Source organism: Bacillus sp. FJAT-28004, assembly GCF_001280845.1.
GTDB lineage: Bacteria > Bacillota > Bacilli > Paenibacillales > Paenibacillaceae > Pristimantibacillus.
The window spans coordinates 1-57129 of sequence record NZ_LGHP01000003.1 but is presented as its reverse complement, the minus strand read 5'-3'; the positions used below and the strand labels follow the sequence as shown (position 1 = coordinate 57129).

55 protein-coding genes, 16 tRNA genes, 1 rRNA gene and 1 pseudogene (1 of these 73 only partly in view) are annotated in these 57129 nt (G+C 44.4%); 14 read left to right on the top strand and 59 right to left on the bottom strand.

All coding sequences use genetic code 11. The features are described 5' to 3' along the window. On the bottom strand, positions 1 to 516 hold the 5' portion of the coding sequence (gene lipA, locus AC787_RS28050) for a lipoyl synthase (RefSeq protein WP_054028276.1). The gene continues 420 nt to the left of window position 1, outside the view; 516 of the gene's 936 nt are visible here — the first part of the coding sequence; the start codon lies at positions 514 to 516; the stop codon falls past the left edge of the window. Between the two features lie 132 nt (positions 517 to 648). Between lipA and AC787_RS28045 the strand changes: the two genes are divergently transcribed. Then, positions 649 to 1704, top strand: a complete 1056-nt coding sequence (locus AC787_RS28045) for a M23 family metallopeptidase (RefSeq protein ID WP_235561145.1) — start codon at positions 649 to 651, stop codon at positions 1702 to 1704. 69 nt (positions 1705 to 1773) lie between these two features. Here the strand turns inward: AC787_RS28045 and yunB are convergent, their stop codons facing one another. From yunB to AC787_RS28030, 3 genes are all read right to left on the bottom strand, one after another. Beyond that, positions 1774 to 2910, bottom strand: a complete 1137-nt coding sequence (yunB, locus tag AC787_RS28040; protein WP_321166179.1) for a sporulation protein YunB — start codon at positions 2908 to 2910, stop codon at positions 1774 to 1776. 102 nt (positions 2911 to 3012) lie between these two features. Then, positions 3013 to 3705, bottom strand: a complete 693-nt coding sequence (locus AC787_RS28035) for a response regulator transcription factor (protein ID WP_054028274.1) — start codon at positions 3703 to 3705, stop codon at positions 3013 to 3015. Next, positions 3702 to 5177 (bottom strand): sensor histidine kinase, encoded by a 1476-nt coding sequence (locus AC787_RS28030; protein WP_054028273.1) that lies wholly within the window; start codon positions 5175 to 5177, stop codon positions 3702 to 3704. The genes AC787_RS28035 and AC787_RS28030 overlap by 4 nt, the downstream gene beginning before the upstream one ends. A 158-nt stretch (positions 5178 to 5335) precedes the next feature. On the opposite strand from AC787_RS28030, the gene AC787_RS28025 reads away from it, so the two are divergent. After that, positions 5336 to 5551 carry a hypothetical protein gene (locus tag AC787_RS28025; protein WP_054028272.1) on the top strand — a complete coding sequence of 72 codons (216 nt, stop codon included), beginning with the start codon at positions 5336 to 5338 and terminating at the stop codon, positions 5549 to 5551. Between the two features lie 146 nt (positions 5552 to 5697). On the opposite strand, the gene AC787_RS28020 is transcribed toward AC787_RS28025, so the two are convergent. Then, a complete protein-coding gene (locus tag AC787_RS28020) occupies positions 5698 to 6738 on the bottom strand; it encodes an NAD(P)/FAD-dependent oxidoreductase (RefSeq protein WP_054028271.1) in 1041 nt (346 codons plus the stop codon). Between the two features lie 163 nt (positions 6739 to 6901). Then, positions 6902 to 8857 carry an AraC family transcriptional regulator gene (locus AC787_RS28015; protein WP_054028270.1) on the bottom strand — a complete coding sequence of 652 codons (1956 nt, stop codon included), beginning with the start codon at positions 8855 to 8857 and terminating at the stop codon, positions 6902 to 6904. 266 nt (positions 8858 to 9123) lie between these two features. On the opposite strand from AC787_RS28015, the pseudogene AC787_RS35240 reads away from it, so the two are divergent. Both AC787_RS35240 and AC787_RS34940 read left to right on the top strand, forming a co-directional pair. After that, positions 9124 to 9339 (top strand): annotated as a pseudogene (locus AC787_RS35240) (YiaA/YiaB family inner membrane protein); the annotation flags it as partial. Between the two features lie 84 nt (positions 9340 to 9423). Continuing rightward, a complete protein-coding gene (locus AC787_RS34940; protein WP_054028621.1) occupies positions 9424 to 9621 on the top strand; it encodes a YiaA/YiaB family inner membrane protein in 198 nt (65 codons plus the stop codon). A 133-nt stretch (positions 9622 to 9754) separates the two neighbouring features. Here the strand turns inward: AC787_RS34940 and AC787_RS28000 are convergent, their stop codons facing one another. The 3 genes from AC787_RS28000 to AC787_RS34535 all read right to left on the bottom strand — a co-directional run bounded on the left by AC787_RS28000 (position 9755) and on the right by AC787_RS34535 (position 13192). Next, a complete protein-coding gene (locus tag AC787_RS28000) occupies positions 9755 to 10771 on the bottom strand; it encodes an HD-GYP domain-containing protein (RefSeq protein WP_054028269.1) in 1017 nt (338 codons plus the stop codon). 254 nt (positions 10772 to 11025) lie between these two features. Further along, positions 11026 to 12942, bottom strand: a complete 1917-nt coding sequence (gene abc-f / locus AC787_RS27995; RefSeq protein WP_054028268.1) for a ribosomal protection-like ABC-F family protein — start codon at positions 12940 to 12942, stop codon at positions 11026 to 11028. A gap of 106 nt (positions 12943 to 13048) precedes the next feature. Further along, entirely contained in the window at positions 13049 to 13192 is a 144-nt protein-coding gene (locus tag AC787_RS34535; RefSeq protein ID WP_162839333.1) for an RAxF-45 family protein, read from the bottom strand. A 138-nt stretch (positions 13193 to 13330) separates the two neighbouring features. Between AC787_RS34535 and AC787_RS27990 the strand changes: the two genes are divergently transcribed. Continuing rightward, a complete protein-coding gene (locus tag AC787_RS27990) occupies positions 13331 to 13750 on the top strand; it encodes an NUDIX hydrolase (RefSeq protein ID WP_054028267.1) in 420 nt (139 codons plus the stop codon). A 40-nt stretch (positions 13751 to 13790) separates the two neighbouring features. After that, on the top strand, positions 13791 to 14285 hold the full coding sequence (locus AC787_RS27985; RefSeq protein ID WP_054028266.1) for a hypothetical protein: 495 nt from the start codon (positions 13791 to 13793) through the stop codon (positions 14283 to 14285). 24 nt (positions 14286 to 14309) lie between these two features. On the opposite strand, the gene AC787_RS27980 is transcribed toward AC787_RS27985, so the two are convergent. Continuing rightward, positions 14310 to 14780: a GNAT family N-acetyltransferase gene (locus AC787_RS27980; RefSeq protein ID WP_054028265.1), complete on the bottom strand. Its 471-nt coding sequence runs from the start codon at positions 14778 to 14780 to the stop codon at positions 14310 to 14312. Between the two features lie 113 nt (positions 14781 to 14893). On the opposite strand from AC787_RS27980, the gene AC787_RS27975 reads away from it, so the two are divergent. Next, a complete protein-coding gene (locus AC787_RS27975; protein ID WP_054028264.1) occupies positions 14894 to 15424 on the top strand; it encodes a superoxide dismutase family protein in 531 nt (176 codons plus the stop codon). A gap of 87 nt (positions 15425 to 15511) precedes the next feature. Here the strand turns inward: AC787_RS27975 and AC787_RS27970 are convergent, their stop codons facing one another. The 4 genes from AC787_RS27970 to AC787_RS27955 form a co-directional block, all read right to left on the bottom strand. Next, positions 15512 to 16372, bottom strand: coding sequence for a hypothetical protein (locus AC787_RS27970; RefSeq protein WP_054028263.1), 861 nt, complete (start codon positions 16370 to 16372; stop codon positions 15512 to 15514). Between the two features lie 11 nt (positions 16373 to 16383). Continuing rightward, the gene (locus AC787_RS27965; RefSeq protein WP_054028262.1) at positions 16384 to 17079 is read right to left on the bottom strand and encodes a hypothetical protein; all 696 of its coding nucleotides are present in this window, start codon (positions 17077 to 17079) and stop codon (positions 16384 to 16386) included. Between the two features lie 206 nt (positions 17080 to 17285). Continuing rightward, the gene (locus AC787_RS27960) at positions 17286 to 18113 is read right to left on the bottom strand and encodes a TrmH family RNA methyltransferase (RefSeq protein ID WP_054028261.1); all 828 of its coding nucleotides are present in this window, start codon (positions 18111 to 18113) and stop codon (positions 17286 to 17288) included. An 8-nt stretch (positions 18114 to 18121) separates the two neighbouring features. Then, the gene (locus AC787_RS27955) at positions 18122 to 18844 is read right to left on the bottom strand and encodes a potassium channel family protein (protein ID WP_152970788.1); all 723 of its coding nucleotides are present in this window, start codon (positions 18842 to 18844) and stop codon (positions 18122 to 18124) included. 79 nt (positions 18845 to 18923) lie between these two features. Between AC787_RS27955 and sspI the strand changes: the two genes are divergently transcribed. Next, a complete protein-coding gene (gene sspI, locus AC787_RS27950; RefSeq protein WP_082361222.1) occupies positions 18924 to 19157 on the top strand; it encodes a small acid-soluble spore protein SspI in 234 nt (77 codons plus the stop codon). Here the strand turns inward: sspI and AC787_RS27945 are convergent. Together AC787_RS27945 and AC787_RS27940 are read right to left on the bottom strand one after the other, a co-directional pair. Further along, a complete protein-coding gene (locus AC787_RS27945) occupies positions 19151 to 20356 on the bottom strand; it encodes an alpha-D-ribose 1-methylphosphonate 5-triphosphate diphosphatase (RefSeq protein WP_054028259.1) in 1206 nt (401 codons plus the stop codon). The two genes, sspI and AC787_RS27945, sit on opposite strands and share 7 nt — an antisense overlap. 233 nt (positions 20357 to 20589) lie before the next feature. Beyond that, positions 20590 to 21147 (bottom strand): GbsR/MarR family transcriptional regulator, encoded by a 558-nt coding sequence (locus AC787_RS27940; RefSeq protein WP_054028258.1) that lies wholly within the window; start codon positions 21145 to 21147, stop codon positions 20590 to 20592. Between the two features lie 240 nt (positions 21148 to 21387). Here AC787_RS27940 and AC787_RS27935 point away from each other — a divergent pair, with 240 nt between their 5' ends. From AC787_RS27935 to AC787_RS27925, 3 genes are all read left to right on the top strand, one after another. Beyond that, positions 21388 to 22596 carry a quaternary amine ABC transporter ATP-binding protein gene (locus AC787_RS27935; RefSeq protein ID WP_054028257.1) on the top strand — a complete coding sequence of 403 codons (1209 nt, stop codon included), beginning with the start codon at positions 21388 to 21390 and terminating at the stop codon, positions 22594 to 22596. Beyond that, on the top strand, positions 22583 to 23419 hold the full coding sequence (locus tag AC787_RS27930; RefSeq protein ID WP_054028619.1) for an ABC transporter permease: 837 nt from the start codon (positions 22583 to 22585) through the stop codon (positions 23417 to 23419). Before AC787_RS27935 ends, AC787_RS27930 begins: the two co-directional genes overlap by 14 nt. An 86-nt stretch (positions 23420 to 23505) precedes the next feature. Further along, a complete protein-coding gene (locus AC787_RS27925) occupies positions 23506 to 24360 on the top strand; it encodes a glycine betaine ABC transporter substrate-binding protein (protein WP_063847719.1) in 855 nt (284 codons plus the stop codon). Positions 24361 to 24426: 66 nt separating this feature from the next. Here AC787_RS27925 and AC787_RS27920 read toward each other — a convergent pair whose 3' ends face one another. From AC787_RS27920 to AC787_RS27885, 8 genes are all read right to left on the bottom strand, one after another. Next, positions 24427 to 25527, bottom strand: coding sequence for a Gfo/Idh/MocA family protein (locus AC787_RS27920; protein ID WP_200930782.1), 1101 nt, complete (start codon positions 25525 to 25527; stop codon positions 24427 to 24429). 50 nt (positions 25528 to 25577) lie between these two features. Next, on the bottom strand, positions 25578 to 26300 hold the full coding sequence (locus AC787_RS27915; protein ID WP_054028254.1) for a ThuA domain-containing protein: 723 nt from the start codon (positions 26298 to 26300) through the stop codon (positions 25578 to 25580). A gap of 47 nt (positions 26301 to 26347) precedes the next feature. Next, complete coding sequence (locus AC787_RS27910) at positions 26348 to 27511, bottom strand: Gfo/Idh/MocA family protein (RefSeq protein WP_054028253.1); 1164 nt, start codon at positions 27509 to 27511, stop codon at positions 26348 to 26350. 115 nt (positions 27512 to 27626) lie between these two features. Further along, positions 27627 to 28661, bottom strand: coding sequence for a LacI family DNA-binding transcriptional regulator (locus AC787_RS27905; protein ID WP_054028252.1), 1035 nt, complete (start codon positions 28659 to 28661; stop codon positions 27627 to 27629). 196 nt (positions 28662 to 28857) lie between these two features. Further along, positions 28858 to 29925: an undecaprenyldiphospho-muramoylpentapeptide beta-N-acetylglucosaminyltransferase gene (locus AC787_RS27900; protein WP_054028251.1), complete on the bottom strand. Its 1068-nt coding sequence runs from the start codon at positions 29923 to 29925 to the stop codon at positions 28858 to 28860. Between the two features lie 158 nt (positions 29926 to 30083). Next, positions 30084 to 31670: a peptide chain release factor 3 gene (locus AC787_RS27895; RefSeq protein WP_054028250.1), complete on the bottom strand. Its 1587-nt coding sequence runs from the start codon at positions 31668 to 31670 to the stop codon at positions 30084 to 30086. Between the two features lie 39 nt (positions 31671 to 31709). Further along, on the bottom strand, positions 31710 to 33266 hold the full coding sequence (gene zwf / locus AC787_RS27890; RefSeq protein ID WP_054028249.1) for a glucose-6-phosphate dehydrogenase: 1557 nt from the start codon (positions 33264 to 33266) through the stop codon (positions 31710 to 31712). 139 nt (positions 33267 to 33405) lie between these two features. Continuing rightward, positions 33406 to 34239, bottom strand: a complete 834-nt coding sequence (locus AC787_RS27885) for a YwmB family TATA-box binding protein (RefSeq protein WP_054028248.1) — start codon at positions 34237 to 34239, stop codon at positions 33406 to 33408. Positions 34240 to 34418: 179 nt separating this feature from the next. Here AC787_RS27885 and AC787_RS27880 point away from each other — a divergent pair, with 179 nt between their 5' ends. After that, a complete protein-coding gene (locus AC787_RS27880) occupies positions 34419 to 34787 on the top strand; it encodes a hypothetical protein (protein ID WP_054028247.1) in 369 nt (122 codons plus the stop codon). A 139-nt stretch (positions 34788 to 34926) separates the two neighbouring features. Further along, positions 34927 to 35634, top strand: a complete 708-nt coding sequence (locus AC787_RS27875; RefSeq protein ID WP_054028246.1) for a hypothetical protein — start codon at positions 34927 to 34929, stop codon at positions 35632 to 35634. Positions 35635 to 35711: 77 nt separating this feature from the next. Here AC787_RS27875 and glp read toward each other — a convergent pair whose 3' ends face one another. After that, on the bottom strand, positions 35712 to 37067 hold the full coding sequence (glp, locus tag AC787_RS27870) for a gephyrin-like molybdotransferase Glp (protein ID WP_235561144.1): 1356 nt from the start codon (positions 37065 to 37067) through the stop codon (positions 35712 to 35714). 121 nt (positions 37068 to 37188) lie between these two features. Between glp and mobB the strand changes: the two genes are divergently transcribed. Continuing rightward, on the top strand, positions 37189 to 37680 hold the full coding sequence (mobB, locus tag AC787_RS27865) for a molybdopterin-guanine dinucleotide biosynthesis protein B (RefSeq protein ID WP_054028245.1): 492 nt from the start codon (positions 37189 to 37191) through the stop codon (positions 37678 to 37680). Between the two features lie 8 nt (positions 37681 to 37688). Here mobB and AC787_RS27860 read toward each other — a convergent pair whose 3' ends face one another. The 34 genes from AC787_RS27860 to AC787_RS27695 form a co-directional block, all read right to left on the bottom strand. Then, positions 37689 to 38339: a response regulator transcription factor gene (locus AC787_RS27860; protein WP_054028617.1), complete on the bottom strand. Its 651-nt coding sequence runs from the start codon at positions 38337 to 38339 to the stop codon at positions 37689 to 37691. An 80-nt stretch (positions 38340 to 38419) separates the two neighbouring features. Continuing rightward, entirely contained in the window at positions 38420 to 39406 is a 987-nt protein-coding gene (locus AC787_RS27855; protein WP_054028244.1) for a sensor histidine kinase, read from the bottom strand. Between the two features lie 107 nt (positions 39407 to 39513). After that, positions 39514 to 40221 (bottom strand): PspA/IM30 family protein, encoded by a 708-nt coding sequence (locus AC787_RS27850; RefSeq protein ID WP_054028243.1) that lies wholly within the window; start codon positions 40219 to 40221, stop codon positions 39514 to 39516. Between the two features lies 1 nt (position 40222). Beyond that, entirely contained in the window at positions 40223 to 40702 is a 480-nt protein-coding gene (locus AC787_RS27845) for a PspC domain-containing protein (protein ID WP_054028242.1), read from the bottom strand. After that, the gene (locus tag AC787_RS27840) at positions 40690 to 41376 is read right to left on the bottom strand and encodes a PspA/IM30 family protein (protein ID WP_054028241.1); all 687 of its coding nucleotides are present in this window, start codon (positions 41374 to 41376) and stop codon (positions 40690 to 40692) included. The genes AC787_RS27845 and AC787_RS27840 overlap by 13 nt, the downstream gene beginning before the upstream one ends. Positions 41377 to 41451: 75 nt before the next feature. Further along, positions 41452 to 41748, bottom strand: coding sequence for a LiaF transmembrane domain-containing protein (locus AC787_RS27835; RefSeq protein WP_054028240.1), 297 nt, complete (start codon positions 41746 to 41748; stop codon positions 41452 to 41454). Between the two features lie 309 nt (positions 41749 to 42057). Next, positions 42058 to 43512 carry an ABC transporter substrate-binding protein gene (locus AC787_RS27830; RefSeq protein WP_235561143.1) on the bottom strand — a complete coding sequence of 485 codons (1455 nt, stop codon included), beginning with the start codon at positions 43510 to 43512 and terminating at the stop codon, positions 42058 to 42060. 258 nt (positions 43513 to 43770) lie between these two features. After that, positions 43771 to 45318: an ABC transporter substrate-binding protein gene (locus AC787_RS27825; protein WP_054028238.1), complete on the bottom strand. Its 1548-nt coding sequence runs from the start codon at positions 45316 to 45318 to the stop codon at positions 43771 to 43773. Between the two features lie 86 nt (positions 45319 to 45404). Beyond that, a complete protein-coding gene (locus tag AC787_RS27820) occupies positions 45405 to 46337 on the bottom strand; it encodes a carbohydrate ABC transporter permease (protein WP_054028237.1) in 933 nt (310 codons plus the stop codon). 50 nt (positions 46338 to 46387) lie between these two features. Continuing rightward, positions 46388 to 47311 carry an ABC transporter permease gene (locus AC787_RS27815; RefSeq protein WP_054028616.1) on the bottom strand — a complete coding sequence of 308 codons (924 nt, stop codon included), beginning with the start codon at positions 47309 to 47311 and terminating at the stop codon, positions 46388 to 46390. A 171-nt stretch (positions 47312 to 47482) separates the two neighbouring features. Further along, positions 47483 to 49096 carry a helix-turn-helix domain-containing protein gene (locus AC787_RS27810; RefSeq protein WP_054028236.1) on the bottom strand — a complete coding sequence of 538 codons (1614 nt, stop codon included), beginning with the start codon at positions 49094 to 49096 and terminating at the stop codon, positions 47483 to 47485. Then, the gene (locus tag AC787_RS27805; RefSeq protein ID WP_054028235.1) at positions 49089 to 50840 is read right to left on the bottom strand and encodes a sensor histidine kinase; all 1752 of its coding nucleotides are present in this window, start codon (positions 50838 to 50840) and stop codon (positions 49089 to 49091) included. The genes AC787_RS27810 and AC787_RS27805 overlap by 8 nt, the downstream gene beginning before the upstream one ends. A gap of 168 nt (positions 50841 to 51008) precedes the next feature. After that, positions 51009 to 51764, bottom strand: a complete 756-nt coding sequence (locus AC787_RS27800; protein ID WP_054028234.1) for a hypothetical protein — start codon at positions 51762 to 51764, stop codon at positions 51009 to 51011. Then, a complete protein-coding gene (locus AC787_RS27795; RefSeq protein ID WP_200930780.1) occupies positions 51761 to 52459 on the bottom strand; it encodes an ABC transporter ATP-binding protein in 699 nt (232 codons plus the stop codon). The genes AC787_RS27800 and AC787_RS27795 overlap by 4 nt, the downstream gene beginning before the upstream one ends. A 7-nt stretch (positions 52460 to 52466) precedes the next feature. Further along, positions 52467 to 52847 (bottom strand): GntR family transcriptional regulator, encoded by a 381-nt coding sequence (locus AC787_RS27790; protein WP_054028232.1) that lies wholly within the window; start codon positions 52845 to 52847, stop codon positions 52467 to 52469. Positions 52848 to 52892: 45 nt separating this feature from the next. After that, positions 52893 to 53648, bottom strand: coding sequence for an ABC transporter permease (locus AC787_RS27785; RefSeq protein ID WP_063847714.1), 756 nt, complete (start codon positions 53646 to 53648; stop codon positions 52893 to 52895). Continuing rightward, positions 53641 to 54597: an ABC transporter ATP-binding protein gene (locus AC787_RS27780; RefSeq protein WP_082361220.1), complete on the bottom strand. Its 957-nt coding sequence runs from the start codon at positions 54595 to 54597 to the stop codon at positions 53641 to 53643. Before AC787_RS27780 ends, AC787_RS27785 begins: the two co-directional genes overlap by 8 nt. A 157-nt stretch (positions 54598 to 54754) precedes the next feature. After that, positions 54755 to 54836, bottom strand: a tRNA-Leu gene (locus AC787_RS27775). 13 nt (positions 54837 to 54849) lie between these two features. After that, positions 54850 to 54926: transfer RNA gene (locus AC787_RS27770), tRNA-Arg, on the bottom strand. Between the two features lie 25 nt (positions 54927 to 54951). After that, positions 54952 to 55025, bottom strand: a tRNA-Cys gene (locus AC787_RS27765). Between the two features lie 7 nt (positions 55026 to 55032). After that, positions 55033 to 55107 (bottom strand) — tRNA-Gly (locus AC787_RS27760). Between the two features lie 7 nt (positions 55108 to 55114). After that, positions 55115 to 55189: transfer RNA gene (locus AC787_RS27755), tRNA-Gln, on the bottom strand. A gap of 31 nt (positions 55190 to 55220) precedes the next feature. Next, positions 55221 to 55296, bottom strand: a tRNA-His gene (locus AC787_RS27750). A gap of 18 nt (positions 55297 to 55314) precedes the next feature. Further along, positions 55315 to 55388 (bottom strand) — tRNA-Trp (locus AC787_RS27745). An 11-nt stretch (positions 55389 to 55399) separates the two neighbouring features. Further along, a tRNA-Tyr gene (locus AC787_RS27740) sits at positions 55400 to 55484 on the bottom strand. A gap of 3 nt (positions 55485 to 55487) precedes the next feature. Further along, positions 55488 to 55563: transfer RNA gene (locus AC787_RS27735), tRNA-Thr, on the bottom strand. A 31-nt stretch (positions 55564 to 55594) separates the two neighbouring features. Then, positions 55595 to 55670, bottom strand: a tRNA-Phe gene (locus AC787_RS27730). Positions 55671 to 55686: 16 nt separating this feature from the next. Then, positions 55687 to 55763, bottom strand: a tRNA-Asp gene (locus AC787_RS27725). A gap of 38 nt (positions 55764 to 55801) precedes the next feature. Continuing rightward, positions 55802 to 55878 (bottom strand) — tRNA-Met (locus AC787_RS27720). Between the two features lie 18 nt (positions 55879 to 55896). Next, positions 55897 to 55972: transfer RNA gene (locus tag AC787_RS27715), tRNA-Val, on the bottom strand. A 67-nt stretch (positions 55973 to 56039) separates the two neighbouring features. Further along, a tRNA-Glu gene (locus tag AC787_RS27710) sits at positions 56040 to 56114 on the bottom strand. A 4-nt stretch (positions 56115 to 56118) separates the two neighbouring features. Continuing rightward, positions 56119 to 56209 (bottom strand) — tRNA-Ser (locus AC787_RS27705). Between the two features lie 4 nt (positions 56210 to 56213). After that, positions 56214 to 56289 (bottom strand) — tRNA-Asn (locus AC787_RS27700). 304 nt (positions 56290 to 56593) lie between these two features. Next, positions 56594 to 57129: ribosomal RNA gene (locus tag AC787_RS27695) — 23S ribosomal RNA — on the bottom strand; the annotation flags it as partial.

The following is a 57129-nucleotide window of genomic DNA, read 5'->3' as shown; positions in this document are numbered from 1 at the left end:
CGAAAGCCTCTCCACCGTCTCGACGTTATGATTTAGGATATCCGGATTAGCATCCATAACAATTTGAAGCGCATCTTTATTGCCTAAGAAGTCGGGAATAAGTACTTCAACACGGCAAAACGGCATACGTTTGCGAATCGCATGCACGGTTGCTGCAAATATAGATGCGCCTCCGTCTTTAAGGTCGTCGCGAGCAACTGATGTAACGACGCAGTGTTGAAGGTTCATTTGCTCAGCTGCCTCTGCTACCCGTTCTGGTTCGTCCAAATCCAGTTCAGTCGGCATACCTGTTTTAACAGCACAAAAACGACAAGCGCGCGTGCAAATATCACCCAATATCATAAATGTAGCTGTGCGATTCGACCAGCATTCATAAATGTTTGGGCATCGTGCTTCCTCGCAAACCGTATGTAGCGTTTTTGAGCGCATCATATTTTTAATTTCGGCAAAGTTGCCGTCTGTTGCTAATTTTATACGAAGCCAATCAGGCTTTTTGAGTGTTTCTTGCTGTTTCATTAGGGATTACCTGCTTTCAAGTTCATTTATAATTCCTAAACTCATGCGTTTATTATAACATGTTTCGTATAAAAACCAATGATTTGCAAAACATAAGGTTATAACCGTCATGCTTTTGGAAGGGTGAGACGTTTGAAACTGACTATTCCTATTGTTGCAGCATTAACCGCAGCTTCGCTGCTCATTGCCACGCCCGTCAGCCCTGCAAAAGCAGCTCCTGCTATCAAACGGCAAAACGATACGGCAAATGAGCAAGCAGCTAATGCTGAGCCAGATCCTCTTCCAGAAAGAAGAGGCTTGTACGACAAATTAAGCTTATTTACCGAAGTACCCTGGTACTGGATTGCAGCCATCGATCAATATGAGCGATCCATGTCTAAAGTACGTCCAAAGGCTCGTCCAATGCTCGGCAGCACCGTTGGCGTATTTATCGACCAAGAACGCTGGGCCGGCCCACTCAATCCGAATATGGAAGACATCTCACCGGTTTCGATCAACTTTTTTAACGGGATTGGCCGCGATGGTGACGGAAATGGACAAGCGGAGCGAACAAGCGACATCGATCTTCTGTATTCACTTGTTAGCCGCGTTGCCGCCTATGGTATCTCAAATGATGATTTCGCAATCGGGCTTTGGGAATATTATCAAAATAACCGTTCGGTTCAACGCATCCAGCAGTTCGCCCGCATCTATGAAGCATTTGGCCAGCTTGATTTGTTCGAGCACGCTTTCCCTCTGCCAACCAGCACTCATTATGCCTATAACAGCACCTGGGGAACTGGGCGAAGCTGGGGAGGCAGACGTACCCATGAAGGTACAGATATTTTCGTTAGACATGGCGTCCCTGTTCGAAGCACATGTTATGGCATTGTTGAGGTACAAGGCTGGAATCCATATGGCGGCTGGCGCATTGGCATACGTGATCTGAACAACTTTTACCACTATTACGCTCATTTGTCCGGCTTTGACAAAACCGTTAATATAGGCGATGTCGTTAAGCCTGGCCAAGTCGTAGGATGGGTAGGAAGCTCTGGTTACGGCAAGCCGGGGACGCAGGGAAAGTTCCCTCCTCACTTGCATTATGGCGTATACAGCGATCGCGGTTTATTCGAATGGTCGTTTGATCCTTATCCAATGCTGCGCCGCTGGGAGCAAGCAGAGCGCAAACGAATTCGTGCCGGAAAATAAATCAAAAAGCATAAAACGACTTTATCGTCTTCTTTGCAGAAGACAATAAAGTCGTTTTTATTGTGTATGCTATTCCACAGATGAATTGCCCTCACTATTCGTGACTTGGCCCGAACCATTAGAATGATTTGATCCCTCGGTCGAGGATTCATTCGACGGCCCCGAATTAGATGATCCAGCGCCAGATGACGAAGACTCTTCATTATTATTATTTTGTGGACTGGAAGTAACTCCGCCTCCTGCTCCTTCGCCGAGCGGAACCGAGATGTTTGGCGCTTGTGCAGCAGACTCGCCTACAGGTTTACCTGTATTGTCATAATAGTACATCGGCACGTCGCCAACGACGAGCAAATATGAAATCGGGATATCGGTTTCTACCAGCTCAGGTTCGGTGTCGAATGGAATAATAATCGTAACCTCAGCGATAATTCGGATATAAACCTCAACCAAAATCATATTGATCCCAGCGTCCTTCTGACGTGTACTAAGATCAACCTTTACGGCACCTACTGGCTCGAATTTAACTGGGACTCTTGGGCCGTATGAGGAAATGATCGCACTATTTAGCGCATGCCCAATCGGAATATGCTCCGGTATATCCTTCATTTCATTTAATGTATTTTGAACGGTGTTTATCGTTTGCGAGGTGATCTTCATATGTTCAGCATAATTAAGCATAAAACCAGATATTTTTCCATTGCTGTTCATCTTCCAGTCAATAAGGTTGCTGCTGTCCGATCGGCTGGCTACTTGCTCCGTTATTGCTTTATTAATGGCCTGCGTAGCGATTTGCTTTACTCTTATTTTCGCGATATTCATCAGCGGTGGACGTAAATTTTTCTCAATATATACGAAAGATTGAATCGAAAAAACCATCATGACCAGCAGCGCAATGATGAAGATTGTGCGGCGTCTTATACGAGGCTTAGCCGGACGGGATCCCCAAATGCCGCCTGAGCCGCCATTGCCACTGCTTCGACTGCTGCTGTATTTCACAGCTGGACGATTAACGCCCCATTTTCCGCTGCTTGCGCTTGACCGCGTTCCCGAACCCCATTTCTTTGGCGCTGGCCTTGATGAAGCTGGGTTTCCTCGACTGCCCCAGGTGACTGTTCTTACTTTAGAGAATGGACGGCCAGACCAGAGCTGCATTCGGCTGCCGCCAAAACCCCGAAAACGCCAGCCACGCTTTCCCCATTTCGCCAATCCGATCCCCTCCCGTCCCAAGCTGCACGCTCTTTATTACCCATACTTATGCAGAACTTGGTCAAAAAAGAAGACGACCTAAGACCATTCTATTTAATCGAATTAAATCGTGAGCCTATAACCTGCGCCCCAAATCGTTTCAATATATTGCGGATTCGAAGGATCTGCTTCTATTTTCTCTCTTAGCCTGCGAATATGAACGGTTACCGTCGCAATTTCGCCTAACGAATCCATTCCCCACAACTGCTCAAACAGCTCTTGCTTGCTGAATACATGATTCGGGTTCAACGCTAGAAAGGACAGCAGATCAAATTCCTTTGTCGTGAATTGCACCTCTTGTTCATTGACGTACACGCGCCGTGAGGCGGAATCAATTTGTAAGCCGCGTATCCGGATTTTATTAGAAACTTTGGTATCGCGATTGCCCATCAAACGTTTGTAGCGCTGCAAATGTGCTTTCGCGCGGGCGACCAGCTCACTTGGGCTAAACGGCTTCGTAATATAATCATCCGCACCTAAGCTTAAACCGCGAATTTTATCGATCTCTTCTTTTTTGGCAGATACGATCAGGATCGGAACTTCCTTCTCCGCACGGATTTGACGGCAAAGCTCATAACCATCCATACCTGGCAGCTGCAAATCAAGTACGATCAAATCATATTCGCCTTCCATGGCGGCTCGGAGTCCATCCGTTCCTGTCAAGCAAATGTCCGCAGCAAAACCGTGCAGCTCAAAATAATCTTTCTCCACCTCGGCTATCGACACTTCATCTTCAATAATGAGAATTCTCGTCATTTCAGTCCTCCTATGTCCCTCGCGAGCGGCAGCTTGATAATGATCTTTGTTCCTGCTCCAAGCTTGCTTTCAGCATGAATGCTGCCGTTATGCCCTTCGATAATTTGTTTCGTAATCGCAAGTCCTAGGCCGCTTCCACCGGTTTGCTGGCTGCGTGAGAGATCCTCGCGGAAAAACCGTTCAAAAATAAAAGGGAGAGCTTCTTCCGAAATTCCTGAACCGCTGTCGCTAATCATTAATCGAACGAAATCAGACTCTATACTCAGCGTTATCGCTATTTTTTTTGGCTCGTCCAACATGTATTTCACACCGTTATCCATAATGTTGGATAACACCCGCTTCAGTTTATCTCGGTCCGCAAGCACGATGGTAGAAGTCGATTGAACAATGTCCCATGTCAGCTCAATGCCTTTCTCCTGCAAATCAAATTGTAAATCCTCGGCATAATCCTCTATGAATTGTCCCAAGCTAATTGCCTCGAATGTAAACGGCAGCTGCTTCAAATCGAGTTTCGAGTAGAGAAACAACTCATCGATCAGCTGATCCATATGTTCTGCCTTCGTCAAAATCGTATTCACATACCGCTCCATCTTTTGCTTCGTATCTGGAACACCGTCCCGAATGCCTTCAATACTTGCTTTAATCGACGTAATCGGCGTTTTTAGATCATGTGTAATATTTGCGACAAGTTCCTTACGATTTTGCTCATATTGCAGCTGCTTCTCAACCGATTGCTTCAGCTTCATTCTCATATCCTCAAAGGCTTCGCTTAGCCTTGTAATCTCATCATTACCTACCGCTTGCAGCTCGAACTCCAAATCACCTTCTTTAATTCGCTCTGTCGATTTCCGTAGCAGGTCAAGCGGCTTTATAATACTGCGCGTCAAAAAGTAATAAAGCAGCATATTCATGAGCATCAGCACGATAAATAACACACCTAGAATAATAGGCAGGAGCGTACGCACAACCTCCGCAAACGGGCTACGTTCCCGAATGACGAGTACACTGCCCTTTGACTGATCTGGAAAATGAAAATCGAATTTCGCATAAGCGTAAAAATGCTCCCCGATTTGCAGCGTATTGCGGATCGCATTGTTTTCCATCTCGTAGTCAGGCAGAAACGTTATGAAATCGGGCTGCTTAACCGATAATGAGGAATAGATCGGCTCGTTCCCTTTTCTTATGAACAGCTCCGCTTGAACAGAGCGAAGCTTATAATTATACTGATCGAGCAGTGCTCGGTCGAGAAGCGAGTCAGGTTCGTTTTTCGCCAAATACTTTAGGTCGAGGAAAATTGTTTCCTCCTGCTCGGACAATGGGTTAACGGAATAATGAATGTTGTAAAAGTCCTTTACGCTTCGCACATCGCCTGTTATCGCCACTACAAACAGCAGAGCAGCGGCAAGAAACAACACGATTGTAACGATAAGAATACAGCTATAGGACAATAACATCCGAACGCGGATGGACATACTCGTATCTCCTTTTCCTTCTGACAATTCGTCTTTCGTGAATACAATGTAACATAGGTTGCGCTGAGGGGACAAAGAGAAACAAAGACAACTTTGCAACACTATCTTACATGGGATAGACTATAAGAAATCATTTTCCGTATTGAAGGAGTATACATATGGCCATAAATCGACGACTTAGCACCGATCAGGATTTTGAAGAGGTTATCGAACTGCAGCAGCGCATTCGCGTGTTTCAAGACAATCAACTCATCGATTCCAGCTCGCTGGTTGTACGGTTTGACGATAGCATCATTGTAACCCAATCGGGGGTAAGCGATATTGCCTATCATAACCGAAAAGAATGCGAGTTTTTTTTACTCAGAAAACGTTAAGTTAAACAAAAAGTCCTGTTTGCGCACGCGGGAAGAAGTGTGTATACATGCAAAAACCCCCTATCTTAGAGACAGGGGGTTTTCTATTCCTATATTGTCAACCTGCGAAAAAGCATACAGCTTACGCGCTCTGGTTGAACGGTTTACTATTCTTCCTCTACTACGCCAAGCTCCCGATTTTTCTCCTTAAAGCGCTCATTATGGGAAGAAACATAAGCCATCTCTGGAGCTTCCGGATCCATATACAGCTTGGCGCTATTGAGTGCCAAGACACCATCTGTGAACGTTCCTGCAATCAGTCCAACCTTGCTGCTAAAGTTCGCGAAATCGCCTGCGCCGAAGATGCCCGGAATATTAGTAGCCATCCTCTCCCCTACGTTCGCATTCCATACTCCCATATCAAGACCCCAATCACGGATGGGTCCAAAATCACTTTTCATTCCGTGGTTGACGATGACGGCATCTACTTCAAGCTGCTTGCTTTCCTCTGTTTCCATATGCGCAATGGTTACCTTCTCGATGCTTTCCCCATCTCTGCTATGAAGCGCCAGTACTTGATAAGGGGTCAGAACATTCACCGAGGATTGTTTCATCTTAGAAACATTTCTCTCATGTCCCCCGAAGCTGTCGCGCCGATGCACTACCGTTACGCTTGCTGCAATGGATTCCAGCTCATTTGCCCAGTCTACCGCGGAATCACCGCCTCCGGAAATGAGTACCCGTTTATCGCGGAATTTTTCGAGTTCCTGTACGGTATAGTATAAGTTCGTGACTTCATAGCGGTCAGCCCCTTCGATCTCCAGCTTCGCTAATTTTTTTATTCCATAACCGATAGCCATTATTACCGTTCTCGTATGATGCTTCTCACCACTTAATGCCGTTAGGATAAAGGTTCCATCAGCCTGCCGTTCGTAGTCAGTAATTTGCTGTCCGAGTACGATCGTTGGGTCAAAGGTTTTGGCTTGTTGAATCAATTGGGCAATTAATTGTTCACAGCGAATCGGCGTTACCCCGCCTACATCCCAAATAATCTTCTCAGGATAAGTGAGCATTCGCCCGCCAAGTTGATCCTGCGCTTCAATTAACTTTGTTTTTAAATCACGCATGCCGCTATAGAAAGTTGTATATAACCCACCTGGGCCGCCACCAATTATCGTTACATCGTATAGTTCCAATTGTTCGGTCATCGTTTGCCTCCAAACGTCTTTATAATCCGTATTTATTCATGATATTGATTATCACTATCACTCATAAAGTTTAGGACACAATACCTAATTGTGACAATGGACAAAAGTCATCATTTTTTTGTACAAAACTGACTTTTATTATAAGTATTAAAGCTGTCAACGATTAGTCTTTTTTCTCTCCCGCCAGCCAGGCAGCTAGTTCTTCCGTCTGAGATAGCGTAGCAATGGGATCGAAATACCATGAGCGTTCTTTGCCCCAAATATAGACACGATCATTTTTAACCGCATCAAGCAGTTTCCAAATGGGTTCGGTTTTCAAATCTGCAACAGTAAGTGTATCCGACGTTAATATAATATAATCGCCAGCAAAGTCAGAAAGCTTCTCTCCGGAAACTTCAACAATTTGCTCCTTCATTAGCTGCTCTGCTACTTGGGTTGGAGGCTTAAGTCCAAGTGCTTGATAGACTGCTTGGCCGCCCCTGCCGAAATTATCGCCGAATACTCCAGTATTGCCGCCCCAATCCTGCATAACGGAAAACACAGCATCGCTTGGAATGACGCTCTCAACCTTCGCTTTGGCTGCTGCAATACGCTGGTCGTAGTCAGCCAGCCAGGCCTCCGCTTCCGCCTCTTTCCCTAACAATTTTCCGAAATAGGTCAGTTCTTCATGCGTGTTTTTCAGCTCGCCAAAAGGGACAACTATCGTCGGTGCAATCTTGCTATACTGCTCATAAGCTGCTTCATTGCCTGTAACGATCAAATCCGGCTGCAAATCTACTATTTTCTCTAGCGATACGCTCTCGTATTCCCCGATATTTTCCACGCCTGTAAGCGCCTCAGCAAAATACGGATTTTTCAAATTCAATTCTGGCGTTCCAATTGGCTTGACATTAAGTGCAATAAAGCTGCCCAAGTACAGATCGACAACGATTCGTTCGGGATGAGCAGGAATTTCTATATCTCCTTTTATCGTTGTTATTACTCTAGTCTGAGCCACAGCCTCCGACTTATTGGAGGGTGCTATTTCCCCCTTAGAAGTTACTTTCGATTCCACGGTTGTTGTATTCGTATTTAATGCCCCCGTAGAACAAGCGCTCATAAATAAGGCAAAACAAAACAAAAGGGTGGCCGCCATTGATAATTTCAATCCTTTGTACATGGGTAAATGATTCTCTCCTTTGTATTGATAATGATTATCATAACGATTAACATTGTAACGCTGGAGTCTACCTGGAACAATGGACAATCGGCTCGATCTATATAGACGATTTGCTCCGCTCTTACTCTCTTTCAAACCGTCTTTGAAACTTCCTGGTGAAATGCCGGCATACTTTTTGAAAATCCGAGTAAAGTACAAGCGATCCGAATAACCGACGCTCTCAGCAATTTCCTGAATCGTCGCACTTGTATTTTTCATTAGCTCCTTCGCATTATGAATTCTTACTTGAATGACATAATCAATGAGACTATGTCCCGTTACCTTTTTAAACACCTTGGACAAGTTTTTAGCGCTATAGTTTAAGGTCTGCGCCAATTGATCAAGCGTAATCGGCTCCATGTAATGATCATGAATGTAACGAAGCGCTTGTGCTGCAAGATCAGGTTTCGTTGTATGTATACCTTGTTTTTGCAGTTGATGGAATACGTCATAGACAAATTGATAAAATAACGTATTCACATGAAACCGCTCCAACGCATGCGATACTTGCCACTCCTGAGCCATTACGTTAACGATACGGAACAATGAGATCGGGTGTTGCGGCGCGAAGCCGTATTGCATATGGAACGGGCTGTTTGTTTCCATAAGCGACAAAATCTCTTGCCTGCAAGGATGTGGAATGAGCGCCTTATAGAAGATCAAGTAATAATCAAAATCCTCTTCTGTCACATCGATATCCAAGCACATTCCTTTACCTCCATGCAGCACATGAAACCGCTCCGCCCTGTAAGGCTGGCCATCTAAACGCACGTTAGCGCTGCCCGTTGTCGTATATACAAATCCGCTTGCTGGAAGCCGATAGGATTGCAGCTCCTCACCGAGCTTCATCCTATTATGACGAACATCCAACACTTTAATCGAGGCGTGGTTCCAAAGCCTGATATGGTCATTCCACTCCACCTTCTGAGTTCAACTCCTCAAACGTTTTCTTTGCGCTGTCGTACAGGTCAACCGGAGAAAAAGACGACTGCTTGATTAAAGCTTAGCTCTTCCTATAAGTTCCCCGCGCAGAGCGTATTAAGAAGCATTTTAATGATAATCATTCTCAATGTCAAATCGTTTTTTTACTAGTACCAGGTACTACAATAAGTTGGTACTTTTGACTTTTGGAATTTGATGTAAACTAAAGACATCAACAACAAATCGATTCGGGAGGCTTTCTCAAAATGGAAAAAATGGAAACGATGCACGTACGCAAACCTGCTAATTTTTATCGCCGCCGCAACACACCAACTTATACCTTCATGGCTTGGGCAGCTTTTCTCATAGCATGCGGTTTCGAATTCATCGGAATATACACGCTTAAACAGCCGATGTCCGTGCAAGGGTATTACGCTGTAACCGGTATTCTCTTAATCATCACGTCGTTCCTTCTGCAAAAGGTTGCTCGCGACAACGATGAGGATAAATTCCTCAAAGACTATAATCCAGGCTACAGAAGCCGCAACACCTCCGCCTTTTCGTTCATGGCTTGGGCCGGCTTTATCATTGCCATTCTCGCTCAATATATCGGTATTTACACGCTCGAGGAACCGCTTTACGTAAAAGGCTACTATGCGATTGCCGGCGCTTTCCTTATCGTTTCTTGCCTCGTTTTGCAAAAGACCATTCGAGATAACGAAGAAGATAGCGTGTTTACAAAAACGGAAGATTTAGAAGGGTAAAAAAACATAATAAAGCCTCCCTTTTGGAATAAAAGGGAGGCTTTATTTGATTACATTCGTTTGACTATTCTACTTTAATGGAATCAAAATATTTCTCTTGCACAACTTTGCTCTTAAAGCTGGTTGGTTTATTTTAAGCGATAATAGATTTGATATGTACGTCCCTCTCCTGGCTCAAATCCAAGAAATAATCTGCCAGCTTAATTAGAGGCGTTTCAATGTTATGCGGATTGATGTAAACGACCTCGCCCTCTCGGCCATCTGTCAGCAGCACTTGCTTTCCAACTAGTCGCTTCATCAGGTTTTCAATAAATACGGAGATGATTTGCGGGTTAAGCACGCCAAACTTTCCGTCTGTCATCTGATTAACAATTTCATGAAAGGATAATGGCTCGTGATAAGGACGCTTGGAGGACATCGCGTGAAATATATCCGCAACGGCTACGATGGAGCTGAATAAATCTATATTTTCCTTCTTTAGTCCGAGTGGATAACCGTTGCCATCCTCGCGTTCATGATGCTGAAGCGCAACACGAGCGATTCGCAAACTTAAGCCCGTCGTACCTTTGAGCAGTTCATAACCGAAAATAGTATGCTTTTTGATTAATTGAAATTCGGCCTCATTCAGCTTGCCAGGTTTGTTTAACACCTCTAGCGGAAGCTTTATTTTGCCAACATCATGTAAGGTAGCGGCTAGTGACAAAATCGAAAGCTCAGAATCGTCCAAATTCATCCATCTGCCGATAAGCGTCGATATGACGCCTACACCTACGTTGTGCTGGTAAACGTAATCATCTTTGGCCTTCACAGCTTCAAATAATTCAAAAATGTCCTTATATTTGGATAGCTGCAAAATAGCTGGCAGCACCTCATTGCGAATCTCCATTAATGGAACCTTCCGAGATACTAAAATCGACTCAAACAGCTCTTTCGAGACATTAACCGTTTGCTGCACGAGCTCACCGATTTGGATGCTTGTTTGTTGAACAGGCTTCAACTCAGACTCAAGGGCAATCGATGATAAATCTATCCGATGGTTTATTAATATTTGTATTGATTCACGAGTGAGGACAGCGTCAGCTGGTACAATCGTAACGCCGTATGTGTTCAAAATATCATGCTTCATTTTTTTCCCGATCAATTGTTCCATGACTTCGCTCCCTCGGAATTGACGTTTCCAACATTTAGTTTACCATATCTTATTTAGGAAGAGTCTATTAAAATTAGAAAGATGAGAATCCATAGAAAAGGCCAACTGATTTGGGAGACTAATCAGTTGGCCTTTCAGAATTAAATCCATCACAACTTTCTTAAAATCAAGATGATCGTCAAGTTAAAGCGGATCACAATCTCACTATGGGCTACAAACGGCTAGTTATCGTGAGCATGGCAACGTTTTATGAATTAATGATTCAACCATTCTTCCATTAGCTGATCCAGCTGCTTTTGCCGCTCCTCCTGTATATTCCAAATCGCTTCAAGCACAGACGGATCACCGTTTGCTGCGACTTGCTCCATTTCCATATTGCCCTCTAGCAGACTCGCTTCGAGCCTAGCGATCTCTTGTTCCAGCTGCTCCTTCGTACGCTCCACTCTTCCACCTTGTTTAGGCTTTGAATGCTCACCTGATCGCCTCGGCTCTCGCACCTCATGATCAGCTTTACGAGTGACAATGTTTTCGTTAGTTTTGTAAGGCCTGCGCTTTGACTTAAAGTCATCGTAATTGCCCAAGTAGGTGTAAATGGCTCCCTCATCAAGTTCCCAAACTCGTTTAGCAAGCCGATTGATAAAATAACGATCATGCGATATCGCCAGCACTGTTCCATCATAGCTTTCCAAAGCTTCCTCCAACGCCTCGCGGGAGCTGACATCGAGATGATTGGTTGGCTCATCCAGCAGCAATAAATTCGGTTTTTTGCGAATAAGCAGCGCGAGGCGAAGGCGTGACCATTCCCCACCTGACAGCAAATGAAGGGGTTTAAATACATCCGTTCCGTAAAACAAATAGCTAGCTAGTATATTCCTTGCCTCGCCTTCCTCTAAACCGCCCTCCGTTTTAAAAAATTCGAGTACGCTGAGCTGCTTATCCTCAACCTTTTCTTCCTGAGCCAAATAGCCGATATGAAGGCGAGCTCCAAGGACTAGCTGTCCACCATCTGGCTGAAGGTCGCCAAGCAGCATCTTAAACAACGTCGTTTTGCCTGAGCCATTGTCCCCGACCAGCACAACCTTCTCTCCATAGAACAAGCTGCCCTCGGCTTTATCCAAAATAATCCGTTCACCGAATTGTTTAGTTACATTCTCAAAGGTAATGGCCTTACGTCCAGAGCGATCAAGCGATGTTAGTTCAAAATCTGCCGTCTTCGGATCAAGAACCGGTCGTTTTATCATCTCCAGCTTTTCCAAAGCTTTGCGCATGGAGGCGGCTCGTTTAAAAAACTTCTCATTGTCGCCGATGCGCCCCCATTCCTCCAAACGCTTGATCGTTTCCTTCATCTTTTTGATCTGCTTCTGCTGCTCTTGAAAGTTCGCAAACTGCTGCAAAAGCAGCTCCTCTTTCTCTTTCACGTATCCGCTATAGTTTGTAAGAAAGGTTTGTGCTGTACCGTCCTCAAGCTCAATTATTTTGGAGCATACCGCATCTAGAAAATAGCGATCATGTGATACAATGACACACGCACCTTCATATTGCTGAATAAATTGCTCCAGCCACTCCATCCCTCTCAAATCCAAATGATTTGTAGGTTCATCCAGCAGCAGCAAGGCAGGACGGACTATCAGCTGTGAGGCAAGTGATATTCGAGTTTTCTCGCCGCCGGAAAGACTGCCAAAACTTCTTGAATAAATAGCGCGGTCAATACGCAAGCCTGTTGCGACTTGCTCAATTGCCGTATCCATCTCATAACCGCCGCTTCTCTCGAACCGTTCCTGAGCTATAGAGTACGTTTTCAGCAATCGCTCCAAAGCAGCAGAATCAGCTAGCATTTCTGGACTCGACATCTCTTTTTCCATATTTGTCATCTGATGCTTACAAGCCATTAATTCTTGATAACCATAAGCCAAAACCTCATAAACGGTCAGATCATCAAATTCCGCAGGTGTCTGTGGCAAATACCCAATAACCAGCTCCTTCTGTACCGTAAGCATTCCCTCATCTACCTGATCATGACCTGAGATCAGGCGAAGCAATGTCGATTTTCCGCTTCCGTTGCGGCCAATCAACCCGATCTTATCACCTGCTTGTATTTGCAGCGTAAGCCCATCAAATATAAGATTTGCGGCGTGGTATTTCTTAATTTCCTGTATATTAACAATAATCATGTTAAGAGCCTCCTGTTAGATGAAGACCCTGACTCTCAAACACAACAAAAAAAGAGCCGCAGCAACAAGCCTGCGACCCTTCGGATGGTAAAGCTATCCGTAGTGGTTAAAGTAGGCGTCTTCTCGCGAATGGTTTAATCGTATTAGAATAATTGGACAGACCTCTCCCGTTCGCGGAAAATGCATGAACAATGCCAGCCATAGCAATCGGCAGCTGGCTAATACGGTTATTGACCATTACGTGATTCACCTACTTCACCTCCCTTTCATTCATTCTTTTTAAAATAACATACTGACAAGTGTTATTGCAATAGCCGAACCAAATTTTGTAACTACAAGGAGTAAGAGAGCAAGATGTCGAAGATGACATTCTAAAGGAGGCTTGTTTATGGATAGAATTACACATCTTGGGGTGTACGGTGTCTTGAAGAAAAATAATAAAGTGCTGCTCATCAAAAAAGGCAGAGGTCCACATACGGGGAAGTGGGATTTTCCTGGCGGGTCAATTGAATTCGGAGAAGCGCCTTATCAAACACTAATTAGAGAGTTTGAAGAAGAAACAGGAATTACAGCGTTGAATGGCACCATTAAAACGACAATGTCATATACACTGATCTGGCCATTTAAAGAGGATAAATTAGAGGAAATGCATCATATTGGAATTATTTACGATGTAGAATTAGTAGATGAAACATTTAACTTGAGAACGGATGGCGATGGTCAAGATTCGTTAGGCGCCAAGTGGATTAATGTGCAGGATTTGAAAAATATGCCCGTTACTCCGTTCGTGAAAAATATATTTGGCTAGCCGTACGTTCCTTATTCTTAAACGGGAAGGTGGTTTTCAAGTGGAGCTTTATTTCAAAGACAACTTCTTTAGCGCTGGGGAAACCCTCATTATGGATGCAGTTGGAGACTCAGTTGGAACTTTAAATTTACAAAGCATGTTCAGCGCGACCCTTTCCGTATATGCTTCAGACAATGCACTCCTTTACAATGGAAAATTCCGTTTTTTCTCAAGTAAATGGGAGGTGCGTGACGCAGCTGATTCAATTATTGGTGTGCTGAGAAGTAGATTTACTTTTTTTAGCAAAAGTTATGAATACGACGCAGGGGAGCGAGGTATTTTTCAAATTGAATCTCCAGCCTTCTCTTATGTTTATTCGATCATAGATATGTCGGGTCAAGAGGTTGCATCCTTTGAGAAAACGAGTAATTGGCTCCAGTCCGGTGCCTTCCGTCTTCACAATCTCTCAACCGAACTTGATAGCTATGAGCTTATTGCAGTTGTGATGGGTGTCCATAGCATTCAGAAAGCTGCGACAAACACAGCAGCCACTTAGCATTATTCATCCAATGATTAGTTTTCACAGCTTTTTGATCATTTTAAAATTGTCTAATTTCACACCTTTGCGTTCAACGATTTGTGACTGAACTACACGATATCCTTTTCGCTCAAAAAATGGTTTTGCAGTTATGCTCGCATCTGTTCTTATCTCATTTACTCCTAGTCGACCAGCTTCAGCTTCAAGTTTTTTCAACATGGCTGAAGCTACGCCTCTTCTCTGATAATTCTTATGGACATACAATCGATCCAATTCCCCTCCATAGGTCATGTCAGCAAATCCCACGATTTGACCGCAGATCTCAGCTATATAGGTGATATTGCTGACCATGGATTCCTTCCAAGCTTCGAGCTTTTGGGCTACCTCTTCTTGTGGAGCCCATGCATCAAGCTGCTCCTTTGAATAATGTTGTTTATTTACTGCATGTACGGTTTCATAAAACAATGAGACAACCTCACTTATATCCTCTTCAATGAACCTTCTAATTTCCATACTCTATCCTCCTGCTGGTTTTTTATGTATAAAAGCAATCTTTTTGCACACCATATGCTTATTGCCGTTTTCTATACGGACAAAATTAGAAAATGAGGAATCTGGAGGATACGATGAGAAAAATCGTTTTGTTAGTCTGTGTGCTTTTCCTGACCCAGACATTTGGCGCTGTAATGGCCCATCCAAACGCTGAACCTAATGGCGTTCTTGTCACTATTATTAACAGTGAAGGCCAAAATATTGGATCAGCCCAGCTCACCCAAAAAGCAGACAAGGTATACCTGCATATTGAAGCAGAAAAGCTTCCTCCAGGCAAACATGGTATCCACTTTCACAACGTCGGCAAATGCGATCCGCCAGATTTCAAAACAGCAGAAGCTCATTTCAATCCCGCGAACAAGCTTCATGGCTTTAACAATCCAAAAGGCTACCATAATGGTGATCTCCCTAATATTATGGTAGGTGCGGACGGAAAAGTGAAGGCCGATATCGTAAGCAGCGATGTAACGCTCATGAAAGGCAAGCCCCATTCATTAGTGAAGGACGGCGGCACAGCCATTGTCATCCATGAACAAGAAGATGATTATGTTACTGATCCATCCGGAAATTCCGGCAATCGCATTGCATGCGGAGTTATCCAATAAGTTAGCGTGAAAAACGAGAGGCTGTCACAAGGTAAACACCTTGTAACAGCCTTTTTACGTTGTTGTGAGTATATGAATTGTACTTTACTATTGCTTATAATAAACCTTGCCCTCCGATTCTTCAAAAGTTATTGGAGATAGGGTAATAGTTCCTCCATCCTTAATCAAGCCATCATCACCAAATATACAATCAGCATTCAGCACCACTGTAAAAGAAGGTTTTTTCTCATCTCCCTTGATGACAAGAGAGAAAATTCCTTGTTGTTCAGTATCGTGATCACTGTAGTAGTAAAGTTGACCATCCTTGGCATAAACAATTTCTCCTCCATTGTACATGATGTAGTTGTGAGGGTTATCTTGTTCAAGCCATTTCCCAGTCAAACTAACTGCAACATATTTATAGCTTATGTAATCAGCATTTCTAAAACTAAAGATGCGTTGTTGCAAAGTACCATTACCACTAGTCAGGTAAGTAACCACAGCTGTGTCTCCGCTAACCCAATTTATTTGAAAAGCTTCTTCTTCGATCGTCTTATATGTAGAGCTTCCCTTAAAAGCAACTGTTTGTTTCCCGAAGAATAGACCCTTACGCTTCAATCTTACTGTCTCATAATTCATTTTCTTATATTCCTTGAGAATCAACTCATGCTGCTTGTCCGGTGACTTAGACACAACGACGTTCACATCACCCATATAATAGAAAAATGAAGTGTTGATAACCAACAATATCAGTCCTAGCATCCATTGAATCCATCTGATATATTCATTCTTACTGTACAACAAAAAGAACAGAAAGATAATGATTATATAATTGATTCCATAGAAGATCCAATCATGAATGAGATAGTAATCCTTGGGGGCTGCGACACCAAGAAACAATGCTTGAAAAATGATTAGTAATAAAGCCCCTGCGAATAATGCAATGTTTATTGATCTATTCCGAATCATAAAAACATCTCCTACAATCTAAAATGTGACATGATTTCATCATAGAGCCCCTCATTGATATCTACATAGTCCCAAGTCACACCTCTATTTACACTGCGATATGCCAAAATCTTATTTTCTGTTGATCCTTCGTTCCTTACAGCAACAAGATACCCCGTTCTATCATCGGCTAAGAAATCAATAAACATCTCACCGTAACCATTTTTCAAGTCATGAGTAGCTGTCTTAGATATGCTGCCAACACTCCATAACTCACCTTTGCTATCTGAAGAAATAACACTGATATTTTCCGAGCCACGCCCACCGTACACAATAGTAATTTTTTCATTGGATGTGTATATATTGCTCTCTTCAATGGTCTCTATATATTCCGTTATTCGGGCATATCCTAGATAATCGTCATCTGGAACCTGCAACCAAGTCTTCCCTTGGTTGTTTGTAACATAAAGCTTATCCTCATGCAGAACGTAATTTTGATTAGTTTTGACAGGCAAAGCTGTCTCCTTCGTACCAGTTAAACTATGCGATATCATTTTGTCTATATCTTCTGGGTAAGTTTGGTCATCACGAATTTCATTAATGACTGCTGGTTTTACTTCCACATGCTGAAAGTTAATATTATCTATTACACTTTTACTCACTGTAAATGCAGCAAAGATAATCAGTATACCAATCAAACAGATTGAAACCATTTTCAAAGCTTTCATAGGATATAATCCCTTCTTTTGTTAGGCTCTGTCGTACTTCCATTTTTAAAAATTTCTAAATACAATACCTTAACGATAAGAATAGTTAAAAAGTTCCATTTATTAATATTTTGTTCGTTTAGATAAGCAAAAGGAGAGAGCCGTGTTGCTGGCTCTCTCCTTTTATGTGATGCATGATACATGGTTAATTATGGACGAGATGAAATTCATGTTTCGTTATATGCCCTCTGCCGCAAGCTCTCATAAAGCAGCACCGTTGCTGCCATCGCTACATTTAACGATTCCGCTTGTCCGACCATCGGAATAATGACCGATTCATCTACAAGCTCGCGAACTTCAGGAGACAATCCTTCTGATTCACTGCCCATAAGCAGCCATGTTGACTGAGTCCAGTCATAGCCATAACAGGTATGCTTCGCTTGCAGGCTCGTCCCGATAAGCTTTATGCCCTTTGCTTTTGCTTGGGGAAGCAGTTCTTTTAAATCCCCTTCGATGATAGGAAGATGGAATAAAGACCCCATCGTTGATCTTACGGTCTTCGGATTGTAGAGATCCACGCAGCCTTTGCCCAAAATAACGGCATCTGCGCCAACCGCATCCGCACTGCGAATGATCGTACCCGCATTGCCAGGATCGCGTACGCCGTCAAGCACAACAACGAGGCCGTTTTTGCGATATAATGCTTCTTTATCTACAGAAAGCTTAGACAAAATAGCAAAAACGGGAGGCGGCGTATCCGTCCCTGTGCATTTGGACATAACCGATCGTGAAGCTTGTACCCACTCTAAACCGAGTGTTGCCTCCGAATCATTCGTTTCTCGCTCAAGCTTAAGCTCTGGAGGAATCCCACGTTCCGTATCGTAGACAATTGTCGTTACATCCGCAGTACCCCTGAGCGCTTCCAACACAAGATGAACACCTTCAATTAGAAATTGGCCGCTGCGATCGCGGTATTTTTTGTCAAGCAGTGAGGCCCACTGCTTGACTCTGTCATTTTGTACAGATGATAGCAAAGAATCAAATTTTTCATTCATAGTTTGATTTAACCTTCCGAATATGCGATTTCTAAATTTGTTAGATCTGAGTTTTTGCCTACGATAACAAGGATATCTTCCTTACCGATTAAATCGTCCGCATAAGGGGCGATGTTCATCGTAGAGCCTGTTTTGATAGCCATGACATTGCATTTATATTTTGCCCTAATATCGAGCTGCTTCAAGCTTTGTCCAATCATCGGTTCGGGAGCTTTAATCTCAATGATGCTGTAATCGTCTGAAATCTCGATGTAATCGAGAATATTTGGTGATACAAGATGATGCGCGACGCGCAGGCCCATGTCCCGCTCTGGGAAAACGACTTTATCGGCGCCTATTTTGCCCACGACCTTACCGTGGAGATCATTTTGGGCTTTGACGATCAGCGTTTTCACTCCCAGATCCTTTAAGATGAGTGTTGTCAGAATACTGGACTGAATGTCTTGTCCTATCGCAACAACTACAACATCAAAATTCCGAATACCGAGCGCCCGCAGCGCTTCCTCATCCGTTGAGTCGGCGGACACCGCATGTGTAACAAAATTAACGACCTCTTGAACACGCTGCTCGTTCGAGTCAATGGCCAGCACCTCAAAGCCCATATCTGTCAAAGCTTTTGCAATGCTAGAGCCGAAACGTCCCATCCCAATTACTGCATATTGCTTCTTTGCCATCGTTACAAAATCCTCCTTACGCGGATGATAGCTGGAGTTATTTAGACAGTATACCATAGCTTGCTCATTCGGATGAAAGCAGCAAGCGCTGGACATAGTAAAGAAGTAAATCTCAAGGGGGAAGGAGCTGTTTAGTTTGAATGAAATTGATCTGCGTCAAGCAATCGTTATGCGTGTGCAGGATAACTCCGCCAAGGAGCTATCGGAAGTAATTGAAGATTCTATTGGCGCTGATGAGCGTACTTTGCCAGGGCTCGGAGTTCTGTTTGAAATGATCTGGCAGCAATCCACTGAGCCTGAGCAAGAACGAATGGTCGACTCCTTATATAAGCATCTTCATCATTCCGAGCATGCCAATCCATCTCAGTAACGAACAGCAGCAGTATAAACATTATGGCCCCCAACAATGGTAGTTGTTACCCAAGGCAGGCCATCATAACGGTCCACGATAATTAAATCTGCTGCTTTGCCTAGCTCTATGGAACCAATATCCTTATCAGCGCCTAACGCTTGCGCCGGATGTAATGAGACCATACGTACCGCAGCTGGCAAAGCAGCAATCCCTTCATCTGCAAGCTTGAACACGGCTGCCAGCATGGAAGAAGGATGATAGTCGGAGCATAAAATATCGGCAGCATTCACAGTAATTGCATCAACCGCCTTTAAATTTTTGTCATGAGACGCACCCCTTACGACATTAGGCGCACCTACACAAACACGAAGCCCCCGCTTAGAAGCATACTGTGCTGTTTCCAAGTTAATTGGAAACTCACAAACAGAAATGCCATAAGAAACTGATTCATCCACCTTCTCAGTCGAATCGTCGTCATGAGAGGCAATGGCTATGCCTGCTTTGGCTGCAAGTTTACTCAGATGTTTCAAATGATCGCCGCTCACCAGCTGTCTCCGCTGAATAAGATCCTCAACAATGATACGAACCTCATCTAGGCCAATTCCCTGATTCTTCATCACATAACGCTCAAAAGAACCCGGTTCACGATATTGACCTTGCCCTGGGGAATGATCCATAAAGGATAAATAGTCAATCGACCTCTCATTTAAAAATCGTTCAACAATAGGCATACCAGCCAGATGCGACACCTCAAACCGCAAATGAATACGATTGCGGATCATTGATCGTCTATTGCGATAGCTGTTAATATGCTCAATCATCCCCGTTAGCAAATGATCTCCGCGCAAACTGAGTCCTACACCCAGCGATAATGAATGATACATCGTCGTTATGCCATGTACCGGCAGTTTCCTCTCAAATTCCAGAAATGCCATATCGAGAGGAAATAAGGTATTGGGGCGTGGCTGCACTTCTTTCTCAATTGCATCACAATGAATGTCAATAAGACCCGGAAGCACGTACCGCTGCTTCGCATCTATACTTATCGACTTAGGATGCCGCCTTATCCAATTAACAACAGCCATTTCATCCAGCAGCACAGCATCAATTCGCCCATCAACAATAGCAATCGCCGCATCAGCGATTTGATCCGGCAAAACGACCTTTCCATTCGTAACGATCATAGGCTCAGTGTTGGCTCGCAAGCGTTCATCCATCGATTAGCATATCCCCTTACCCTAAAGTTATAATCTTTATTTTACCATATTTTGTTTGTAAAAACCGAACAGGGCGTTTGCTATGAACATTTTTAAATGAAGTTTTTTTCCTCCTTTGAACAGAGAACGCAGCGCCGAAATTATGCTCGGAACAAACAAAAAAACCGCAAGAATAATTCCTCGCGGCTTTGAAGCATAATAAAGGCAAGAAGCGCTGCCTCTAGTTTCTAATTTTAATCTTCTTGTGGTATTAACTTGTAAATATCACCATTTTCAAATGAATCGATCAAACGATCAAGCCATTTGTAATATTTTAAAGCCTCATCAATCTTTTGCGTATCATTCTCGAGCACGTCAAGAAATGCTTGTTCACTTTCATATTGCAGCTTTAATGAATCAATTTCCTTCATTGAACGGTTTAAGGCACTCATGTTTTGCTCGACTGCTTTTCTCCACTTAATGGAGAAGTAATCGGTAAAGTTTTGATGCCAATTCGGCTCTACTTCATACAAATCTTTTCTTGAGCCCTTGCCCCATACTTTATTTATCATCTTCAGGTCATGCAGCGTACGCATACCTGTACTCATCGAAGTCTTGCTCATGCCCATCGTCTGACTCATTTCATCAAGCGTTACAGGTTCACGATTAAAGTACATATTACCGTATAGATGACCTATTGATAACGTAATACCATACAGATCCATGTTTTCACCAATTGATTCAATAACACGGCGCCTTGCCTTTTGCAGCTTGGTAAGCTGCTCATCTGTTAAAGCTGCGAGCTCATTCATGTCGTTCCTCCTGAGGAGTGTTGTTCCCCTATCATTCTTACATCAATTATTGTAATCAAATGACCATCTATATGTAAAGAAAGCTTTTGATATGAAATAGGGAGTTATCCAGAGAATACAGTACGTAAAGTACGTAAAGTTATAACTGTACGAAGTATACAGAGTCTCACGCCTTTTGACCATCACAAACATTACCAACTAAACTTATAGGAGTCGAAATATTCCACAAGGGGGCATAACATGGCACTTTTAGAAGCCAAGAGGCTAACCAAAATCTTCGGAGCTGATCCGAAAAAGGCGATCCCGCTGTTGGATAAAGGATGGTCCAAAGAAAGAATTTTAGCTGAAACGAAGCTTACGGTTGGTGTGAACCAAGCGAACTTCTCGATTGAAGAGGGACAAATATTTGTCATCATGGGCTTATCCGGAAGCGGTAAGTCGACGCTGGTACGTCTGCTTAATCGATTAATTGAACCTACTTTAGGCCAAGTTCTGTTTAACGGTACAGATGTGCTTAAAATGTCTCCTGAGCAGCTGCGGCAGTTTAGAAGAAAAAATGTAGGCATGGTATTTCAAAAATTCGCGCTGTTTCCACATCGCACCGTTGTTCAAAACATTGAGTACGGACTAGAGGTTCAGGGCATCGATAAGAAGAAACGCAGAGAAATGGCAATGAACTCGCTGGAGCTTGTTGGTCTCAAAGGCTGGGAGAATAGCTATCCCGATCAATTGAGCGGCGGCATGCAGCAGCGTGTTGGTCTTGCAAGAGGACTTGCAAATGATCCCGACGTTCTACTTATGGACGAAGCGTTTGGTGCACTTGATCCGCTAATTCGGAAGGATATGCAGGACGAGCTGCTTGAGCTTCAATCCAAAATGAAAAAAACGATCGTTTTCATCACGCATGACTTAAACGAAGCACTTCGAATCGGAGATCAAATTGCGTTGATGAAGGACGGAAGCATTGTCCAAATCGGTTCGCCGGAAGAAATATTAATGCAGCCTGCTAACAAATATGTAGAACGCTTCGTCGAAGACGTCGATCTTTCTAAAGTTTTTACAGCATCCCATGTTATGATTAAACCTGAGACAATTACCATTGAGAAGGGGCCGCGTGTTGCATTACAGTTTATGCGTGACCGCGGTGTATCAAGTCTCTACGTAGTTGACAAAGGTATGCGTCTGCTTGGTGTTATAACTGCAGAAGAAGCCGTTATCGCTATTAAAAACGGCCAAAAGCTTGAAGAAGCAATGGAGCGTGAAGCACCTTCTGCACATCCGGATACGCTGCTTAATGAGTTGTTTGAATTAATGAGTAATTCTAAATTTCCCATTTCCATCATTGATGACAACGGACGTCTAAAAGGCATCGTTATCAAGGGCGCGGTTTTGGCCGCATTAGCTGGAAATTCCGTATTAGAGGCTGGTGAACGTGTTGAATCTTCCTAAAATCCCATTAGCGGATTGGATAGAATGGCTGGAAGCGTGGTTGGAAGCTAATTTCGAACCCTTTTTCCAACTCATCCGCACAGTAGTAGGTCAGACAGTAAACGGCTTGGATACCGCACTCAACTGGTTTCCATCGCTAATCCTTATTTTAATATTTACGATCATAGCTTGGCTTATCGGTAAGTGGAAAATGGGTGTATTTACACTTATCGGATTGCTGATTATTGAGAATCTCGGCTTATGGAGCCAAACGATGCAGACATTAGCGCTCGTTTTGACTGCCGCCTTTATATCCGTACTCATTGGTGTCCCAATTGGTATACTCTGTGCACGGTATAACAATGTTCAAAAGTTTTTTACGCCAGTACTTGATTTCATGCAGACGATGCCAGCTTTCGTATATTTGCTGCCGGCAGTTACCTTCTTCTCTTTAGGTGTTGTTCCTGGTGTAATCTCTTCCATTATTTTCGCAATACCACCAACGATCCGATTAACGAATCTCGGTATTCGCCAAGTACCTTCAGAATTAGTGGAAGCAGCGGATGCCTTCGGCTCCACGCCATCGCAGAAGCTCTTTAAGCTGCAGCTTCCGATTGCATTGCCAACAATTATGGCAGGCATCAACCAAACCATTATGTTGTCACTTTCCATGGTCGTAATCGCTTCAATGATTGGCGCCCAAGGTGTAGGTGCTTCTGTATATCGTGCAGTAACACAAGGGAATACAGGTGTGGGATTTGAAGCTGGTCTAGCTATCGTTATTTTAGCTATCGTTTTAGACCGTTTAACCCAACAGATCATTCGTAAAAGCAAAACAAATTAATATCAAATTTATAAATATTAAGCGCATGCTTTCGAAGTTAGTTTGCTGCGCAAACTTTGAGGAGTGGTTTTTTGAAATTCAACAAAATGACTGTTATTGCAGCAGCCGTAATGGCTTTGATATTGGTAGCTGGATGTTCGTCGTCAAACAATGAGGGCAGCAAGAAAAAAATAACGCTCGCCTATGTAGCTTGGGATTCTGAAATTTCGAGCACTTATGTTGTGAAAGAAGTACTTGAACAGAAGCTTAACTATAAGGTTGAAATGATGCAAGTAGACGCAGGACCTATGTGGGCTGGTGTTTCTGATGGCAGCGTTGATGCCATGGTAGCCGCTTGGCTCCCTACTACACATGCTTCATACGTTGCTAAATATAACGGTAAATACGACGATCTTGGACCAAATCTAGAAGGAACAAAAGTTGGCCTAGTCGTTCCTCAATATATGGACGTTAACAGTATTGAAGATCTTACTGATGCCGTTGGCGCTACAGTAGACCATACGATTATCGGTATTGAGCCCGGTGCCGGAATTATGATGTCAACAGAGAAAGCTTTGAATGAGTACAAATTACAGGATAAATGGAACCTGCTAGAAAGCTCTTCCGCAGCAATGACTCAGCAGCTTGAGAAGGCTTATGCAGATAAGAAGCCGATTGTTGTGACAGGCTGGACACCGCACTGGATGTTCGCCAAGATGGATCTTAAATATTTGGAAGATCCCAAAAATGTCTATGGCGGAGACGAACAAATTCATACAATCGCACGTAAAGGGCTAAAAGATGATCTACCTGAGGCTTACACATTCCTTGATCAGTTTAACTGGACGCCGGAAGATATGGCTTCCGTAATGATCAAAATTCAAGAGGGCGAAACGCCTGAAGCTGCCTCAAAAGCATGGGTTGAGCAAAACGCTGAAAAAGTTGAAGCGTGGATAAAATAATAGGTCAGCACTAAAAAGCAGAGCGGACTTCCCGCTCTGCTTTTTTTCGTTATTAATTCTTTTCTACTAATCCAAGCAGTATGGCTGCAATCCGAGCGGCAATGGCGCCGGACGCTCGCAGGTGCTCTTCATAACATAATGTACACCTTGTTCCGATGCGTCATGGAAACCATGCATCGCTTCAAGCACATGATACGCAAGCTCGCCATTAGCGCGATGCTTTCGACCTGTTTGAATCGCTTTAGCCATATCAGCTGCACCGACTCCGCGAGCGTTTTCTGTGTAACCATAAGCATGCGGAATCGTAGACCATTCATTTGAGCCTGCTCGCCAAATTTTGATTTCACCGCCAAATCCGTTCGGATCTGGTACTAGTAGCGTGCCTGCACTTCCATAAATTTCGATACGAGGCAGCATAGTGCCGCCCTTCACGTCAAAGCTCGTCAACAGCGTGCCGATTGGGCCAGATGCAAAATCCATCACTCCTGCAATATGGGTCGGTACTTCTACTTCTACCTGCTGGCCGTATTTCGGCTTGCTTGTAATTGTTCTCTCTGGGAAGGAGATGCGTGCCGAGCCTGTCACCCGAGTAATAGGCCCAAGGAGTGCAACAAGTGCTGTTAGATAATACGGGCCCATATCGAACATTGGACCGCCGCCCTTTTGGTAATAAAACTCAGGTGCCGGATGCCATGATTCATGTCCTCCGCAAACCATGAACGCAGTAGCGCCAATTGGTGTACCGATCCATCCATCCTCAATCAGCTTAATGCTTGTTTGGATACCGCCGCCAAGGAATGTATCCGGCGCGCTGCCAACATAAAGTCCTTTACGCTCAGCGAGTTCAAGTACTTGCTGCGCTTCCTCACGGGTCACAGCAAATGGCTTCTCTACATAAACATGCTTGCCTGCTTCAAGAGCTTGCAAACAAACGGATGCATGCGCCTGTGGAATCGTCAAATTGATAATCATTTGAATTTCCGGATCAGCAAGCAGCTCCTCTACCGAACAGCCTCTAACACCAAACTCCTCACCTCTTGCTTTTGCCCGAGCTACATCCAAGTCTGCGCAAGCTACAACCTGCAAAGCATCAAAGCGATTCCCGTTTTCAAAATAAATACCGCTAATATTACCTGTTCCAATAATCCCAGCTTTAATTTTTTCCATAATCTCGAGTCCCTCTTCTCATATCCTAAGATTATAATTATGATTGCAATTTACAGCTGATTATCCGCCATGCCGCTGTACGCCGATGCAGCATTACCCGCCGCTAACGCTTTAGTCTTGCCTTCCGCACACCACAAGAAGCCACGTCTCATAAGCTCCTTCACCACTTCAATATCCATAATATTGGCTTGATGACCAAGCGAGTTATAATAAACGCGTCCTACGCCCCAACGCTTCGTCCATACAACCGGCATATCGACTGCCTTGTTAAGTGAATGCGGTCCCGGTGTTAGTGGAAAGCGTGTTGTCGCAAGCACTTCAACTGCCGGATCCACATGCAAATAATATTGCTCTGAACGCACAACAAAATCTTCAATACCTTCCGTAAGCGAACTTGATGAATTTGTAATATTTACGGTATATTCAAGACCATCATTGCCAGGGTGAGCAACCCATTGCCCTCCGGTCATGAACTGCCAGTCTACATTATCACGAAACGCATCGCACATTCCGCCATGGCATCCTGCCAGACCTACACCGCTTTGAACAGCTGCAGACACATTGTTAACAAGCTCCTGCTCGATACGAGCCATCGTCCATACGGGTACGATTAGATCAAGCCCCATCAGTTTTTCTGCATCTGCAAATGCTTCTAGCGTATCAGATACCTCTACCTCAAAATCTTCAGCAGCAAGCACCTCACGAAATATTTCTGCTACTTCCTTCGGCTGATGTCCATCCCAGCCGCCCCACACGATTAATGCTTTTTTCATTGAACTCTCCTGCCTCTCCCAAACTTTAAGTAGTCTCCTTATTTTCCTTACGATAATTCGCTAATCGCTACCCAGCGGCGTTCTGCAATCGAACGATCTACCGCTTCTAGAACCTCTTGGCATTTCACGCCATCCACAAAGTTCGGGACTGGCTGACGGTCTTCAGCAAATGCTTGCATCAGCTCATGCACTTCATGCGTGAACGTATGCTCATAACCAATGGTGTGTCCTGCTGGCCACCAAGCATCCATATAAGCATGCGACGGATCGGTTGCAAGTACACGGCGGAAGCCTTGTACATCCTCAGCATCATCAGCAAAATATACCTGAAGCTCATTCATCCGCTCAAAATCAAACTTGATGCTTCCTTTACTGCCGTTAATTTCAAAAGCATTCGTGCAACGATGGCCTGCTGCGAAGCGCGTTGCCTCGAAGCTGCCCAACGCACCGTTAGCGAAGCGTGTCATGAACAAGGTTGCATCATCAACCGTTACTTCACCGAGCGGTCCAGCCTCGCTTCCCTTAGCACTAAGACCTGTCATGGCTGAAGCAATCGGACGCTCTTTCACGAAAGTCTCGCTCATGCCGATAACCTCATTGAATTCACCGACAAGAAAACGTGCCATATCTATCAAATGTGCTCCTAGATCACCATGTGAGCCGGAGCCCGCAATTTCCTTCTGAAGACGCCATACGAGCGGGAAGCTAGGATCGATAATCCAATCTTGCAAAAATACAGCGCGGAAATGATAGATTTCACCGATTCGACCGTCTGATACTAGTTTTTTGGCAAGCTGAACTGCAGGAGCAAATCGGTAATTAAAGCCTACCATATGCTTAACGCCAGCTTTCTCTGCAGCTTCAAGCATTTCACGGGAGTCTTCAAGCGTTAGTGCTAGTGGCTTCTCGCAAAATATGTGCTTGCCTGCCGCTGCAGCAGCAAGCGCGATTGCCTTATGAGCATCGCTTGGCGCATTAATATCGATCAAATCGATATCTTCGCGTTTGATGAGCTCCTTCCAATCCGTTTCTGCGCTTTCCCAGCCGAATTGTGACCGTGCTTGCTCAACGCCTTCGGGATCACGACCACAAATTGCCGTCATTTCCGGCTTAATTGAATCCGGGAAAAACATCGGAAGCGCGCGATATGCATTACTATGCGCCTTTCCCATAAACTTATAGCCAACCATGCCCACTTTTACTTTATCCATATAAAATCCGCCTCTCTTAAGCGTAAACGCCTTACGCCGCCTCCAGCGATAAGTTCACGTCTCGCAATTGAAATAGGATGGAGCAAAATGACTCGTTCTACTAAATTTTAACGACCTAATGCTTACTCCTTGACGTTTCTCTAGTGACCAAATTGACAGGCAGTACATCTCTTTCTGGCTCAGTCGATTCACTTTTCTGATCCGGATCCAGTAATCTAGCAGCCGCGAGCTTGCCCATTTCATAGAAAGGTACAGCAACGGTCGACAGTCTTGGGCTAATGATGCGTGAGCCGTCTGAATCATCATATCCAACCAATGCATAATGCTCGCCCGCTTCGAGTCCCAAATCCCGCAAGCCTTGCATCAGCCCGATGGCCATTCGATCATTCGCTGCAAATACCGCATCGATTTGGCCGGCCTTGATTTGTTCCGCTAATGTTCCCGCCAGCTCATAGCCGCTCTTCCGACTGTAATTACCGTAGTAAACAAGCTTAGGCTCGTAAGCAAGTCCCGCTTCCGTTAACGCAGCTTTGTAGCCTTCCTGCCTGTCGGCACTATTGGAATATTGCAGCGGGCCGTTAACAAAAGCGATGCTGCGGTTGCCCTGACCCGCCAGATGCTGAACGGCTGCCTTGCTGCCTGATACATGATCAGCATCGACTGTTCGATAATGCTCCTCGTCAAACCGCTGATTTACAAGGCAGAACGGAAAGTTCTCGGCCTTCAGCTCGGCAAGAGCTGCTCTTTCTTCTTGAACATTCTGAGAGCCCAGCACAATGCAGGCATCGATCTTATGCGTGCGAAAAAGCTTAGCGTAATCTCTAGCCCCATCTGGTTCTCTGAATATAAGCAGCAGATCATAACCGCAGCGCTTCGCAGTTTCACCGATTCCGCTTAATATTTCTGAGAAATAATAAGTGGAGAACAAATGAACCTTTGGAACGAACGGCAAAATAACACCAATATTCCCGCTTTTCCTTCGAGCGAATTGCTGTGCAAGCGCATTTGGAACGTATCCCAGCTCAGCTGCAGCCTGCAATACACGTTCTCGCGTTACCTCTTTTATGGGGCCGACATTGTTCATTACTCTTGATACAGTTGCCTCAGAGACACCCGCGAGCTTCGCTACTTCTTTCCTGCTAATAATCATTTTCCTCCTGAAAAGCTAATATGCTAAGTTGTAATTTCGTTTTTATGTACACGCGTACATTATTGCATGAAAACGTTTTACCGTCAATAAACTTTTTACAGCTTTTTTAGGAATACCGTCTTAACAAAAAAAACGATCCAGAACGATTACATCAGCGTTCTAGATCGTTTATTCTCATTGGTCGCTTACACTCTAACTATTTCTTAGCAATTTCATTTATCCACTCAAAAACAGCAGACAACGCATTTGCTTCCTCACTCATATTCATCCGATCGATATAGGATATTCGGTTTTGATACAAATTCTCGACGCTCTCAATCAATGTGCTAGCCGTCAATTTCTCTTCGTACAATACGTCGGCATAACCTGATTTCTCGAAAGACTGTGCATTTAAAATTTGGTCGCCTCGACTCTGTTCCCGCGTGAGCGGAATAAGCAGCATTGGCTTCTTTAAGGATAAAAATTCAAATATGGAATTAGAGCCTGCACGGGAAATAACAAGATCCGTCATCGCCAACACATCTGGCAATTGTTCATTCACAAAGTCGAATTGCTTATAGCCAGGTATAACAATCGACGGATCAACTTGATTTTTGCCGCATAGATGAACGATTTGAAAGTTTTTGGTGAGGCTAGTTAATGACTGCCTGACCGTCTGATTAATTTTGCGCGCACCCAAACTTCCTCCCATGATTAGAATGACAGGTTTACTTCTTGTAAACCCACAGAACGTTCTGCCTCGATCCGCGTTCCCCTGCTTGACTTCCTCACGTATAACGGCCCCTACATGCCTGCTTTTGTCAGCCTTCAGCATGCTGCCCGTTTCCGGGAAAGTCGTACATACACCCGTTGCAAAAGGAATCGATAGCCGATTGGCAAGACCTGGCGTCAAATCTGATTCATGAATAAGCAGTGGCACCTTATTTAACCAAGCACCAATGACGACAGGTACGGAAACAAATCCACCTTTGGAGAAGATGACGTTGGGTTTATTTTTCTTGATGAGACGATAAGCCTGATAAAGACCTTTTACTACCTTAAAAGGGTCCTTAATGTTCTGAATATCCATGTACCTTCTCAGCTTTCCCGTCGATATCGGAAAATACTTGACTTGCGGAATCGTTGCGATAAGCTGCCGTTCAATACCGCTCTCCGATCCGATATATTGGACTGACCAACCCTCTTCCAAAAAATGCGGGATCAAGGCCATATTAACGGTAACGTGTCCGGCTGAGCCTCCCCCGGTGAACATGATTGTTTTCATGAATGACTAGCCACCTATCGTTTTTTATCCATTTATTATACGGTTAAAGAATCGTTTTAGCACTGAAATTCAGATAGACGGACATAAAAAGCATCCTCAGCCGCAAGCGCTGCTGCGCGACTGGCCGAGGATGCTTTAACTTGCCTATCTCCCTACCCTTAAGGCGCGGTTTCCAGAAACTTAGACGTTGGATTCTTATCTACTGCCGTACGCATCGCATATTCGTTCTCGAACAAGACGACATAGTTGCCCTTCTTGTCCTTCACGAGCGTCGTATTGATACGGAATTTGCTAGGGTCGATTTTATCATCGACGATCCAGCGTGCAAATTGGAACTGCAACCGGTGCAGCTGAATATCTACACCGTACTCTGCCTTCATCCGATGCTCAAATACCTCAAATTGCAAATGACCGACAACCCCTAGAATCGTCTCGTCGAAGTTGCCCGTAGAGTGGAACACCTGAATGGTGCCTTCCTCTGTCAGTTGGTCAATGCCTTTTTGGTACTGCTTATGCTTCAGTGCATTTTTAACGGTCACTTTAGCAAAAATTTCAGGGGAGAACGTCGGCAGCTCGTCGAACACGACTTCCCCGCCTTGTGACAATGAATCGCCGATTCGGAAAATACCTGGATCGAACAAGCCAATAATATCGCCTGGATACGCTGTATCAACGATATCACGATCTTGCGCTAGAAACTGCTGCGGCTGCGCAAGCTTAATGTCCTTACCATTACGAACGTGGCGAACACTCATTCCGCGTTCGAATTTACCGGAGCAAATCCGAAGGAAAGCAATCCGGTCACGATGCGCCGGGTTCATATTCGCTTGAATTTTGAAAACATATCCCGTAAATTTCTCATTCGTCGGATCAACCTGACCAGTCGTGCTGTTGCGCGAAGTAGGTTTAGGAGCCAGCTGAAGGAAGTTTTCTAGAAACGTTTGCACGCCGAAGTTGTTAACCGCACTTCCGAAGAAAAGAGGCGTCAGTTCGCCTGCTTGCACTTTCTCGAAGTCAAATTGATCACCAGCGACATCCAGCAGCTCAAGATCGCCAATAAGCTGATCTGTTAAATAATCTCCGGCCATCTCACGAATCACAGGATCATTATAATCGCTAACGGGACGAACTTCTATCGTGGAATGGTCATTTCCTTGGAACAGCTCGACCTGTGTTTTCATTCGGTCATAAACACCGCAAAGCTCGCGTCCCATACCAATTGGCCAGTTCATAGGTACAGCACGAATGCCAAGGACACGCTCAAGCTCTTCCATTAATTCAAATGGACTTTGCCCTTCACGGTCTAGCTTATTAATAAAAGTAAAAATCGGAATGCCGCGTTTACGGCAAACTTGGAACAGCTTGATCGTTTGTGCCTCCACACCTTTGGCAACGTCAATAAGCATGACGGCGCTATCGGCAGCTGTAAGCGTACGATACGTGTCCTCACTGAAATCTTGGTGACCAGGTGTATCAAGAATGTTGACGCGATGTCCCAAATAATCGAACTGCATAACGCTGGACGTTACCGAGATACCACGTTGTTTCTCAATCTCCATCCAGTCGGATGTTGCATGACGGCTCGCTTTGCGCGCCTTGACTGACCCTGCAAGCCGAATGGCCCCTCCGAATAGGAGGAGCTTCTCAGTGAGGGTGGTTTTTCCTGCATCAGGGTGAGAGATAATCGCGAATGTTCGGCGCTTTTCTACTTCCTGTTTAATTTCTTCACTTAACGATTGGCTCATGCTTGTCTTCCCTTCATTACGTAAGGTATGCGGCAGCGCTTATTTTCCGCTGTTCGAAACCCAAATGACGTTATCTTCCTCTTGACCGTTAACCGGCCACCATTGGAAACCATCTTCTTTAAGCATATCATCCGCCGCTTCTGGACCCCATGATCCAGCTGGATATAGCTTCAAATCGCTTTTTTCCTCGCGCCAAGCTTGTGCGATGCGATCTACGAACGCCCACGCCCTAGAAACCTCATCCCAACGCGTGAAGTAAGTGGAATCGCCGCGTGCTGCATCATGAATGAGGCGCTCATAAGCTTCAGGCGTATTTAAGCCGATTTGGCAGCTTTGGCAAAATTCCATTGCTACCGGTTGTACAGAATTGTTTTGGCCAGGAGTTTTTGCGTTTACTTTAATATATATGCCCTCAAGCGGGTTTACGCGAATGACGAGTAGATTCGGCGCCAAATCATGACGCTGTGCAAATAGGACGTTTTGCGGCATCGATTTAAACTCAATTACGACTTCCGTCGTTTTTACAGGTAGACGTTTGCCCGTTCTAATATAGAAAGGCACGCCAGCCCAGCGGAAGTTGTCGACTAATACTTTTGCAGCAAAATAAGTTTCAGTCGTTGAGTCCTCACCAACAGAGTCCTCTTGGCGGTAGCCCGTAAGCTCTTTGCCATGATGGCTGCCTTCGCTGTATTGACCGCGAACGACATGCGAGCGAACTTCATCACTGGACGTATAGTTGCGCAGTGAACGAAGCACCTTTACCTTCTCGTCACGAATATCTTCTCCGTGCAAGCGGCTTGGCGGCTCCATAGCAATCATCGTAAGCATTTGCAGCATATGGTTTTGACCCATGTCGCGCAAAGCTCCCGATTTGTCGTAATAGCCTCCACGATCCTCTACTCCAACCGTTTCGGATAATGTGATTTGAACGTTCGCAATATGGTTATTATTCCACAAAGGTTCAAAAAATGCATTGGCAAAACGAATAACTTGAATGTTTTGAACCATTTCTTTACCAAGGTAATGGTCGATGCGATAAATTTCTTCTTCCTTAAACACTTGGTTTATCTGCTCATTAAGCTTCTGTGCGGACGGTAGATCGTAACCAAAAGGCTTCTCAATTACGACGCGATGCCAGCCGTTAGACTCAAGCAAGCCACCGTCGCGTAGATTGAAGGATACAGGTCCGAAGAGTGATGGCGCAAGGGCTAGATAAAAGAGGCGATTACCTGGAATATTGAATTTCACGTCGAGCTGCTCAGACAGTTTGCTAAGCTCGCGGAAGCCTTCCACATCGTTAATGTCTAACGACATATAGACGAAGTGCTCTGCAAAACGATTCCAAAGTTCAGCATCGTCCGCTTTGTAACGGCAAAATTCTACAATGGATTCATAAAGGTCCGAACGAAATTGTTCATTCGTACGAGGACGTCTTGCTAGACCAACGACGGCAAAGTTTTCTGTGAGTTTGCCTTCTTTATATAAACTGAAAAGGGCTGGAAACAGCTTGCGCCGAGCCAAATCGCCCGTTGCACCGAAGAGGTAGTATACAGCACCTTCTGCGGAGACGGAATCAAGATTATTAGTATATGTCATTTGCCTCATTCTTTCCCTATGTATTTTAATACAGCTTTACATGATATGTAGTTTAGCATATTCATCTTTAATTCGCTATTCAACATGTCATAAAAAATACTGATAAGATGCGTTACTAATTCTAATCATAGTAAAACAGCTACTGGCTTTCGATTGTATTGGCGCTGTATTCACCCGTAATGACAGGCACTCCGATCGTCAACGATGTTTGATCAGAATTTGTCTCTTTATGTAGAGCGATTTGAAAATTTGCTGTTTTTCCATTTTCAACCATTATGGCTGATTGCAGCATACGTGTATAAAACATATCGCTGATCGTGCCTTTGTCTTCATAATGGTCTACTGATTTAGCATCTGATAGCCTAACCAGACGCTGGATTGCTTGACTATTATCCGTATAACCTTGAACCTTCATACTGCTTGTAAACGCAGGGGAAATGCGGGCGATCTGCGCCGATACGTCTGCTGTCACTTGAAGCAGCCTATTTTTTTTTGTCATTTCAGATGGGCTTGTTTCAAACAAAACCATAATCTGCTCACCATGACTGTCTGCCTGCGTGAGACTTATGGACAGTTGCCCGCCGTAGGATGGGATAACACCTGTGATCGTTTTACCCTCGTTCTGTACAAGCATACTGCTAGCATTCCCCTGCTCAGCTGAAAAAAACAGCTTATTAAGTTCCTCCATGGCCCCTTCCTTGCCCGTCACATTCCATCTAATCGACCACTGCGCTCCCTCGGAGCTGCTCTTCATCTGGTCATCGCTCCATAACCACAACGCCGCCAAATCATGCTGAAGCAGTTGTTCAGCTGAAGTCGCTTCCTTCGGTTCCCTGTCCGCCTGCCACATCGCCCACACTGCACATATCAAAATCACGAGAAACGCAAGCATGATACCCGTTTTCGTTTGTTTGGCGCGCTGCTTTGCTGACATACGATGGCGAGCAGGGGGTGTATTTTTCGGAATATACATTATTATTCACTCCTGTCCTCTTCCAAATGGGTAAACATCCATACACGTTTGCCTGTAGGTGAATACACTGGTTGCAGGAATGATGGAATGAATGCTTTGAGTCTGGTTTCTCATCGCAAAATGCAAGTACTACGCACTCATGCTTTATTCCCAATAAACTTTGGAGGTGTCATCAGCAAATGGAACGCATTTATCCATTGCACGAAGAAGTCGTCAGTCGTTTTTGCGGGTATCCAGTATGCGTGATTATGAATGACGGTATGCGTCATGTTGGCATACTTAGCTCCTGTGAAAACGGCAGATTGCATTTAAACGCAGGTCCAGGGGGTTCAGAAGCCTCTTTGACAAACGTAGAGCCGCAAGTTTCAAAAAACAAAAAGGGCGGTAAAGGTAAAAAAGGGACGGTTCATAAATCCACTTCAACACAGGTTCAAACCCAAGCCTATCCTTATGATCCTTACTATTATGGAGAGGATTCTTACTATCCATGGGGCGGAGCGTTCTTTCTTGATTTGGCTGCTATCGCATTCTTATTTCTATTGCTGTAAATGGCTAAGCGGCGAGCTCAGCGGAGATGCGCCGCTTTCTTATTTTATAAGTCCTAATGACAGATTCCGCCAGTCTTTTTGATTACCGTATAGTATGCTGACGCTGCAAGCATCAATCGAGTTAGAAAGGAGTATACTTATGAGCTCATCCATACGTTCCATTCGAGGCATTGAACGATCCTATGCGTTCTCCACCGTACAAGCAGTGAGTCCATATGCTTATTATCCTTATCGTGACGGAGAGGCTCAGCAGGCCCCAGATTATAACAAGCGTTTGACACGTGATTTCCAGCAAGCCGCAAACAGTGCTGCATCCTGGCTATATAAAGCTAAACAAGCGCAGTCTGACATCGACCAACTAAGTAGGCAACTAAGCAGCGAATTGTACACTGACAAGCCTATAGCCGAAAGCTTATATCGTCTGACTACTATGCTCAATCAGTTGGAGGATCATTACAAAGAACATACCGATGATTTAAGGCCCGAGTTATGGGAAACAATCGAGCTCGCTTTGAGGCATCCTGCAGCCGAGGAGGTCGGGCTGCGCCGCAGCACACGTGACGGCAAGTGGATGACGGATTCTACATATTTAATGAAATCAGAAATTAATGAGCGCACAGTGCAAAAGCTGACGGACTCTTCCAAGCGAATGCAACGGCTTATGCTTGGATCAGAAGGCATGCTTAATGGCTTGAAATATGCGCTTACCTATGCTGAGCAGCAAAAGGCTGTTGATCTGCTGCAGTCTCCATTAACATCGACCCTTCCTTATGCCGCTTACTATAGCTCTATGCAAACCTACACGCCAATTCCATATGTTGGACTAATTCTAAATCGGTTCCTTTAAGTGATATATTCGGCTCAACACCAGCTATATCCTCCCAATTACTATTAATAAAACCTTTTTTTGTTTCAAAAGCTGATTTATCGGATGAGGATAACCTCAATAATTTCGCCCGCTTCCGCTCCCTTTGAGCCTGACGGAATAACTGCTAATCCTTCTGCATCCGCAATTGAAGCCATCATACTCGACTTGGAGTAGGCTAACGGGTCTGCAAGCAATCTGCCATCTTGCTCGCTAATAAGTTTTGTACGCACAAAACGATCATGGGGACTTGGCTTATTAACGGCTGTCAGCAGCTTAGCTTTTACTTTCCGGGGCAAAACCTCCTTAGCTCCCTGCATACGCAGCAGCGATGGCCGAACGAATAATTCAAACCCGACAAAACATGCTCCCGGATTACCCGATAAAGCAAACAGCAGCTTGCCATCAAACATAGCTGCTGACGTCGGACTGCCCGGTCTCATTGCAACTCGGTCGAAGAGTACTCGGTTTTCCACTTCTCTATTGGATGCATCATTGTTCTTCATCGATCGAATGATGTCGGACATGACATCATAGTCGCCTACGGATACACCGCCTGTCGTGACAATCAGATCCACATCATCCCACACGCTCGCAAATGCAGCCTCAACTGCATCAGGCTTGTCTTGTAATATGCCGCACATTATCGCTACTCCGCCGCTCTGCTCCACCATAGCAGCGACCATAAAGCTATTGCTGTCGCGGATCTGACCCGCCGCCAGCGGAGCTTCAACCGCCAGCAATTCGCTGCCGGTCGCGAATATCGCTACGCGCGGGCGCTTGCATACCGCCACCTCGGCATAGCCGAAGGTGGCTAGCAGCGCAATATGTCCCGGTCGCACAAGCGTCCCGGGACAAGCCAAAACGCTCCCCAGGCGAAACTCCTCGCCTTGGGGCGCGATGTGCTGGCCGGCAACGCCGGCGTGCTTGATCAGCACCGCCGGCGAGCCATCCGCCAGCATAGCTTCCGCGGTCTGCTCAAGCATGACGACCGCGTCAGCCCCTATAGGCACAGCCGCGCCGGTCATAATGCGCACGGCAGTGCCATTCTGCACGGTTGCTAGGGCGAGTTCGCCCGCTGCAACCGAATCAACCACGCGCAGCGTCGCCGGCGTATCTGGCGACGCTGCCGCAATATCTGCCGCGCGCACGGCATAGCCGTCGAGGCCCGAGCGCGCGAAGGGCGGCCAATCGCTTGTCGCAGCTATCGTCTGCGCCAGCCTCCGGCCGCTGCTAGCTCGCAGCGGCACAAGCTCGCTGCCGAGGACAAGCCCCTCCGCAGCAGCAAGCACCCGCTGCTGCGCTTCCCCAACCTTGACAGCCTGCCGATTGAACCGGCCCATCTGTTTCCTCTCGCTCGCCTCACTGCTATCAGACACACTCATCCTCTGGCTCGCCTTACTGCTATCAGACATATCCATCCTCCGCTCGTATCACCGCCGAAAATAACGTTCAGCAGCTTATTCAGCATTCATTTTACAATGTATGTTAAACTAATGGCAATTACAGACATCAAGACTCAAAAAGGAGAACCCCATGCAATTGATTGTTCAAATCGTTGGATACAAAAATACCGGCAAAACCACAATGGTTTGCCGGCTAATAGAACGTTTCAAACAAGCGGGATATAAAGTTGGGACGATCAAGCGTGACGCACATGATTTTCATATCGATACGCCTGGTACGGATACGTGGAGGCACCAAGAGGCTGGCGCTGATATAACGGCCATTACTTCCTCAAAACGTACAGCAATCATGAAGCAGCATACGGAACCGCTTCATCTGCTCCTTGCACAAATGTCTGAAGCCCAAGTTGTTCTAATTGAAGGATTCAAAGATGCCTCATATCCAAAAATCATTTTGATAAAGTCGGCGGTTGATTCCGAACTGTTGCAAAGTGTAACGAGCCCTCTTGCAGCGGCGGTTTGGCCTGATGTCATAATAGATCACTCATCTATTCCAGCAATAGATGTGAATGATATTGATCAGCTATATCAAAAAATATTATCGATATCCGCTACGCCATAGCCGTTCCGTTATTCTGCAATTCCTTGTCTATGAGCATATATGGCAGCTTGCGTACGATCATCCACATCAAGCTTGTTAAAAATGTTCGTAATATGAAATTTCACCGTTTTTACACCGATGAACAGCTCGTCTGCTATTTCTTGATTGGAGCGTCCCTGCGCAACCCGCTTCAACACATCCATCTCGCGCTCAGTCAGCTCATCATGCAGCGGAGCTTGCTCCTGCTGCTTTGGCTGCCGGAAGCGATTCATCATTTTGGCTGCTACCTGAGACTCCAGTACCGATTGCCCACGGGCAGCGGCACGTATCGCATCGGCGATTTCAGTGGCTCGTGACGTTTTCAACAAATAACTGAATGCGCCGGCTTCAATAACCGGGTAAAGCTTGCTATCATCCAAATAGCTCGTTAACACAATAACCTTGCATTCAGGGTACAGCTCCAGCAGCTTGGCTGTCGTCTCGACACCATCCATACCATCCATGACTAAATCCATAAGTACAACGTCTGGTTTGTACGCCTGTGCTAATCGTATGCCGTCCATGCCGTTGCTCGCTTCACCGACAACCTCAATTCCATCCTCGGTATCAAGCACCGCTGCAAGTCCGATGCGCACCATTTCATGATCATCTACAAGCAGAACCTTTATCGGTCGACTCAATTGCTGAGTTGCTTCCACACCTTACACCGCCCTCATTTTTTCGTAAAGCCCATCTTTATATCTAATTATATTACATTCTCTCATGAAACATCAGTAGGTACCCAAATTTGAATGATTGTCCCCTCACCAGGCCTCGAAATCATCTGCAAGGAGCCGCCAATCTCAATAACCCGCTCTTCCATGGTGAGCAGTCCATAAGACGTTTGCTTCTTCGCCTCAAGATCGAACCCAACGCCGCTGTCCTGCAAGCTCAAGTGTACTTGATTGCCGATTCGAATCAATTTGATATCCATGCTTTCCGCTTTGGAGTGTCTGAGCGTATTCGATAATGCCTCCTGCGCAATGCGGAACAAATGATCCTCAGCGTTAGGAGGAAGCAGTATTGTATCATCAACCTCAAGCGTAATCTTCATCGGTACTTTCTGCTTCAGCTCATCCACTAGAACAGTAAGCGCCTGCCCCAGATTTTTTCCGTCCAAGTGGACGGGCCGAAGATGTAGCAGCAGCGCGCGCATTTCTGATTGAGCAACAGCAGCCATTTCTTCGATAAGCTGCACTTGACGTTTCGCTCGCTCCCAATCGCGTTCAATGGTTCGGCTAACAGCAGTCGCTGTCATCGATATGGCAAATAACTGCTGGCTTACTGCATCGTGCAGCTCACGCGCGAGTCGTTGTCGTTCTTCAATTACTGCTGTGAATTTGACCTTCTTCGCCCAGTTAGGATCAACCTGCTCTTGTTCCGAAATTTCGTTTTCCGTCGTCTCCCCATTGCTTAGCGTAACCGTAAATCGACGTTTTTTTTGCTGCTCTGTCAGCCGCTTCAGCGATTCCTTTAGCTTGGAGTTTTGCAAATATCCGTTTAAAGTAGCAGCCGCTAAACCTGCTCCAACGAAAGCTAGTCCGATAATTGCCCATTTCCCTTGAAGCGTAAAGAGATCAACATATCCGATTCCTTGCAAAATGATAACAACCAAACTGATAATGATAAGCAGCCACAATATTGTTTCCGTTACAAGTCGCTTGCGGGCCGCATGATTCGGATGGTCGCTCTTATTGCCTTGCTCCATACGGCTCACTTCCTTCTCTTCACTATTTTAACCTGCATCAGTTTTCAACAAAAAACATATGAAAGAGCAGACCGTAAAACGGTCCGCTTCCTTCATAGCCTATGATCTTATTCCTCAGTCGGAGCCTTCGTTAATGAAGTTGTTGGGTTTAGCTTGTTTTTGAGCGCTTGCAGCTGCTCATCAACTTTATTTTTTTTCTCAGCATCTGCTGCATTAAAGCTGTTCGAAGAGCTGTTATAGGAGTAAGGCGTGCGCAGAACATCTGCTTCAGCCTCAAGCTGCATAATTTTTTCTTCCATCCGGTAGAAGCCGCGTGATGCAGAGCCGCTATCAATCGTGTTGTTTGTAGTCAATTGCGCCATTTGCTTTTGAGCTTTTGCTACTTGTGCACGGGAAGCAAGCTCATTGCGCTTGTTGCGCAGCTGGTAGAACTCTTCCTTCATTGCGTGCAGCTGCTGCATCAATTCCTCAGCCTGCGTTTTCGATTGTGCGTGCAAATCGATATATTCCGTTACCTTTTGGTCAAAATAAAGCTTCTCTTCTAGCAGCTTGCGAGTATGTTCTTCCTGTCCAGCTCTTAGAGCCGCTTCTGCTTTTGATTCACGATCTGCCGCGCTGCGTACCGTTTCTTCCAAACGTTGCTTCATCCGGCGCTCATTAGCCATTTGTTTAGCTACAGTAACCTCAGCTTGATGAATTTCGGACTCCATGTCACGCAAGTATTGATTTAACATAATAATCGGATCTTCAATTTTGTCCAATGCCTCATTTACCGATGCCTTTGTCATGTCTTTCATGCGTTTGAAAATTCCCATATTAAAAATCCCCCTTCTCGTATTTAGCAATTTTGGCTTTCAATTCTTCAATTTCACGACGTAGTGCTTTTTTCTCCAAATCATCCATCATACTATCGAACTGAGACGATGTCGTAGGCTGCGATGAAGGTGCTGGTGCACTCCAAGAGCCTGGTGCTTGCGGCGGGTTTTTGTAAGGACCACCGAAAGACGAATTTGTATGCTGATCAAATCCTGGGTTGTAGCCTCCGCCATAACCGTTTCCGTTACCGTTACCAAAGCCGTTTGGACCAAAGCCTGAGTAGATCGGCGGTTCCTTAGGAACAACCATGCCTGCAATAATATAGATCAGAATAACAAGCCCGCTTGTGAAAATCGTAACGACTATAAGTAGAATCCGCAGCAGAGTCGCATCTACATTTAACATTTCTGCTAATCCACCGCAAAGACCGAATATTTTTTTATCGCGAGAAGATCGATATAGTTTTTTCAAGACGACCATCCCTCTTTCTCAAGCTTTCGCTTCAGCTGCTCAAGCTCTCGTTCTATAACGGATTGCAATGTGTTGCCCGCTTCCGATACGAATTCTTGACCCATTTTGCGAATGTCGCGCAAGCTTTTTGCTTCATGCTCCATTCCGCTTATGCGATCCTCCAGCTTTCTAAAAACAGCACCCGATTGAATACCTTGATCACCGAAGCCGCTCGTATATCGGCTGTTCATTCGTTGTTGTAGCCTTAGTGATTCCATACGAGCTGCATAATATTCACGCTTGTCATATACCGATTGGTATTCACTGCGCATCTCGCGCAGCTGATCTTCAAGATCAAGCGTGTTTTGCCGGCTTTGCTCGAATAGCTCACGGTATTGAATGGAGCGCTCTTCGCAGCTAGCCTTCTCATGCAAAGCGATTCTTGCCATTTGCTCCTCGCCTGCCTTCAGAGCCGTCAACGCTTGATTTTCACGACGTTCCTTCTGCTCTTCGGCTTGCAGCCATTGGGCTTTCAGGTGATTGCTATGTCCAGCATATTGCTGATACAGCTTCTCAGCTTGTATAATATCTTCTCTTGTCGACCAGAGGAATTGATCAATCAACCGTACTGGATCCTCTGACTTCTCAAGCCGTTCATTTAATGTTGCGACAGTAATATCGCGAACTCGCTTCATAATACTCATTCAATGTCCTCCTTAACGTTTTGCGGTGCAAAACCAGCTTCATCTATCCGTGCCTTTTATAATGATTCGCAGCAATTAAAATGCTCTGCGTTTGTCTTTCTTAAAGAGGCTCACACCAGCAACGATTAAGCCGATTGCCAGAAGCAGCAAGATGATACCGCCAAGTTTACCGAAAATAATCATGCCACCGATTGCGATAAGTATTCCACCAATCCATTTCTTGTTGTTCGTCCAACCGACAATACCCAATCCGATTAGTATGAACGGGAGCAAAAATCCGAATATTGCACCGAAATGAACTCCGACAAAATTAAGTACCGCGATACTGCCGACGATAACCAGCAACACGCCCAAAGCGCTTTTTCCATTCATCTTCATTTCCAACTCCTTTCGACTTTCAGAATTTTTTACTTTTCTTTTCTTGCCTTACGAGTGTTGCTCTTGCTTATGTACTTAGTTTAGATCAATTTATCCTTTTATAAAACGGACTTTCGGCGGTTTTCTCACTAGACTTAGGTCGAGTGGGCAGCCCGCCTCTAGGGTCAAAAGCAGATTTATACCAATATTTCGCATGCTTATGCTTGAAAACTTCTCGAAGGCAATCGGCGGCAAACAAATAATTAAAAAGTGCCGATCCAGCAACTTAATCGCTTGGCCGGCACGAATGATAAACAATGCTGCTTATTTGTTTGCAAGAAATTGATCGAATTGCTTTTGTTTCTCCGCTATAATTTTCTCGATACCTGCCGCTTTCAGCCTCTCGATATACTCTGGCAATACTTTATCTACATCAACAGACCCGGTTTCAAGCGCAGTTCGGTACTGTCTATCCACATTGCCGACAGCAGCTACTTCAGCCCTAACCGCGTCACCATTAAATACGAAGCCAAGCCCTGGTGATATTTTTGCATCTTGATTAAATTGTCTGAAGCTATTCCATTTCTCAGGATTTTCACTGTCCCATACATAGTTCAAAAACTGATTTCCGAACATCCAATTGGAGCCAGGATTGTAATTTTGCGTGTTCTCCGTTGGCCTGATCATGTGCTCATTAACCTTCATATAATGTTTGCCTTCAATACCGTAGTTCATCAAATTGTTCAAATAAACATCCGTATGGAGCAGATTAATAAACATCATCGCTCGTGTTGGATCCTGCGAAGTTGAAGAGATAGCTAACATGGATCCCGCCGTCTCCGATGTTGCAATCGTCTTCACATTTAAAGGCAGCTGCGCCAGCTTCTGAGTGAGTCCAGTTTGAATCGCCAGCTCTTCATTCTTACCGGGCTTTAATGCGCCTGTTATCGAGAATACATCGCCAGACCTGAGCGCATCGTTGTTCATCGTCTGATTCGTAGCAGCATCTTTATTTATATACCCTTTTAGAAAAAACTTACGTGTCAAGCGCAGCGAATCTACATAACGATCGACCTCATAGGCAGGCATTACAGTAGTGCTCTCTTCATCCTTTAGAATGACCCCAGGAATCGATGTATCTCCTAAAGCGTCGAAATTTCCGATGTAATGTGCATTAAACGACTCGCCCATCTTCATATAAAGGGGGATCATCCCCGGTTTTTTCTCTTGTATAATCTGATATACCGCATCTAGATCTTCAATACTTTTTACCATAGTCATATCTATTCCGAGCTCATCAGCTATGTCCGAGCGATAGATAATGCCTCCTTGCGAGGCGAGCTCCTTGTTCGTTGGAACAGCATAATTATGCCCGTCAATCTTGGCGCCTGCAAGAAACACGGGGTCCAGTGTTTGCAAAATGCCTTGGCCATACTGCTCTAGAAGCTCATCAATGACTAAAAAAGCACCCTTTGACACATTGATCGCATGTTTATTCCATTGAGCCGTAAAAAAAATATCAACCTTCTCGCGTGATGCGATCATGAGATTGACTTTGTCGTCCCATGGTCCCCAATCAATTGGAATAAGATCAATTTTCGCATTTATTTTCGTTAATAAATATTCATTCATTGCCGCTTCTACTTCTTCTTCGTCTTTCTGTGGCGATCCTGTATATACAAACTTTAGCGTATACGCTTTTAATTGATGATTATCAGCGCTGTCCGTTTCGTCTACTTCTGTTGAAACGCTTTCATTATTATTTGCAATACGTTTCATGCTTTCCTTGTTGCTGGCCGTAAGATTTGTACCTGTTTCATTAGAACAAGCTATCACTAGAACGAAACATGTCAGTAGGAGCAAACTTGCACACCTCAAATGGTACATCGATCGAGCCATACTCGCTTTGCCCCCTACAGCATGGATGAATTATATTTGTTAGCTTAATTGTAAGGAATACATAAAAAAATGCAAGCAAGAAAAACCCGCGCCTTTTGGAAAGACGCGGGTTTTCGTTATTTTTAATAGTAGGACTGTTTACTTGCTCGCAAGGAACGCATCAAATTGCTTCTGTTTCTCAGCAACGACCTTATCAACGCCTGCTTCCTTCAGCTTCTTCTCGTATTCAGCTAACGTTTTGTCAACGTCCACCGATCCCGTTTCAAGCGCTCTTTGGTACTGGCGGATCACGTTTGCCAAAGCGCCGACTTCCGATTTCACAGGTTCGCTATCGAATACGAAACCAAGAGCAGGTGATACTTTCGCATTTTGGTTGAACTCTTTAAATTTCGCCCATTTATCTGGATCCTCAGTATCCCAAATATAGTTCAGGAACTGACTGCCGAACATCCAAGCGGAGCCTGGATTATAGTTGGCTGTATTCCCTGTAGCTGTTATAATCTCACCATTACGTGTGTAATGCTCACCTTCAATACCAAAGTTTAGCAAATTATTAATTTCTTTGTCGGTATGAAGCAGATTAATCAACATCATCGCACGATCTGGGTCCTTGGAAGTCGAAGAAATCCCAAGCATCGACCCTGCAGTTTCAGAGGTTGCAACTGTTTTTTCTGTCATTATTATTTGGGCCAGCTTGCCAGTCAGGTTAGAAGCGCTTGCAATCTCTGCATCCTTGCCTGGTTTCATTGGCTCAATCGTAGAGAATACATTACCTGCCTTCCATGCATCTGCTGAAGAAACTTGTGTAGTAGCTGCATCCGCGTTAATGTAACCTTTCTTGAAATAATCACGAGTCAGGTTTAAATATTGCTTGTAACGCTCAAGCTGCTCCATTGGCATTACTTTTGTAGCATCTTGATCCTTAAGAATGGCGCCAGGAATGGTTGAATCGCCCAAGAAGTCGTAGTTAGCGAAGAAGTGCGAGTTGAATGCGCCTGCAGTCGTGTACAGCGGAATTAAGTCCGGCTTTTTCTCCTTCACGACTGCATATACAGCATCAAGATCTTCTGGTGTTTTTACATTACTCATATCAATGCCGAGCTCATCGGTAATATCCTTACGGTAGACGATACCGCCAGCAGCCGCGAGTTCCTTATTCGTTGGAACACCGAAGTTTTTCCCGCTAATTTTTGCCCCCTCCAGAAACGCAGGGTCTAATGAATCCTTAATTCCTTGACCGTATTTGTCAATCAAGTCACCTAGTTCCAAGAAAGCGCCTTTGGCAACATATTTGGCATGACCATTCCACTGAGCCGTAAACACAATGTCTACTTCTTCCCGCGAAGCGACCATCAGGTTGATTTTATCGTCCCATGCACCCCAATCAATCGGTCTGAGATCGATCGTTGCGTTGATTTTTTCGGTAAGCAGCTTATTGATCGCCTCTTCCACTTTTTTCTCATCTGTCTGCGGTGTGCCAGGGTATACGAGAGATATTTGATATGGCTTCAAATCTGATGCTGGCGGCTCCTCATCCTTTGTGACTGGTTTATCCGTTTCGGCAGCTGGAGCATTTGTCGGCTCTGCGTTGTTTTTCCCGTTGTTTCCTGAACATGCCGACATAATCAATACGATGGACATCAGCATGAGAAGAAGCATAGATGTTTTTTGTTTAACTTGCTTCATAGCGGGTGGACCTCCCTCGAAAATTTGGATTATATGCTAAATCGGCGCTGCCGATTACAGCCGTGTTATTGCTGATCTTCGCGAATTCAACCTTTTACGGCGCCGACCGTCAGCCCTTTCACAAAATATTTTTGGAAGAACGGGTAAGCAAAAATAATAGGACCGATTCCAACGACAACCATAGCCATCCGAACGGTCTCGCTTGGAAACTTAAAATTGCCTCCAGCCGCTATAATAGCTGCCGCTGCTGTACTGTTATTAGCAAGAAATTGAATGTTCAGCATCGTCTTATACATCAGGTATTGAACGGTAATGTTCGATTCCTTCGTAATGAACACAAGGCTGAGGAACCAATCATTCCAATACGTCAGTGTTTGGAAGAGTGCAACTGTAGCAAGAACAGGAAGTGACAACGGCAAAACGATTTTGAAAAAGATCGTCAATTCTCCTGCTCCATCGATTTTTGCAGACTCCAGTATGGCTAAAGGAATTGTTGTTTGGAAAAACGTACGAATAATAAGAACAAAAAACGCAGCTACCAATAGCGGTACAATAAGAGCCATCAACGTATCCTTTAAATCCAGCACTTGTACATACACGAGATACCAAGGAACTAGGCCCCCTGAGAAAAGCATCGTAAAAAATACGAAGAAAGTAAAAAACTTGGCATGTGGAAAATCAGATCTGGATATGGGATACGCGTATAACGCCATAATAATTAAGCTGAGTGAAGTTCCAACAATCGTTACAAAGATAGAGATGCTATAGGAGCGAAAAATTTGAGTCGCATCCTTGAACAGGAACTGGTACGCTGCTAAATCAAATTTTGAAGGAATAAATTGGTACCCTTCTCTGACGACAGTGCCTTCATCGGAAATCGAAACCATAATAATTAAGATGAGCGGTACGATACAAAGCAGTGAATATACAATGAAAAATATATTGATGCCTAGAGAAGCCGGGAGTGATAATTGGTTTTTAGTCTTGGACCCGGAAGATATTTTCTCAACTGCTTCCATAGGATCACCTCCAATCAAGATTTTCGTAAAGATGCTTCAATCGCACCAATCTAAAATAACGCATTATCTTTATTGATTCGGCGTACCACCCAATTGGAGAAAAATACTAAGGCGAAGCCGATTACGGATTGCAGCAAGCCCGCAGCGGAGGATAAGCCAATATCACCAACCGTCAGGAATGTGCGATACACATAGGTGTCGATAACATTCGTTACAGGGAATAATACACCCGATTCTCTTGGTACTTGGAAAAATAAGCCGAAGTCAGCGTTAAATATTTTTCCGATCTGAAGCAGCGTCATAATCGTAATGATAGGCATAATGAGCGGAATCGTAATACTCGTCATTTGCTTCCACTTGCTTGCCCCGTCAATTGTTGCGGCTTCATAATACTCATCGTCTATGCCAATGATGGCTGCCATATAAATAACGGTAAAGTAACCCATGCTTTTCCATGTATTTACGATCGGCAAAATGTATGGCCATACCTCTTGCGTGAAATACCATTGCACCTGCTCAAGTCCAAGCGCCGGCAGCAGCGAAGTATTTAAATACCCATGTTGGTCACTCAAAAAGCCATACACCAAATAACTAATGACGACCATCGATAAAAAATAAGGCAGGAACATAATCGTTTGATGAAGCTTTGCTAGAAAACGGCTTCTAATTTCATTGAGCATGATCGCAAAAGCGAGCGGGAAAACCAAGTTCAAAACGATAAAACCTGAGTTGTAAAGCAGCGTGTTCCTTGTAATAATCCAAGCGTCTGATGTTTTGAATAAATACTCGAAATTTCTAAACCCGCTCCATGCGCTGCCAAATATTCCGTCCGCATAGTTAATGTTTTTGAATGCGATTATGATGCCAAACATCGGAATGTAATTGTTCAGGACCAGCAATGCGATAGCCGGCAACATCATAAGGTAGAACATCCAGTACTTGCGAAAAATACGGATTTGAGACATTTTTTTCATTGAGCTCTTCGGAATATAGGCAGCTGTTATCGCTTCCGTCGTATGTTTCGCCAACGCCTTCCCCCTCCTCTTTCTAAAACTCTTGTGTTCCTTCTAGGTATAATTGTATAAAAAAAAGACGCCGACATCTGTCGGCGCCGTGACCATATTAACGGTACAGTGACTTTTCAATCATACATCTTGAAAATTTTTGCGATATTCCTGTGGAGTAAGACCGGTCGATTTCTTAAACAGCTTTGAAAAGTGAGAAAAATTACTATAACCCACGTTTATAGCTACATCACTTATCCGATTATTTGTTTTTTCCAGCTCGTTTCTCGCCTTAGCTATGCGCATTCGAACCAAATAATCCGTCAATGAAGAACCTGTTTCCCTTCGGAATAAGCGAGACAAATAGGCTGGATTCAAATAGACGGACTCTGCCGCTTGCTCACGACTGAATTCCTCTCCTAAATGCTCTTCCATGTAACGCTGAACCTTCTCCACAACTTGGGATACGTCTTTGCCATTCTGATTAGCGTAATCCGTGATCTGCTGGCTCAATTGCTGCGTCCATGTTCGCATTCGAGGCAATGATTTGAGAATATTCTCGCCTACCTCCCATTCTCTATGCATAAACACGTCTGTCATTTGAACGGATTTTTTATTTAACCATTGGAAAAGCATATTCATATACCCATAATAAAACGATGCCATATACGTATAATCCACTTTCAGCTCCTGCATCTGGTCAAAACATTCGTCAATTCGCAAAGACAGTTCCGTCTGCTTCCCGGATTCTAGCAATAGTGCCCAATCAGAGAAGGGAGCTTGCTGGGGAGTGGGTAGTCCTTGCTTCTTTGTATGATCCTGCTCCATTATAATCGCGCAAGTATTACTCACGTTGCTTCTCTCCAAGGTGAGCAGAGTCTGTATAGCGGTACGGAGCTGTTTCACCTCCGCTGCTTCACCTATATAACAGGACAGTGAACAATTCAGCATTCGTTTGCATTGATCAATAAACGTTTTGCATCTGGACTGTAAGCCAGCATTGTCTTGCCTATCACCATTCGATGGATTATAAAATAATGCGTATAAAATTCCGCTGCCATCTTGAACAATATGGCCTAGTTCACCTTGAAGCACGATCTCTTCGGCAGCGTTCTTAATACCATAGGTCATGATCTCCTCATCACGGGCTGACCATTCCTCCCGCCACTGTTCGATGCTGATAAGCACGACGCGAATTAAACTATCCGATTCAAGCGGTAAACCATAGGTTTGCAATGAGAAATTGAGCTGTTGCGATGCCGCTGATAAACGGTAGTGAATGATATCCTGCCAGAAGCGCTCAATAAGAATAGGCTGCTGCTTACTCCATTGTTCATAAAATAAGTTGTAAGTTCCGCGAATTTTTGCTAGCTGCTCCATATCACGAGCTTTTTCCAGTGCCTCATTCACACATGCTTTCAGAGCGTTATGATCGATGGGCTTTAGTAAATAATCGAAGCAGTCCAGCTGAACCGCCTGCTGCGCATATTTAAAATCCGCATGTCCCGTTAGAAAAATCGTCACGCTTGAAGGGGAATGCTCATTCACCCATTCTAATAAATCGATACCGCTCTGATTTGGCATATCAATGTCCGACAGGATGATGTGAATCGTATGTGCGGTCAGCATAGCCTGCGCCTCCTCCGCATCAATTGCCGTATAAATGTTAGCAATCGGCAGCGTTGACCAGTCTATGCCATCTACGATGCCACGAATCGCAATTTCCTCATCATCTACAACCAATAAGTTATACAACGGCTTTCACCCCTTCCATCAGCTTAGGGAATACGATAACGACAATTGCACCGCTGCCCTCCGTTTGATTACGGAAAGTTATCGACGTCCGCTCGCCATAAAGCAGCTGTAATCGATGAATAACATTCATTATGCCTAAGCTGCTCGTTTCGCCTTCCTGCAACGGTTCTTTATTTTGCAACTTCTCCAGTATTTGTGGGCTAAAGCCCGTTCCGTTGTCGCTGATCGATAACGCAAAACCATGCTCTGAGTTCATCTCAGCACCTATTTTTATTTGGAAAAGCTGCCGCCTGTTTTTGAACCCATGAATAATCGAATTTTCTACAAAGGGCTGGATGGTCAAAGCAGCAATTGGATAGTGCAAAATGTCATCAATACCCTCATATGTACATTGCAGCTTCTCAGGGAACCGAATTTTTTGAATCGTCATATAGTTTTCGATATGCATCAGTTCTTCCTTGAGTGTGATCGTATCCCGATTTGCTTTCATAATAAATCGGAAATAATCAGCAAGATGCAGCGACATCTTTTTAACCGATTCCGTATCACCTAAAGCCGCTAGATTATAAATAATGTTTAAGCTGTTCATATAAAAGTGCGGATTAATTTGTGCCTGGAGCTGCTTCAATTCACCTTGCTTCACTCGAAGTTGTTCCTCATAAACATCAATTTTCAAGGTTTTGATTTGCTCCGCCATAATGTTGAATGTATTACCTAGAAATTCAAATTCAAGCGATTTGTTTTTCTTCAATCTTACGTCCAGCATACCTAAAGAAATTTTCTTCATCCCCAAAATAAGCTCATGCAGCGGCTTAAACAGCATATTCCGCATAAAGAACAAATAGATGAGCAAAATGGCAAGAAACCCAATGGGAGCAAATAATGTCGCATTTCTAAAAAACAATAGATTTCGCAGGAGCGTCCGCTCTGGAATAACGACCCGATAGGCTATATTCACCATATCGCTCATCCTATTCATCACAAGATAACTATCTCCTGTTTTTCGGTCAGTCAGCGATTCATACGGTTCCTTCGATATTTTATAGGTGAGTTCAAGTGGTACCAGATTTTCTGTCAACGACTGAACCAGCTGATCCCCCTGGCGCAAATAAATGCCATTATGTCCGATATCACCGTCACTCCATTGAATCGATAACATTCTGTTTATATCCTGTACCTTGATTATTGCGCCGACGTATAAGTCCTCTGACACCTTGATGAAATTGATCAGAAAAAACTTACCTGACATCCGCTCATCAGCTCTGACCTCCCATAAATGTTGATCATTCATAAGCAGGTTTTCTTCCTTTGTCATCGTATCCATATGCGCTTTAATTATTTTTTTAGTATCGTTATATAAGCTTTTTGTTCCAAAAATAATATCTTTATCGTGATATAGAAATACAGCATCAATAAGATTATAGACACCAACGTCACGATTCAGCTTTGCATCTATCCTAATCTTCGTTAACGTATATCCGTCACTATCCATCGGGAAAGACATAAGCAGTCCGACGTCGGTATCAAGCACTGACATTTTATAAAGATAATCATTAATCTGCGATAAGTTCTGATCCGTTTGACCCACATAAATATCAAGTGTGTTTCGATAGGTCTCTGATACTTTCTCTCGGACGATCTCACGTGAGTAACTGTTGTTAATGAGCATATACACAACTACCGGCAGCATTACTGCCATAAACCCAATAATAAGACGAGTTCTAATCGATTTACCGAACCTCAATTTTCGCTTCCCCCTAATATCGATTGGATCATATTAATACTACCATTTAAAGCGCTTTCTTAAAATCACCTGGAATAGATATAGTTCTCATTTTTTATAATCTTATTTAAAGCATAAAAAAAAGCGCATATAGGATTTTCGCCCCACATGCGCCATCGTCATTCTTTTTTAAAGCTCGACTTTCTTTTTTAATAAATAAATCATTAGAAACAAATAACCTAAGGTGAACGCTAGCTCCAATAAAAATGGTCCGAATAAAAAATCCGTATTGAAAGATGAACCAAAGGTTACAACATCGCTATTCGTTTGAGGTATATTTACTGAAACTATGCCCATCATACCCTCGCTTTGGTCAAATAGCTTATTCGTTAGCCAAGAAGCGATAATTTGTATCCCAAAGTAAAAGACGATCCCTATCCATGTAGAATGTTTCATTCTGAAGCTGCGAGCAACTGTAATGGAACAAAGGATCGACAGCATAAATGATGTGTACATCCAAATGTAGCTTAGTATCATTCCGAATAGAGCGCCTTTCTCTAAAGAAACATGCTCTTTGAAAGCTTGAATATCCATATCCGAAAAAGCTAAGAAGATCGCGATATGAATAGCTGCAATAATCAAAACGAGCAGCATGGTTATCCAGCCTAAAAGTATTGCAGCGCCTATTCCATTGATTGGGTGCAGCGGCAGTAAGCGACGACTATAGGATTTAAGATTTCTGTCAAACGTCCGGCAGCAATGGATGAACAACAAGATGAAAGTCATTACATAGCCGAAAATACTAAACGCGATTATAAGATTTTCATCCCAGTTACGCGTTGCCCCAGTGATTGATAGCGCTGCTTCTAATATGATAAAGATTGCAAGCGTGCTGAGGACACCATCATTGCTTCGCTTCCAATCGTATTTCAACAGCTTGATCATTCCCCAAACACCGCCTTAAACATCTCATCAACGCTTTTTCCGTGAGCCAATCGTATATTTTCTACCTCATCCTGCAATACAATTTTACCCTCACGTATGAACACAACTTCATCGAAGACCCGCTCAATATCGCGTACAAGGTGGGTTGAAATGACTAAGCTGCTCTCTTCGTTATAGTAGTTAACAATCGCGTCCAAAATTTTCGCTCTTGCTACTGGATCTACTCCTCCGATCGGCTCATCGAGCAAATACAACTTCGCATTTCGCGATAATACGAGTGTAAGTTGAAGACGTTCGTTCATCCCTTTAGATAACGCACTAACACGATCCCGTTTATTCAAATTCATGAAAGCAAGCATTTCATTTGCCTTCTTATTATCAAAATCCGCATAAAAATCCTTATAAAAATCTATCGCGTCCTCTACGCGCATCCAACTCTCCGTCAGTGGCTGATCAGGCATAAAAGATGTAATCACTTTTGTTTCCTGTCCTACAAGTCGACCGTCAATCTTCACCGTGCCAGAAGCCGGATGAATGAGTCCTGCTGCTATTTTCATCAGTGTACTTTTACCACTGCCATTGCTTCCTAACAAACCAACAATCTTCCCAGGCGCTAATGTGAGCGATATTTGGTCTAACGCCTTCTTACCGGCAAAAGATTTTGATACTTCTGTCAGCTGCAAAACGCTCTCCACAATTCCTTCACTCCTTTTCTTTATCTTCTTCTTTCACTGCTTGTGAAACGATAGTTACAATATCGTTATTTGCGAAGCCAAGCTCCTGCATCCCTTGTATGAAGCGACCGAGCAAATCGCCTGCCATTTCTTTTTTGATTTCCATTATTTTCGACTCCTCGCTAGTTACATATCGGCCAAGTCCACGCTTCGTTTCGACGATTTGTTCTCGCTCAAGCTCCTGAAAGGTTCGTTGTATCGTATTCGGGTTGATTTGTAGTTCTAACGCAAGTTCTCGTACTGCCGGTATTTTATCCCCAGCCTTTAACTTGCCAATAACGATTTCTTTCTTAATATAATTCATGATCTGCAAGTAGATCGGCAAATTATTATCAAATTCTATGCTCACAATATGTCCTTCTCCCCTCAACTGCCCTCTCGAAAACGTTGCATATTAGGCAATATCCCGTTTTTTGAACGTAACAAAACTTATGACTAAAAACAAACACACATATGCTGTACATACGATACTTGGGAATAAGATCCCGCCTGATGATGATTCATTGCCTGCAAATAACGATAGATCTGTATTCATAAAAAGTAGATATTTGGAGAAATCATAGTTTGATAATAACATTTTCAATAAGCCTTCCAGTAAAACAGCCGTCATTCCTATTCCTATCGTTGCCCCTGATGATCTTGTTAAAATGCCGAACATAAACGTTAAACTTACATAAATGATCGTATAAACCGTTTGAAAGAGCATTGATTTCGCAACATCCAACCAGGTTATGTCCCCTGTCGATTCAAAGCCAAACGCTATTCCACTTGCCGCAAGAGCAGCAACAATTGTGAAAATGATGAGAGAACAAACAAACAATATTGCTGCTACATATTTTGACGCCAAAATCTTGCTTCTTCCGTGTGCTCGTATTAGCAAAAACTTAACTGTACCTAATTGATGTTCCTTTGCGACAATTCCTGCTGTGAATATAATGGCTACAATCGTTACAACCTGCCCGACTCCATTCGTTGACATAATCGATCCAGCAAATTCTAGCATGGTTGGAAACTCTTCACCAGCCATCTTCCAGATTAAATAGGTGAAACCTACAATCGTAAAGAGCATTACTGCGTAAGCAATGAAGAAGCTGCGTTTCTTTGACATTTTCAACCATTCATTTAATACTAGTCCGCTAAAATTAAGCAATGCGACTACCTCCAGTCCATTTCAAAAACTCGTCTTCAAGTGATATCTTCGCTTCAGTTATCCGATAAATTTTAATATCCTCTTCGCCTAGCTTGCTTACAATCTGAGGAATAAGTTCATTCTGAAGAGCTAATACAAGCTCACTACTATCTTTTAAGAGCTGAATAACCTCAACTCCATCTATATTCTTAGAAATACGACTTGCTCGTTCGATATCATCCACTCGGATAACGACTGATAGCTGCTTGGATTGCTCTTCAGTATCACTTAGTGAACGATGAGTCACATATTTACCTTCCTGAATTACAACAACTCGGCTGCACATGAGCTCCATTTCCGAGAGCAAGTGACTGGATACAAGAATCGATATGCCTTCTTGGACTGCGATTCTTTTCAAATATTGTCTCATTTCACGAATGCCTGCTGGATCTAAGCCATTAGTTGGTTCATCCAGTATCAACAAGGATGGATTGTCTAGCAGCGCTTGTGCAATGCCTAGACGCTGCCTCATTCCAAGAGAATAAGCTTTTACTTTCTTATTCATTGCTGCTTCTAAACCTACCAGCTCGGTAACTGCTTTTATCCGTTCTTCCGTAATACCAGATGACATTCTCTGATATTGCTTTAGATTATCATACCCAGTCATATATGGATAAAACTCGGGATTTTCTATAATAGCTCCGATATGGCGAATGGCGCCTGTAAAATCATTGCGTATGCTCTTTCCTTGAATAAGCACATCTCCCTCAGACATTTGAATCAATCCAACAATCATTCGAATCGTCGTTGTTTTTCCTGCCCCGTTCGGACCAAGCAAGCCTACGATCTCTCCCTTGTGAATATCAAATGACATTCGATCTACGATAGCTTTTCCTGCAATACGTTTGGTTACATTTTTTAAAGAAAGTACGGGGATTGCTCCCTTTATTTCAGAAGATGATTTCATCATTTTCTTACCTCCGTAGTCTTAGTGTTCTAGTTAAATAGTACACTAGGTTTTGACGGATGTAAAGGGTAAATTTCCAGGTCGATTTTACCTAATATTAAAATAAACACAAAAAAACTCTTAAGATCAAATTGATCTTAAGAGTTTGTGTTAGAAAGTTTGGTGCCGATGAGAGGACTCGAACCTCCACGGTTTCCCTCACGATTTTGAGTCGCGCGCGTCTGCCATTCCGCCACATCGGCATTTGAGTAAAGATGGCGTGCCCTAAGAGATTCGAACTCCTGGCCTTTTGATTCGTAGTCAAACGCTCTATCCAGCTGAGCTAAGGGCACATATTTTGTTTCATAGAGAAATCTGTGGAGGCGCCACCCAGACTCGAACTGGGGGTAGAGCTTTTGCAGAGCTCTGCCTTACCACTTGGCTATGGCGCCAACTAAATGGAGCGGAAGACGGGAATCGAACCCGCGACCCTCGCCTTGGCAAGGCGATGCTCTACCGCTGAGCCACTTCCGCATATAAATGGCTGGGGATTCAGGGATCGAACCTGAGAATGACGGAGTCAAAGTCCGTTGCCTTACCGCTTGGCTAATCCCCAACAAAATACAAAACGCTAATTTTTGAATTAATGGGGCGATCGAGGGGAATTGAACCCCCGAGTGTCGGATCCACAAACCGATGCGTTAACCACTTCGCCACGACCGCCATATTCAAATGTTTTATTGGCAGGGGCAGCAGGAATTGAACCCACACCAAAGGTTTTGGAGACCTTTGTTCTACCTTTAAACTATGCCCCTAAGGTAAAAAATGGTGGAGGATGATGGATTCGAACCACCGAACTCAGAGAGAGCAGATTTACAGTCTGCCGTGTTTAGCCACTTCACTAATCCTCCATGTGGTGCCGTCGAGAGGACTTGAACCCCCAACCTACTGATTACAAGTCAGTTGCTCTACCAGTTGAGCTACAACGGCATATTCACTTGTATTACTTGTACTAAATAAATGGTGGCTCGGGACGGAATCGAACCGCCGACACGAGGATTTTCAGTCCTCTGCTCTACCGACTGAGCTACCGAGCCTGATGTTGTTTAAAAGTGGCGGAGCTGACGGGATTCGAACCCGCGGTCTCCTGCGTGACAGGCAGGCATGTTGGGCCACTACACCACAGCTCCACATCATGTTCTCGGAAAGTTCCGAAAGGTAAAGAATTTGGTTGCGGGGGCAGGATTTGAACCTGCGGCCTTCGGGTTATGAGCCCGACGAGCTACCGGGCTGCTCCACCCCGCGTCGTTATTAATTATTAAATGGTGGAGGATGACGGGATCGAACCGCCGACCCTCTGCTTGTAAGGCAGATGCTCTCCCAGCTGAGCTAATCCTCCATGTTGAGCGACCTTTATATCTTATCATAGGTCATTCTTTTTTGTCAATCTTTTTTTTAAGAAAAGTTGGTGACCCGTAGGGGACTCGAACCCCTGTTACCTCCGTGAAAGGGAGGTGTCTTAACCACTTGACCAACGGGCCTTACTGGCAGAGAGGAAGGGATTCGAACCCTCGAGACCCGGTTAGAGCCTACACGATTTCCAATCGTGCTCCTTCGACCACTCGGACACCTCTCTACAATGGCTCCCCGAACAGGACTCGAACCTGTGACAACTCGATTAACAGTCGAGTGCTCTACCAACTGAGCTATCAGGGAATATTAAACATTTCAAAGCAAATTGCGCCCTGAAAACTGGATACGAAAGTTAGGCTTGCTGAAGCCTTCATGCTGCTGTCTACCGGATGTATGGGTCACGGCAAACGTGTTTAGGATAAGCCCTCGACCGATTAGTATTCGTCAGCTACACACATTGCTGTGCTTCCACCCCGAACCTATCAACCTCGTCGTCTTCAAGGGGTCTTACATACTGGGAAATCTCATCTTGAGGGGGGCTTCACGCTTAGATGCTTTCAGCGCTTATCCCGTCCGTACTTGGCTACCCAGCGGTGCNAAACGTGTTTAGGATAAGCCCTCGACCGATTAGTATTCGTCAGCTACACACATTGCTGTGCTTCCACCCCGAACCTATCAACCTCGTCGTCTTCAAKGGGTCTTACATACTGGGAAATCTCATCTTGAGGGGGGCTTCACGCTTAGATGCTTTCAGCGCTTATCCCGTCCGTACTTGGCTACCMAGCGGTGCTCCTGGCGGAACAACTGGTACACCAGCGGTACGTCCATCCCGGTCCTCTCGTACTAAGGACAGCTCCTCTCAAATTTCCTGCGCCCGCGACAGATAGGGACCGAACTGTCTCACGACGTTCTGAACCCAGCTCGCGTACCGCTTTAATGGGCGAACAGCCCAACCATTGGGACCTACTTCAGCCCCAGGATGCGATGAGCCGACATCGAGGTGCCAAACCTCCCCGTCGATGTGGACTCTTGGGGGAGATAAGCCTGTTATCCCCAGGGTAGCTTTTATCCGTTGAGCGATGGCCCTTCCATTCGGTACCACCGGATCACTAAGCCCGACTTTCGTCCCTGCTCGACTTGTAG

Excerpts from the sequence above, each read along its gene's own strand:
- AC787_RS28035 (WP_054028274.1), bottom strand. The coding sequence starts at position 3,705 with ATGACGAGAATTCTCATTATTGAAGATGAAGTGTCGATAGCCGAGGTG.
- AC787_RS28030 (WP_054028273.1), bottom strand. The coding sequence starts at position 5,177 with ATGTCCATCCGCGTTCGGATGTTATTGTCCTATAGCTGTATTCTTATC.
- AC787_RS28025 (WP_054028272.1), top strand. The coding sequence starts at position 5,336 with ATGGCCATAAATCGACGACTTAGCACCGATCAGGATTTTGAAGAGGTT.
- AC787_RS28020 (WP_054028271.1), bottom strand. The coding sequence starts at position 6,738 with ATGACCGAACAATTGGAACTATACGATGTAACGATAATTGGTGGCGGC.
- AC787_RS34940 (WP_054028621.1), top strand. The coding sequence starts at position 9,424 with ATGGCTTGGGCCGGCTTTATCATTGCCATTCTCGCTCAATATATCGGT.
- AC787_RS28000 (WP_054028269.1), bottom strand. The coding sequence starts at position 10,771 with ATGGAACAATTGATCGGGAAAAAAATGAAGCATGATATTTTGAACACA.
- abc-f (WP_054028268.1), bottom strand. The coding sequence starts at position 12,942 with ATGATTATTGTTAATATACAGGAAATTAAGAAATACCACGCCGCAAAT.
- AC787_RS27990 (WP_054028267.1), top strand. The coding sequence starts at position 13,331 with ATGGATAGAATTACACATCTTGGGGTGTACGGTGTCTTGAAGAAAAAT.
- AC787_RS27980 (WP_054028265.1), bottom strand. The coding sequence starts at position 14,780 with ATGGAAATTAGAAGGTTCATTGAAGAGGATATAAGTGAGGTTGTCTCA.
- AC787_RS27975 (WP_054028264.1), top strand. The coding sequence starts at position 14,894 with ATGAGAAAAATCGTTTTGTTAGTCTGTGTGCTTTTCCTGACCCAGACA.
- AC787_RS27970 (WP_054028263.1), bottom strand. The coding sequence starts at position 16,372 with ATGATTCGGAATAGATCAATAAACATTGCATTATTCGCAGGGGCTTTA.
- AC787_RS27965 (WP_054028262.1), bottom strand. The coding sequence starts at position 17,079 with ATGAAAGCTTTGAAAATGGTTTCAATCTGTTTGATTGGTATACTGATT.
- AC787_RS27960 (WP_054028261.1), bottom strand. The coding sequence starts at position 18,113 with ATGAATGAAAAATTTGATTCTTTGCTATCATCTGTACAAAATGACAGA.
- AC787_RS27955 (WP_152970788.1), bottom strand. The coding sequence starts at position 18,844 with ATGGTATACTGTCTAAATAACTCCAGCTATCATCCGCGTAAGGAGGAT.
- AC787_RS27945 (WP_054028259.1), bottom strand. The coding sequence starts at position 20,356 with ATGGATGAACGCTTGCGAGCCAACACTGAGCCTATGATCGTTACGAAT.
- AC787_RS27940 (WP_054028258.1), bottom strand. The coding sequence starts at position 21,147 with ATGAATGAGCTCGCAGCTTTAACAGATGAGCAGCTTACCAAGCTGCAA.
- AC787_RS27935 (WP_054028257.1), top strand. The coding sequence starts at position 21,388 with ATGGCACTTTTAGAAGCCAAGAGGCTAACCAAAATCTTCGGAGCTGAT.
- AC787_RS27925 (WP_063847719.1), top strand. The coding sequence starts at position 23,506 with ATGACTGTTATTGCAGCAGCCGTAATGGCTTTGATATTGGTAGCTGGA.
- AC787_RS27920 (WP_200930782.1), bottom strand. The coding sequence starts at position 25,527 with ATGGAAAAAATTAAAGCTGGGATTATTGGAACAGGTAATATTAGCGGT.
- AC787_RS27915 (WP_054028254.1), bottom strand. The coding sequence starts at position 26,300 with ATGAAAAAAGCATTAATCGTGTGGGGCGGCTGGGATGGACATCAGCCG.
- AC787_RS27910 (WP_054028253.1), bottom strand. The coding sequence starts at position 27,511 with ATGGATAAAGTAAAAGTGGGCATGGTTGGCTATAAGTTTATGGGAAAG.
- AC787_RS27905 (WP_054028252.1), bottom strand. The coding sequence starts at position 28,661 with ATGATTATTAGCAGGAAAGAAGTAGCGAAGCTCGCGGGTGTCTCTGAG.
- AC787_RS27900 (WP_054028251.1), bottom strand. The coding sequence starts at position 29,925 with ATGAAAACAATCATGTTCACCGGGGGAGGCTCAGCCGGACACGTTACC.
- AC787_RS27895 (WP_054028250.1), bottom strand. The coding sequence starts at position 31,670 with ATGAGCCAATCGTTAAGTGAAGAAATTAAACAGGAAGTAGAAAAGCGC.
- zwf (WP_054028249.1), bottom strand. The coding sequence starts at position 33,266 with ATGACATATACTAATAATCTTGATTCCGTCTCCGCAGAAGGTGCTGTA.
- AC787_RS27885 (WP_054028248.1), bottom strand. The coding sequence starts at position 34,239 with ATGTATATTCCGAAAAATACACCCCCTGCTCGCCATCGTATGTCAGCA.
- AC787_RS27880 (WP_054028247.1), top strand. The coding sequence starts at position 34,419 with ATGGAACGCATTTATCCATTGCACGAAGAAGTCGTCAGTCGTTTTTGC.
- AC787_RS27875 (WP_054028246.1), top strand. The coding sequence starts at position 34,927 with ATGAGCTCATCCATACGTTCCATTCGAGGCATTGAACGATCCTATGCG.
- glp (WP_235561144.1), bottom strand. The coding sequence starts at position 37,067 with ATGTCTGATAGCAGTAAGGCGAGCCAGAGGATGAGTGTGTCTGATAGC.
- mobB (WP_054028245.1), top strand. The coding sequence starts at position 37,189 with ATGCAATTGATTGTTCAAATCGTTGGATACAAAAATACCGGCAAAACC.
- AC787_RS27855 (WP_054028244.1), bottom strand. The coding sequence starts at position 39,406 with ATGGAGCAAGGCAATAAGAGCGACCATCCGAATCATGCGGCCCGCAAG.
- AC787_RS27850 (WP_054028243.1), bottom strand. The coding sequence starts at position 40,221 with ATGGGAATTTTCAAACGCATGAAAGACATGACAAAGGCATCGGTAAAT.
- AC787_RS27845 (WP_054028242.1), bottom strand. The coding sequence starts at position 40,702 with ATGGTCGTCTTGAAAAAACTATATCGATCTTCTCGCGATAAAAAAATA.
- AC787_RS27840 (WP_054028241.1), bottom strand. The coding sequence starts at position 41,376 with ATGAGTATTATGAAGCGAGTTCGCGATATTACTGTCGCAACATTAAAT.
- AC787_RS27835 (WP_054028240.1), bottom strand. The coding sequence starts at position 41,748 with ATGAATGGAAAAAGCGCTTTGGGCGTGTTGCTGGTTATCGTCGGCAGT.
- AC787_RS27830 (WP_235561143.1), bottom strand. The coding sequence starts at position 43,512 with ATGAAACGTATTGCAAATAATAATGAAAGCGTTTCAACAGAAGTAGAC.
- AC787_RS27825 (WP_054028238.1), bottom strand. The coding sequence starts at position 45,318 with ATGAAGCAAGTTAAACAAAAAACATCTATGCTTCTTCTCATGCTGATG.
- AC787_RS27820 (WP_054028237.1), bottom strand. The coding sequence starts at position 46,337 with ATGGAAGCAGTTGAGAAAATATCTTCCGGGTCCAAGACTAAAAACCAA.
- AC787_RS27815 (WP_054028616.1), bottom strand. The coding sequence starts at position 47,311 with ATGAAAAAAATGTCTCAAATCCGTATTTTTCGCAAGTACTGGATGTTC.
- AC787_RS27800 (WP_054028234.1), bottom strand. The coding sequence starts at position 51,764 with ATGATCAAGCTGTTGAAATACGATTGGAAGCGAAGCAATGATGGTGTC.
- AC787_RS27780 (WP_082361220.1), bottom strand. The coding sequence starts at position 54,597 with ATGATGAAATCATCTTCTGAAATAAAGGGAGCAATCCCCGTACTTTCT.